Origin of the sequence: Asticcacaulis biprosthecium C19 (genome assembly GCF_000204015.1) — a bacterium.
Taxonomy (GTDB): Bacteria; Pseudomonadota; Alphaproteobacteria; order Caulobacterales; family Caulobacteraceae; genus Asticcacaulis; species Asticcacaulis biprosthecius.
On sequence record NZ_GL883077.1, the window covers coordinates 231,657 to 289,327 of the forward strand.

Sequence of the window (57,671 nt, forward strand, 5' to 3'; positions counted from 1 at the left end):
CTCATTCCGCGCTAAGTCGGAATGCGCGGCGCTGAAAAATAATCCAGGTCTCCGGGAATAAAATCTGCCCCGCAAACGTCCTTACTGTATCCGCACCGCTGGGGTTCGGATGTAGGATCAAAGGACACCGACCATGATCAAGAAGATTGCCGCCGCCCTGATTTTCGCTTCCGTTGCCGCATCGGCGATGACCCTCTCCGCGCCGGCTCAGGCGGGCGAAGGCCACTGGTCCATTGGCAAGGGCGTGCAATGCCGCGTAACCAACGGTGTCGTCGTGTGCACCAAGAACCGCCCGTAATTTCTTTCCTGTTTTGACAGATTGAGGCCCGGCGCCCCCCCCCTCGCGCCTGGCCTCTCTGTTTGCCCGATGCGGCGCGCCCACCCGGCATCTTGTTGGCATTTGTCACGCGCCGGGTGCGTTCCGTGGCCCTTGACGTCAAAAAGACTCAATGCTGCAAGTCTAATCGCGACTCATGTCGACTTGCCCGCCCCATGCCATAGAAACCGTTGCCGCCTTTGAGGGCGGATTGCGGCTGACCGCGCTGCGGGCGCGGCTGTTCGACCGTTTCCTCTATGACGGCGTCTATGAAGACCAGGCAGTCCTTGTCCACGAATTCGCGCCGCAGGGCCTCGTTCGGCGGACCAAGGGCGGCAGCATTGTGCCGACCGAAGCCCGCTTTGATGCGCCCTACGCGACCGCCCGCGACGCCTGGCAGGGCGTGATGGCCACGCGGCATCCGCATCTGTTGGCGGTTGTCGCTGCCAAGGGCAACTGGGTGATCACCGAGGCGCCCGGTCCGCGGCTGGTCGATGCCACGGGCGACCGGGCCGGCGATTTCGCCGCCGCGCTGAAACCGCTGGCCGAGGCCGGGACCGTGCTTGGGACCCTCTCACCCGACACCGTGTTTCGCAGCGATGACGGTGTGGTCTTTGCCGGGCGCGCGCCGGATTACCGCGACCTGATCGCACTGACCAGCGATTCCGACCTGGCCGGACCGGCCGGATACGCCGCGCCGGAAGTCTTCGACGCCAAGAAGCGCGCCGCCATCGGTCCCGAAGCGGATATGTTTGCGGCCAGCGCCTTGATGTTGCGCATGATCACCGGGCGCGATCCCGCCGATGTCCGCACCGGGGACCTGAGCATCGAAGCCGCGGGCGCGCCTGAACGCGTGCGTATGGGGCTGGCCCTGTCGCGCAAGGCGCGCGCCGAATCGCTCAATGCCTGGTTCGACGGCGTCACGCCGGCTGCGCCCGCAAAGCCCGCGCCGACCCCTCCACCCGCGCCGCCGAAACCTGCGCCCGGGCTGACGATAGATATGCCGCCGGTCAAAAAGACGCGCATCCCCATTGCCGCCTGGGTTATCGGCGCCGTGGTCGCCGTGCCTTTGGCCATCACCGCCATGACGGTCGGGCTGGATAGCTGGAAGCAGGCCGCTACCGAACGCCAGACCCGCGAGGCCCGCGAAGCCGTCGATCGCTGCCGCACGGCGGTCACCAGGTCGGCGTCGGATGCGCCATCGCAATGCACCAAGGCGTTGAGTAAGATCAGCGACACCCAGTCGCCCGACTATAGCTGGGTCGCCTATAACCTGGGGGTCATGTGCGAGCGACGGGACGCCTGCGCTCAGGGCAAATCAGCGCTGGACTATTACCGTCTGGCCGCCGTCGACCGGACCACGGTCCCAGGCAAGGTCGCCAACTACAAGGTCGCCAAGCTGGACAACGGGCTGAGCCTGGCCGACCGGCACGACCACTTCGCCCCAGCCGCCGGGGTGCTGAAAAAGCCTGACGCGGCCTTTATCAAGGGTCATCGCGCCGTCTATGCCGACGCCAATTTCGAGATCGGCAAGATTTTCGACACCTGGAGCCGCCAGGACAGCGTCAATGGCGAGGAGGCCCAGCGGCTGTCGCCCGGTTCGACACGGGCGCCGCAGAAGATCGCCCTGATCAGCGCCATCAACCGCTTCGAAGTCGCCAAGACCTATGGCGTCGATACCGCCACCCGGCTGATGGACCTCTATATCCGCCGCGGCGACGGCGATGCCGAGTCGGAACAGTATGATCAGGCCGTATCGGCCTATAAACGCGCTGGCGCCCTGGGCAGCGCCGACGCCCGGTTCAAGGCGGCGGAGCTGTACTTTGCCGGACACACGACCTCGGTCAGTCAGGCCGATGCGTTGGACCTGGTCCAGGCGGCGTCGGAAGCCGGCAACACCGACGCGGAACTTTGCCTGGCCGCCATGCGCTATTTCGGATACCCCGATGAGCGCGATACCATCGGCGGTATGGCGTCGTTTGCGTCGCTGACCGTGCGCGGGGTGAACAATGCCCGGCTCGACAGCCTGGCATGCCGGGACTGGATTCGCCGCGGGCAGGAGTAGGAGAAGCGGATATGATGTCGAATGACGAAGAGGCGCAGAAACGCGAACTGGCGCAGGGGTTCCTGCATTTCCTGATCGATGGCGCCGCCTCGAACATGCCGGCCGGCCGCACGCCGACCCTGGCCGACGCCATCGCCGACCGGGTCAGCCGCGACACGCGCCAGCAGGTCGATACGCTGCTGCCGCAATATCTCAACCAGATCCTGCCCGGCATGGTCGATCAGGCCGTGGCCCGTGGCGGCGCCCAGAGCGCTTTCGGCCGCTACGGCCTGATGGCGGTCGTCGCCGCCGGAGTGCTGGCGGTGGCCTGCATCGTGTTGGCGGTGATGCTGTTCGCGAAGGACGCTTCCAACCCGGCGACCAACGCTCCCATCTCGACCAGCGTGGCCGACGAATCCGTGCTGCCGATCGACGACGCCGCGAATTCCATCGGCAACTAAGCACCATGGCCGCCTTCTCCACCCTGATGATCGGACCGGACGGACGCGGACGCGATTTCCGCATCCGTGCCCAGGCGCAGGCGCCCGAAGCCGCCGTCGCTCCGGACGCCCAAGCCGGAGGTGTACCGCTGATCCTGGCGCGGTGGGCCGAAACCGCCGAGCCCGATCTGGTCGCCTGTCTGCCCGTGCCCGGCGGCGATTGCGTGGTGCTGCGGGCGCGCAACCAGGGCCGCCGTGAAAGCGGTTTTGCCTGTTTCGCCAATGCCGTGGTGGTGCAGGCGGGTCCGCAGCAGGAACGGATCTGTCTCGCCATGCTGGCGGCCATCCCGGAGCCGGACGGCAGCGATGCCTTTGCCCGCCGTCCCTTGACGGTCGACAGCCTGAGCGATCCCGCCGTGCCTGCTCATAATTGGGCCAATCATAACTGGGCCAATCATAACTGGGAAGGCCTGGAGCCGCGCTGGCACCGGCGCGTGGTGATCAGCGACGGCACGCCGCCGGAAACCGTGCTGGCCTCGATCCTGACCAGCCTGGCGCCGGCGGAAAACACAGTCATGGGCTGGGCAAACTCGGTGCACTGGGCACCGGCCCTGGGGCCATCGGCACTGATCGTGGTGGCGCCCGGCCGCGACAGCCAGGTCCTGGGCTTTGAGCCCGCCCGGATGACGGCGGCCGGGTTTGATGGCGCCCGGTACCTGACGCCCCTGCCGTTACGTATCCGCGACCGGTTCCTGACGCTGATGCCCTCTGGCACAGTGATCAAGACCGATGCAATCGAGGACGAGGCCACGACCCTCGCGTCCCGGCTGCTGGGCCAGATGGATTACGACAACGGCCTCAGCCAGATTCTGCGCTTTGCCGCCGTACCCGCGTCGGAGTGCGACGGCTTCTTCCTTCACCTGGCGCAACGCCTGTTCGGCGAATTCGTCGCGGCGCACGGGGCGCAGCTCAAGCGGACCCTGGACATTTTCGAAGCCCCGGAACACCGCGCCTTGATGAGCCCGCTGGGGCCGGTTGCGCCTTATGTGCTGGACAGCTCTGTCCTATGCGCCGCGCTGGATACCGCCACCCTGACCCGGATGATGGAGCGCCACAATTTGGCGGCCGTGCTGGGCGAGCGGCGCGACCTGGCGCGGATTCTCACCGATGTCCGCTCCGAGATCGCCGTCGCCATCTACGATCGCCTGCTGTCCGGGGACGTGACGCCCGTCGCTGACGGCCTCACCGCCGCGGCGCGCCGCCTGTTCGCCCGCCGCACGCCTTATGGCATGCCGGCCGTGCTGAACCGGCACCTGACGGCACCGGCGTCATTCGCCAAGACCCGACTTCTCACCGAACTGGTTCTGCTGATCTATCAGCCGGACATGCCCGCGAGTAAACGATATGGCTGACTACCAATGCAGCAATTGCGGCCGCGACATGCCGCCGACTCAGGTGCGATGCGCCATCTGCGAAAGCGTCGATGAGGTCGGCGTGCCGGTGCTCAAGGCGACCGCTGCGCCCACCAATGTCATACCGCTCAACCGGCCGCCCGAGCCCGAGTCGTCCCAGGCCCGGTCCGAACCCGTGACACCTGCACCACCTGCGCCGCCACTGGACCGCGAGGTGACCGAGTTCCTGCGCGACATGAAGGCCTGTCACGACGAGGATATGAAGATCATCACCCTGCTGGGCTTTCCGACCGCCGGCAAGACCTTCTTCCTCAACCGTTTCAAGTACGAGATCCAGCAGAACGATTCGCCCTACGGCTGCACGCCCGGCTATGCCCAGAACGGCACCTTCATCGCCAGTACCACCTCCCCCAGCGTGCACGTCTTCGAATTCGATGAAGCCTATGAAAAGTTCGCCATTGTCGACATCCCCGGCGAATATTTCCGCGAATACCTGGAGCAGGAAGGCGCCACCGACGCCCTGCGGCCCGAGGTCAAGGCGGCGATCGATGAGGTCTTTGCCCGGTCGCGCGGCCTGGTCGTGCTGTTGCCGGCCGAGGAGATCGCCTTCTCCGGCCACCTGTATGGCGACTTCATCGATGCCGACGGCGTCCTGCCCTGGCTGGCCCAGCATTACGGCGAGGCCCTGACGGTTTCAGGCCTGGAGATCCCGCCCCTGCCGGCGGAGGTTCTGGGCTATCTGAACGGGCTGACATCGGAAGTCATCATCCGCGGCAAGGCCCAGCCCCACATCGCCGAGGAAAACTATTATGCCGGCCTGGCCGCCTGGCTGGAACACAAGACCCTGGGCGACAGCGAGGACTTCGACCGCGAGGTGTTGGAACAACTCGATGCCGAAACCCGGCGCGTCCTGGCCCACGCCATACGCCGCATGGCCGATCATTGCCGCGCCGAACGCGAGATGCACACCTTCATTTCCAACATCGTGCGGCTGCCCTATGCCAAGGCCAAGTCGCCGCCCATCTATGTCGCCCTGTCCAAGGCTGATCAGTTGGAAAGCCGTGTCGCCGCCGCCCGATCCGAGACGCCGGCGCCGACCCAGATCCGGGCGTTGGAGCAGGCGCTGATGCTGCGCTCACCGGGTGTGGCCGACATGGCGATGCAAAAGCTGCAGGTCGAGTCCAGCGACGGCCGGCCGCGCCTGACCGTAGCGCCTGACCAACTCATGGAAAAGGACATCAAGGGGATGAAGCCCCTGGCCAGCAAGTTTTCCAGCCGCAAGTACGGCTTCGTCACCGCCTTTGCCGGGCTGGACAAGGCGCGCATCAACTACCGACTGCCCCAGGGCGGCGTCTACGACGTTATCGAATGGATCTTTGAAAGCCTGGACCTGCACAGCCGCTATAACCGCGACGGCAAGCTGTATGAGTTCATCATGCACATCAAGGGTCGCAAGAACGCCAAGCCGCTGACCCCGCGCAAGGGCCGTTCGTGATGGACATGCTCAAAACCGCCGCGGCCTTTTATGGCGAAATCTATCGCGACCGGCGCAACCACCTGGTGCTGTTGGCGTGGTTCCTGGCGGCGCTGGCACTGGCCTGGTTCCTGCTGATGGCCCAGGACCGGTGGGTCCATGCCGACATCAATGCCGCCGCCTTCGACCGTGAGCCGGCCCACCGCGCCTGCGCCGGTTATGACACGACAGCCTGCTATGGCTGGCTCGCAGAACTGGACCAGAAAAGGCGCGTCCTGGCCGTACGGTCAGGGTCGTGCCAGATGGAGACCCAGTGCGCTTCGACCGCGCCCCAGAAGGACCCGCTGGTCAAGCCGGCGCCCTGCGCCCCTAATGGCGGCTGTAGCAGTGACAAGGCGGCCTGGTATACGACACAGGTCTGCCCCATGGCGCAGACCCTATGGTCGCGGGCCGAAACCGGCGTCATTCGCCGACTGATCCTGGCCAATGTAACGGCGGCAACCTGCAGCACCGGCGCGACCCTGATGGCGCGGGCCAGCCTGAAGGAGGTCGGCCTATCGGGCGGCGTGGTGTTTTCGCTGTTCGGCTTGATCGCCATACTGCTGTCGCCCCTGCCCGTGGCGGTCGCCGCCTTCCGGCGCATCGGCGACTGAGGCCGTGGACATCGGGCCGACCTTTGCCGCCTTCTGTGTCTGCACCCTGCTTTTTGTCTGGGCTCAGGTCGAAAAGCCGCGCCTCGGGTCGTGGATCCGCTCCGCCGCCCTGTTCGGCCTGATCGCCGCCCTGTTCTTCATAGGCTTTGCCAGCCCCAACCGCGAATCTTTGTCGGTGCACCTGACGCAGATGGCTGCCGACCCCAAAACGCCAGCGCCCGATGCGCTGATTGTCGGCGACCACCACGACTATGCCGACTTCATCGTCAAACCCTACGCCGCCGAGATGGGCTACAAGCCGGCAACCGGCGACCACCGCAACTTCGTCACCGTGTCGACGGCCACCCGCACGGTCAGCCTGACCACAGCGCCGGGCGACCCACAGACCGGTCGCGCCGCCATGGTGGTGGCGTGGCGCGACGGCGATGGCTTGCGCTTCGATCGGGCCATCGCCCTTGGCACGTCCGCCCGAATCTGCCTGGACAAGGCCTGCGCCAATCCCTTCGTCTTCGATGCCGCCACCTGGCGCAAAACCTTGAGCGCTACGCCGGTCACCGGCCGCACTCCGCACTATTACCAGCGCGTCTTCCGCCCGGCGGCCTTTGGCGCCCGTCAGTCGGCGATCTTGCATACACCCGACGGCCGCTGGCACCTGCTGGTGCTCGACCCCGATGTCCGCGTCGACGGCGCCGCCTTGGCGAAAAGCCAGGTGCCGCTGACCCCGATACAGCCGGTGCGCGTGTCGCTGTTCCGGCTCGACCTGCCTGACCCGGAACTGGGCGGACCGGTGCGCCTGGTGTCGCGCCAGACCCTGGCGATCGCCGACACCGGCCAGGCTGTGGTCTTGCGCCCGCGCACGCCTTTGGTGGCGCGTGCCGGCAGTTGCGCCAATCCGCGCATGACCCTGACCCGGGTATCGGCCGACAATCCAGTCGTTGATTATGGCACGCCGGAAAAGGCCCTGCTTTTCGCCGCGCTAGGCAATGGCAGCCTGGGCGCCGACGGCAGCTATCGCGCCGCATCACCGATGAACCGCGCCGACGACGGTCCTCTGCTGGGCGGGGCGACCTCGCTGTGTGATTTTCACGGCCGCGATTTCAGCGTCACCGGCCAGAAGCTGAGTGTCGTGAAAAGCCTCTATCCCGACGATGCCGCACTCAGTTTTTCGGTCCAGGGCATGCGTATTCCGTGGTTGTTGCTGGCCTTTGCCGCCTTCGGCATTCTTGCCGCCGACCGGATCGGCGCCAGAGGCTGGCAGAACGACCGCCCCGAATATGTCCTGGTCGGATTGATGCAGTACCTGCTGACCCTGCGGCTGCTGATTGGGGTGCGCGGCAGCCTAATGGACCCGAACATCGTGCCGTCGGATGTCTATAGCGACGTCGCCGCCGCCTTCGTCGCCCTGCCGCTCGCCCTGATTGCCTTGCGCCCCCTAGCCGAGTTCGGCACCAAATCGCGCCTGATTCTCGCCGCGGGAATGACGGCCGTTTTCGCCCTGATCTGGCTGTGGACCGGATCGCTCGACCGGCCCTTCATCACCGTGATTGTCATCACCGCCATCGCCCTCGGCTGGCCTGCCGCGCTGCACGTCTTGCGGACCGTACAGCCGCGCCTGCCGCAAATCACCTTGCCGGCCCGGATGACCCAGTTGGCCGCCCGCTACGATCTGCCCGTCCTGGCCATCGCCCTGATCGCCGGCGCCGCCGTGGCGCGGTTGATCGCGTTTTGGGTCTTCGGCATCCGCGAGCGCGCCGTTATCGCCGTCAGCCTGCCCTACCTGGCGCTGATCCTGCCAGGATTCGGGCTCTATCTTGCACATGTCGGCCGCGCCGTCGTCAAAACCTTGCCTCAGGCTGTAGTGTTCGGCGTACTGGTTCTGATCGCTGTCATCGTCGTACCCTTCATTACGCGCGACCACGGCTTCGCCATCATCCAGACCTTCCCGATCCTGGCCGTGGCCTTCGCGGTCGCCTGGTCGTGGCCGGCGGGCGGTCATCGCTGGCCATGGTTTGCCGCCCTGCCGGCCGCCGCAGCGGGGTTTGCCGCCCTGCTGTGGCTGTTTCCCTATATCCACGGCGCGCCGCCGACCGGTAACCTGCTCGAAACTCTGCGCTATGCCCTGAAGTTCCAGGACAGCAATGATATTCGCCTGCTGCATCAGTTCCATGGCGACCTGGTGGCGAGCTTCCCGACCCGCGTGGCCACAGCCAACAGCCAATTCTGGCGCGACATCGGCACCTTTACCGCCTCCCTGACCGGCACGGGGTTCCTGACCGACCAGGGCCTGGGCGTCTTCGGTTATCAGTCGCTGCACTTTTCCGACAACCTGTCAGCGGTGCATATCATGCACCCCTTCGGCCGAATCGGCGCGGTGTTGTTCCTCGGCGCCGTGCTGGTCAGCGTCCATCACGCGACGCGGCCTTCGGGTCAAACCGCTGCGGGCCGGCTGACGGCGCGCCTGGCGCTGTGGACCATCGCCTTCTCCGCCATCTACATGGTCCTGGCCAATCTCGGCTGGGTGCCGTTCACCGGCCGCAACATCTACCTGCTGGCCGTGTCCTCGGGCAGCGACCTGGCCGAAGGTTTCGCCCTTCTGACCATGGCCCTTATCGGCCTTCGTCTGGTGAGGCCGTCATGAAGCTGCCCGCCCTTAAACCCTGGCTGATCGGGCCCCTGCCGCTGATTGCCGTTCTGGCAGGCCTGATCGTGGCACCGCGGCCCGACGATCTGAAACCCGCCAGCCGCGGCACAGCCTACACCGACACCGTCAACCGGCTGTTCGAAGCAGGCCATCTCGAGGGCACGCGCCGTAGCGCCAATGCCGTCCGCATCAGCGCTGCCTGCCGCAGCGACGAAGCCTGCCAGACGGCCGTGCGCGACTTCGCCGTCCAGTCCTATCTCAAGGACGATATGAAACAGACGGGCGGCGACACCTGGATCTTCCGCGGCGGTCGTATCACCGGTCTCCAGGCCTTTACGCGCCTCTATTACGATAACGATGTTGACCTGGCCGTCATACCGCCGCGCATTGTCTATGCCTCGGCGGGCGTCGGCGCGGACGATAATGACCGTGTACAGGTGGTCGATCTCGACCGTGGCCGCAGTTGCGACGTAGGCGCCGGAGAGAGCCGATCCGTGGTGGCGGGCGGATTGTGCAGCGCCGCCCCGGCCTCCGGGTGCGACCTGACGCTGAAGACGACCGTCGCGGGCGGTGTCCAGGCCTATGTCGCCGCGCTCACGCCGGCCCAGTGCGGCCGCCTCTATGCCGACGGCAAGGCGGTAACCCATGCCACGATCGCGTCAGGCACGGTCCTGCGCATCGACACCGGCCCGGCGGGTACACGGCCGGCGCGGCTGCTGGTCGCCGGGGCCTCGGGCACGATGGCGGCGACCGACAGCCAGGGCGTGCGCTACTACGATCACGGCTTCGGCGAGCTGGCGCGCTATCTCGAACGCTCGGCGCCGGACCTGGCGCCGCAACTGAAAAGCGGCAATGAAATCCGTCTGTCCCTGCGCCGGCGCCTGAACCTCCAGGCCAATACCCTGCTGGCCGGTCAGATGCGCCCACAGGTCGCCGCCGCCAGCCGCAACATCCTGGCCGCCGCCGTGTTGATGGACGGCGTCACCGGCGAAGTCGCGGCCGTGCCCACCTTCCCGTTTGTCAGCGACGACCTTCTGGATGCCATTCCCGGCTACGATCCCCGGCTCGACCGCAACGCCAACTTCATGAACCTGTCGATCGGCTCAGCCGCCAAGGTGCCCTTCGCCACAGCCATTGCGGCGCGCTGGCCGGAACTGCGCGAGATGAAGGTGGCGGACAATGAAGCGACCGTCGGGCGTGTCCTGGGCTATCCGGCAGACTTCGATTCGCACAGTCACGGCGCACCAGTCGATTTCAGCCGCTTCATTGCCGAATCGAGCAACCGCTACGCCATAGCCCTTATGGCGGCCGGCCTGCGCACCGGCTCGCCGCTGACCTGCGAACGCAACTGCAAGGCGTTGCAGGGCGAACAGGGCATCTGGCTGGGCGGCCGGCGGATAACGACCGTGGCGCCCGCCATGATGAAGAACCCGACCGTCGCCGGCGAATGGCGTGGCTACCTGCAGGACTATTTCGACATTCCGCCCGGCCATTGCCTGACCGCGCCGGACTATGGCACCGCGACCTTATGGGGCAGCCGCCGCCTCGGCTCGGCCTATGAGCTGAACCCGCCGTCGCTCTGCCTGACCCAGGTCAAGACCGTCACGCCGGACTACTATATGAGCATCCTGGGTGGCAGCCGTTCCTTGTGGTCGACCCTGTTCCTGGCCCAGACCTATGGCCGCATCGTCAGCAACCAGAGGATCGAAACCACCCTGTTGGCGCGCGACGGCTTCCGCGACGGCTACCACCGCGTGCCCTTCCCGCCGCTTGGGATGGACGACGGGCTGCACCAGACCCTGCGGGCCGGCATGCAGGGCACCCTCACCCAGCCCGCCGGCACCGCTCGGCGCATGATGGCCGAGGCAACCCTGTGCAACCAAGCGTCGGAAGACGGGCTCTATCTCTATACCTGCTTCGCCAAGACCGGGACCGGCCGCATCCGGGCCGGTGAGGACGTGCATAGCCTGGCCCTGGTCATCGAAAAGACGCGAGTCGATCAGACCCTGTGTTCGCGCAGCGTCGTGGCCATCAACATCCAACACCGCAAGGCCGACGCCACGCCTGCCATAACCTACGCCATCTCGCTGCTGAAGGATCCTCTGGTCCGCACCTGGCTGGATCGCCCCTGCAGTTAGACTAGACGATCCGCGGCGCGACATCGCGGCACAGGTCGCGCATGGCGCCCAGGGCCGGATTGGCGTTGTCGCGGCGCCAGCACATGTACAACTCCACCGGCTTTTCCGGCACGGTGGCAATGTCGCGGTACTGCACCCCCGCCAGATGCAGGCTGGTTGCCGTGCGCGGTACGATCGCGACGCCAAGACCCGCGCTGACGAGGCCCAGCATGGAGTGAATCTGCGTCACCTGCTGGATATAGTCCGGCCGGGCCTGGGCCTCGGCGAACAGCCCCACCAGCATGGCATGGAAATAGCCAGCCCCTTCGCGCGAATACATGATCAGCGGCGAGCCATCAAAGTCGCGCATGGTCAGTTCCGCCTGGGTCAGGCGTGCATCCCCCGCTGGTAAGGCGGCCACCAGACCTTCGCACACCACGCGTTCGCTCTCGAAATCCTGACGCTCCATCGGCTGGCGCACGAATCCGATATCGATCAGGCCGGTTTGCAGCGCCTCGGCCTGCTGGTTCGACACCATTTCGCGCAGTTCCAGCTCGATATTGGGCAGGCGTGCCCGAGCCTGGGCGACCACCTGCGGCAGGAAGCTGTAGCCCGACACGGCGGTAAAGCCGATGCCGATGCGGCCGGCGTCGCCCTGGGCCACTTTACGCGCCGCCAGCGTTGCGCTTTCGGCCAGCCAGACGATGCGCCGCGCCTCGGGCAGGAAAACCCGCCCGGCCGGGGTCAGTTTAACGCTGCGGCTGGTGCGTTCGAACAGGGGCACGCCCAGGATCCGTTCCAGTACCTGGATCTGACGGCTCAAGGGCGGTTGGGTCATATTCAGCCGCGCCGCTGCCCGGCCAAAGTGCAGCTCTTCGGCAGCGATGACGAAACAGCGGATCTGGCTGAGCTCGAACATGTTTCCCTGAACGCCCAAAGGCTTCTTTGTATCCGACGTGAAGGCTAACAAGGCTATCCTTTCGAAGCAAAGCAAAAAAAGAAGCACGGCTGCGGGGACAGCCGTGCTTTGGGAGGTCTGCCGGACACGGGGAGAGCCCGGCAGGTCGCAGGGGAGGGTTTTAAGAGGACCCCTCCGTCTCGACTTGCTACGCCTTCGGCTTCGCTCGCTCGCCACCTCCCCATTGAAGAAATGGGGAGGAGAAGAAAGAATAGACGTTTACTTCCTTCTCCTCCCCATCTTGATGGGGAGGTGGCAGCGCGCAGCCGGAGACGAAGTCGGAGGCAAGTCGCTGACGGAGGGGTCCTATTCGTGTTAGAAGCTATACCTTCCGCTCAGGAAGAACTGGCGGCCGGTGTGGGTGCGCACGTGCAGCCGGTTGGAGGCATCGACATATTGGTCGTTGAACTCGTCTGTCAGGTTGATGCCTTCGATCGACAGCTTGAACTTGGGCGTGAGGTTGTACGACGCGCTGATATCGTAGTTGGTCGTCGCATTGGTCCCGGCGACCGAGTTGCCGTCGTTGGACGGCACCGCCGTCAGATAGCCTTCGCGATAGGCGACCGAACCACGCACCGAGAATTTTTCTGTCTCATAATACAGGGTGAAGTTGGCGGCGTTTTTCGACAGCCCGACCAGGGTCTCGTTAATGGTGGGCGCGCCCGGCGTGGTCGAGGTCAGATATTCGATGTTTGAATCGACGAAGGTGTAGTTGAATAACACACCGAAATGGCTGGCCCAGCCCGGCAGGAAGTCGAGGTCACGCTGGATGTTCAGCTCCATCCCCTTCAGCTCACCGCCCGGTGAATTGATCGGCTGGCTGACCGCGAAGATATCGTTCGGGGTCGCCGTCGTCCCGACCAGCAGCGAGTCCGGCAGGCCCAGTTGATTGAACGGAATATCCTGACGCAGGGTCTGAACGAAGGTGTTGATCTCCTTGTAGAAGAAGCCCACCGCGTAGATCGAGCTGCGCGTGGGATACCATTCCAGCGACAGGTCGACATTGTTCGACTTGGTCGGTTCGATGAACGGGTTGCCCGAGGAAAAGCCGCGGTTCGCGCCCTGGATGGCGACGTCGCCGCCTGGCGTCAGGGACGAGATCGACGGCCGGGCTATGGTCTGGGCGGCGCTGACCCGCAACAGCACGTCATCGCTCACGTCCATGGCCAGGTTGGCCGACGGCAGAGTCATATCATAGGTCCGTTCGGCCTCGACCCATTTGATGGTCGAACCAACCGCGGCGTAACCGCCGGAATGCTGCTCGGTCTGAACGTGACGCAGACCGGCATCACCGCGTATCGGCTTGCCGAACAGGCTGGTGCGGAACTCGGCCATCACATAGACGCCGAGATCGGCTTCGTCGACCGTGATGAACTGGCCCCGCGCTGACGAATTGCCGGTGCCGGTCAGGGCATAGATGCCGCAATTGCAGTAGATGTCGTAAAGGTCAGCGAACTTTTGCAGGTCGGGACGCAGCCAGCCGGTGACCACGCCGTCCGGACCGTCCAGACCGCGGCCAAACCCGGTATATTGCGTCGAGACATTGGCCAGGTCGGCGGGACTTAAGGTGTTCACCACCGTCTCGCTGGTCCGGTAATAGCCTTCGGAGTCGAGCGCGAACTTGCGGTAGTCGATGCCGGCCTTGATCTTCAGCCCGTCATTGACCGTGTATTCGGCGCCCATCTGCGCCGAGTCGAAGCGGTTGGTCACCGCGTTGGGGCGAATGCGCACTTCCGATGTGCCGGTATTCATCGTCCAGGCGGCCGGGTCCTTGACGTCAAAGCCCCAGTCGATCAGCGGCATGCGCGAGCGGAAATCGTAACTGAAGTCCTGGGTGTTGGCGCGGTCGAAGGTGACGATGGTCGAGACCGGGTTGCTGAACTTCGACACTGCCGTGCCCAGCAGGAGGGTGCCACGCAGACGATCGGTAAAGTCGTGGCGCACCGACAGGCTGACCTGGCTGAATTCGGTCTCCAGCTCGTCCCAGGCCGATTGGGTGCGAACATCGACATTGTCGAGTTCGGCATAGATCAGGTTGCGGCCTTCGACGACGCCATCACGGATGATGGTCTGGGGCTTGCCGGAGCCGGCGCGGCTGAGGCCGATGGCCTGGAACTGGGCTTCGTCGCGGGTCGTTTTGACGTCGGAATACAGTGCGTCGATGGTGATCAGGGTCTGTTCGGTCGGCCGCATCTGGAACGAGCCGGTCAGGCCCAGGCGTTCCGATTCGATATCATAACTGACATAGGACGGGATGCGCGGATGATAGAGGGCGGTCGCCGTATTGGTGTCGTTGATCTGGGCGATGGTGTAGTTTGGCAGGGTCGAGGCCGCGTTGAAGCCGCCATTGGCGCCGCCATAGGTCCAGCGCGTTATGTTGGCGCCCTCTTCCTTGATATGGCGCTTTTCATAGGCGACCGAAGCCAGGGCGCCCAGCTTGCCGTCGGCCCAGCGTTGCGAGGCCAGCATGGTGAAACGCGGGGTGACGTCGCGCGCCAGGTCATTGTAGCTGGCCTGGGCCGAAACCACCAACTGACCGCCCTTGAAATCGAACGGGCGAGCGGTCTGCAGATCGACCGTGGCGCCCAGAGACCCCTCCTCGACATCGGCCGAGGCGGATTTACGCACACTCAGGGAATTGAACAGTTCCGAGGCGAACATGTTGAAGTCGAAGCCTCGCGTCCGGTTGGTGCCGCCGGAATTGACCGTGCCGCCCGTGGTGGCGATGGCTTCCATGCCGTTAATGCGGACGCGGGTATATTCGGAGCCCAGACCGCGGACGCTGATCTGGCGGCCTTCGCCATTGGCGCGGGTGATGGCAACACCGGGAACCCGTTGCAGGGATTCGGCCAGGTTCAGGTCGGGGAAGTCGGCGATGTCCTCAGCCTTGATGACGTCGACAATGCCGCTTTCGTTGCGCTTGGTGGAGATAGCGCTTTGCAGGCTGCCGCGAAAACCGGTGACGACGACGACATCGTCCTCGGCCGGCGGCGCATCCTGAGCGGAGGTGGTGGTGGCTGTCATCGTCAACAGAGCCACCAGGGACGCTGCGGACATCAGGCTGCTGCGAGCCGAAACCCTTTTTCTGGACATCTTGTTCTTCCTTGCCTGTCAGGCAGGGTCTTTGATGCCGTTTACGCATCCCTGCCGCCTTGTTATGGCGGGATAGTACGCAGCTTTTTAAGACGCCCGCGAATTCCAATCAGGCATGAATCGATGCGCAAAGTGGAATGAACGGGGGAGTGGCCTCACCCCTCCAGCCGGTCGATTTCCTTCTGCAGGCCGCGGGCGCCCAGCAGGTTGACTGCGATCACCCCGCCAAAGAAAACTAAGGCGATGCCCAGATAGATCCAGACCGTCACCCCCTTGTCGCCGGCGGAATTCTGGATTGCCGGAATCATGAACAGGACAAACCCCGGCACGAACGGCATCACGTACCACAGCCACGCGCTGCTCAGCAGGTTGCGTTGCCGGATCAGGGCGCGGCGATGGAAGTCAAGACAATCCTCGGCGCCATCGCTGACCGGTGCCGCCCGCCCACGCACGACAAGGATCAGGCTGACCAGCAGGGTGGCGGCGACGATCAGGATTGAGCCAAGCCGCATAAGCGGAGGATCCAGAAAAATGGCATAGCCGGAAAACACCACGACCACCAAAGCGCTGGCGGCGTGTTCGAGTCGGTTGCGCCATTGGATTTGTGATTTGAAGGCGCGGGCACGGGTATGGACCTGGTCGAGGGACATGACGGTCATCTCCTTGGGTTGCGATTGCCAGAGGTTCTGGAAGTCAGGATTGGTCATATCGTCGGGGGCTTCGCTCATGACCGCCCTCCTGCGTGGAAACGGCGGCTGAGCAGCGCCTTGATGCGGTGGATACGGGTGGCAACGTGGCCGGATTTCAGGCCGGTGATCTCAGCCATGGCGGCGGCGTCCAGACCTTCGAGATAGAGCAGCATGATCTGGCGGTCGGACGGTTCCAGGCTCTGGATCAGGGCCATCAGTTTCTGCAGCGCCCGGGCATGGCTGGTGTCGGCTTCGATATCGCTGCCGTCGTTGATTTCGGCGGCGGCATCCAGCGTGACCCAGGCGCCGCGGCGGCGTTCCTTCAGGACATGTGACGTGGCGGTGTTGTGCGCGACGCGATAGACCCAGGTGCGCGTGGAACAGCGGCCGTCGAACAGAGCCAGACTCTTCCACACGGCGACGTGGATGTCCTGGACCAGGTCGCGGCAGCGTTCGGGATGGGCTTCGTAGCCGCGGGCGAGGCGTTCCAGGGCCGGGCCGAACTCGGCGGCGGCCTCCTGGTAGCGTCGATCCTGTTCAGCGGTTGCGGTCATGAACAGATAGTCGCCGCGCTTTCGGACTTATTACAGGTCAGCCGCGGAAATTCAGTTCCAGCAACACATTATTCGGATCGGTGACGAACAACTGGCGCAGCTTGATCGAGGGGATTTCGGCGAAACCGTAGTCGAGATTGCGGGCTTTCAGGCGCCGGACCATCTCGTCGAAGCCGTCGCACTCGAAGGCGACATGGTGGATGGCACCGGTATGGCCGCCCGGAACGACCTCGCGGGCGATGGTGTTGTCCGTGCCCCACAGATTGAGGTGGATCACGGCCATGTCGCGGCTGTCGTAGAGCCACTGGCGCAGGGACGGATCACGCTCAGGGGCGACGCGGGCTTCCAGGCCCAGCAGCTCTTCGTAAAACGCGATGGTTTGCGCCATATCACGGGTCTGGATGTTGATATGGTTCAGGTTTTTGACGATCATGGTGGGCTCGCGCTGTCATCCCCTCTCCCCGTTTACGGGAGAGGTTAGGGTGAGGGGCTTCTTCGGTGCTCAATCGTCCTCGGATGGCCCCTCACCCGATCGCCTTCACTTCGTTCGGCTCTCGTCCTCTCCCCGCAGGCGGGGAGAGGCAAGAACGCATCAATGCGCCTCGTCCCAGTTGTTGGCGGCTTTGGCTTCGACCACCAAAGGCACGCTGATCTGAACCGCCGGCAGGGCCGCGTTCTGCATCACCTCCTGGATCAGCGGAATCACCGCCGCGACCTCGGCCTCGGGCGCCTCGAAAATCAGTTCGTCGTGGACCTGAAGCAGCATCCTGGTCGTAAACCCAGCGGCATCCAACCGGGGCTGCATGCGCATCATGGCGCGGCGGATGATGTCGGCGGCCGTGCCCTGGATCGGGGCGTTGATCGCCGCCCGCTCGGCAAAGGCCTTGATGGCTCCACCCTTGCCGTTGATTTCCGGGATATGGATCTTGCGGCCCATCAGGGTCTGCACGAAGCCGTTGTCGCGCAGGAACTGTTTGGTTGCGTCCATATAGTCCTTGATGCCAGGGAAGCGCTCGAAATAGGTCTTGATGTAGCGTGACGCCTCGCCCTGGTCGATGCCGAGCTGGTTGGCCAGGCCGAAGCCGGAAATGCCGTAGATGATGCCGAAATTGATCGCCTTGGCACGGCGGCGGATCTCGGACGTCATGTCGGCCATCGGCACGCCAAACATTTCCGACGCCGTCATGGCGTGGATGTCCTGGCCGTCCGAAAACGCCTTCTTCAACTGCTCGATGTCGCCGATATGGGCCAGCAGGCGCAGCTCGATCTGCGAATAGTCGGCCGAGATCAGTTTACAGCCCGGTTTGGCAATAAAGGCCGTGCGGATCTTTCTGCCTTCGCCGGTGCGGATCGGGATGTTCTGCAGGTTGGGCTCGTTCGAGGCCAGGCGCCCGGTCGTGGTTGAGGCCAGGTGGAACGAGGTGTGGATGCGCTGGGTTTGCGGATCGGCATACTCGACCAGTGCATCGGTATAGGTGCCCTTCAGCTTGGCCATCTGGCGGTAGTCGAGCAGCAGTTTCGCCAGGGTCTGGCCGGCGCCGGTGCCGTTCTTGCCCTCGGCGATATCCTCCAGAACCTTGACGTCGGTCGCCCATTGGCCCGAAGCTGTGCGCTTGCCGCCGGGCAGTTTCATCTCGTCGAAGAAGACGACACCCAGTTGCTGCGGCGAGTTCAGATTGAACGGCCGGCCAAGGTGAGCGTGGGCCTCCTGCTCGATGGCGTTCATGCGCGTGCCGAAATCCTGGCTGAGATTGCGCAGGACCTGCGGGTCAACGCGGATGCCGTTCAGTTCCATCTCCGACAGCGCTTTGGGCATGCCGCGTTCCAGGGTCTCATAAACGGTGTTCAGCCGGTCGCGGACCAGGCGCGGCTTCAGGACATGCCACAGGCGAAGCGTGACATCGGCGTCTTCGGCAGCGTATTGCGTGGCCTCCTTTAGCGCGACGAACTTGAACGATTTGAGCGTCTTGCCGCTGCCGGCGACCTGCTTGAACGGGATCGGGGTGTGCCCCAGATGCAGTTGCGACAGCTCGTCCATGCCGTGGCCGTGCAGCCCACCTTCGACGACATAGGACATCAGCATGGTGTCATCGTACGGCGCGACATCGATGCCGTAACGCTTCAGAACGCTGAGGTCGTACTTGATGTTCTGGCCGACCTTGAGGATGTTGCGGTTTTCCAGCACCGGTTTCAACAGGGCAATCGCCTGGTCCAGCGGGATCTGTTTCAGGTCGTCTCCGCCGCCGAAATCGAGCCCGTCGCTAGCCAGGTGGCCTAGCGGAATATAACAGGCGCAGTTGGTGTCGGTGCTGAGCGAGATACCACACAGCTTGGCGTGGGTGGCCGACAGGTCGTCGGTTTCGGTGTCGACGGCGATGACCTGGGCCTGTTCGCAACGGCGCACCCAGGTCTGAAGCTGCTCGATCGTCTGGACGCATTCGTAGGCATCGAGGTCGAAAGGCTGCTTTTCGCCCAGTTCAGTCTTGACGCCGTACAGCGGCCGCGAAATCGGGGCGGTCGGAATTTGCGCCAGGGCGGTCGTGCTTTCCAGGCTCAGCGAACCGCCGATACGCCTGGCCAGGCTGTTGAACTCCATGGCGGCCAGGAAAGCCGCCAGGATGTCGGCCTCCGGCTGTTTCAGCACGAAGGTGGCGATCTCGGCCGGCACCGGCGTGTCACAGCGCAGCCGGACCAGCTCGCGCGACATCAGAATCTGGTCCTTGAAGTCGATCAGGGTCTGGCGGCGCTTTTCCTGTTTGATCTCGCCGGCGCGGGCCAGGACGCTGTCAAGGTCGCCGTATTCGATGAGTAGTTGGGCGGCGGTCTTGACGCCGATGCCGGGGGCGCCGGGAACGTTGTCGACGGAATCACCGATCAGGGCCTGGGCATCGACGACCAGCTCCGGCGGTACACCGAACTTTTCGATGACCTGTTCACGGCCGACCGGGGTGCCCTTGACCGGGTCCATCATGGTGACCTTGTCGTTGACCAGTTGCATCAGGTCCTTGTCGGACGAGATGACGGTGACCTCAAAACCCTGTTGCACGGCCAGATGGGCATAGGTGCAGATCAGGTCGTCGGCTTCAAAACCGGCCAGTTCAATCGCGGGCAGGCCAAAGGCACGGGTGGCGTCACGGACCAGGGGGAATTGCGGGATCAGGTCTTCGGGCGGGGGCGGCCGGTTGGCCTTGTAGCCGTCGTAGAGGTCGTTGCGAAAGGTCTTGGACCCGGCGTCGAAAATGACGGCCAGGTGCGACGGCGCATCATCGCCGCGGTTCTCCTTGATCAGCTTGACCAGCATATTGCAGAAGCCGGAGACGGCGCCGACCGGCAGGCCGTCGGACTTGCGCGTCAGGGGCGGCAAGCCGTGATAGGCCCGGAAGATATAGCCCGACCCGTCGATCAGGACCAGGCGCTTGGCCTTGCCGGTGGCGTCTGCCGTGGTTTCGGGAGCGTTCGAAGTATCGTCCATGTCGGGGATTCGCCTCGTCGGAGTGTTGGCCTCTTCTTACGGCCATCTGACGGTTCTGCCAAACAAAAGCGACAGGGGATGGCAGCGATAAGGGACGCTACTTTCCTCTCCCGCCCCGTTCTTCACGGGGAGGGGGGACCGCGAAGCGGTGGGAGGGGCTTTAGGTGGGTTTGGCCGTTCGCTGACGGGCTAAAAGAATCACGCTGGCCGCGGCTTCGTCGGGATCGGCCAGAAGATCGGCAGAACCTATTCTATGAACATGAATGCCGCGTTCCATCAGCCAAGCATCGCGAATTTCGTCGCGGCGCATCTTGTCATGATATTCATGAACCTCACCGTCCACCTCAACGCACAGGCGCGCCTTTGCACAGTAGAAATCGAGAATGTAGGGGCCAATCGGATGCTGACGACGAAACACGGGCGTATCCTTGGCCCTGGCTTTCAGCCGCGCCCATAGCCAAAGTTCCGATTTCGTGAGGTTTCTGCGAAATCGCCTCGCAGCTTCTATCTTTGCGTCTTGCCGTATTGACGGCGCCATTTTTGCCCCTCCCACCGCTTCGCGGTCCCCCTCCCCGTAAACGGGGCGGGAGAAGTAAAGAAAGCTCAAATTACAAACAGATTACCACGTGCCCACGTTTGGCATACTCACCCACGGTTCGGCCGGCGGCAGGGCATCGCCTTTCTGCAGCAGCTCAACCGAAATCCCATCTGGCGAGCGCACAAAGGCCATAACACCGTCGCGCGGCGGGCGGTTGATCAGCACGCCCATGCCCTGCAAATGGGCGCAGACGGCATAGACGTCATCAACCTCATAGGCCAGGTGACCGAAATTGCGTCCGCCGGTATAGGTCTCGACCTCGCCGTTCTCATCCGGCCAGTTATAGGTCAGCTCAACCTCGGCCTGGCCACGCAAACCCTCCGTTGCACCCATATGGGCGTCTTCATCGGCCGACAGGAAGATCAGGCTGAACCGGCCCTTTTCGCTGTCCATGCGGCGGACCTGCCGAAGACCCAGACCGTCGCAAAAGAAATGCAGGGCGGCCTCCAGGTTCTTCACCCGCACCATGGTGTGCAGGAAACGCATGGCATTCTCCTTTGTCGCGCAGCATAATCCAAAAAGTGGCGACCACTTTTTGGGCTGCGCTTGTTAATGCTCGCCTTCGGGACGCGGCGACGGATCGTGATATTCGTGGGCGTGGTCCTTGTGGACGAACTTGCGGTCGCAATAGCCGCATTCGGCCGTGCCTTCCGCACCCAGTTCAATATAGACCAGAGGGTGGCCCAACGCACCGCCGCCGCCGTTGCAGGCGACCTTGTGCGTGTCGACGTAGATAACTTCGGGGGGCGGGACAGTGTCGTTCATGACGCCGGAAACCTTTGCGGAGAAACCAAGCCAGCCTTAAATCAAACCGCCTTGCTTCGTCAATTGAAGTGTGAAAGCTTGGAGGCTTGTAAGCGTGATATCAGGCGGCCAGGCCGGGGCCTGAAACGTATGCGACTTCGTTCGAAGGGACCCCTCCGTCTCGACGCGCTACGATCTTCGATCTCCGCTTGCTCGCCACCTCCCCATCTAGATGGGAAGGAGAAGAATTCAAGGTTCTTCATCCTACTCCTCCCCATTGTAAATGGGGAGGTGGATGCGGGCGCAGCGAAGCAGACGGAGGGGTCCTCTTTGGCCAAACACAGCAAACTCGGGTCCATCCTGGGCGGATCGGTCGGTAACCTGGTCGAATGGTACGACTGGTACGCCTATGCGGCCTTCACCCTCTATTTCTCCAGCGCCTTCTTCCCCAAGGACGATCCCCTTACCCAGCAGCTCAATGCCGCCGCCATCTTTGCGCTCGGCTTCTTCATGCGGCCGATCGGTGGGTGGCTGCTCGGGATCTATGCCGACCGCTACGGTCGAAAGACGGCACTGACGGCGTCAATCCTGCTAATGTGCACTGGATCGCTGATCATCGCCCTGATCCCGACCTATGAGACCATCGGCCTGCTGGCGCCAATTCTGCTGCTGTTTGCCCGCATGCTTCAGGGCCTGAGTGTCGGCGGCGAATATGGCGCCTCGGCGACCTATCTGTCGGAAATGGCCGGCAACCATGACCGCGGCTTCTGGTCCAGTTTTCAGTATGTCACCCTGATCATGGGGCAACTGACCGCGCTGGGCGTACTGATCCTGCTGCAGAACCTGCTGACGGCGGAGCAACTGACCGCCTGGGGCTGGCGCATTCCGTTCGCAATCGGCGCCGCCCTGGCCATCGTCGCCATGTTCATCCGCCGCCACATGGAAGAAACCGACGCCTTCGAGACCTCGGCGAAATTTGCCGCCAACCGCACCCTGACCCTGCTGCGAAACCATCCGTGGCAGGCGCTCCAGGTGGTCGGCCTGACCCTGGGCGGCACGGCGGCGTTTTACACCTACACCACCTACATGCAGAAGTTCATGGTCGGATCGGCCGGTTGGACCAAGGAGCAGGCGACACTTCTGTCGGCGGCGACCTTGTTCATCTACATGCTGCTTCAGCCCGTATTCGGCGCTCTATCCGACCGGATCGGGCGCAAGCCTTTGCTGATCGGGTTCGGCGTGCTGGGTGTTTTGGGAACCGTGCCGATCATGACGGCTTTGACCCAGACCGACAGCTTCTGGCCGGCCTTTATTCTGGTGATGATGGCCCTGGTCATCGTCAGCGGCTACACCTCGATCAACGCCGTGGTGAAGGCCGAGCTGTTCCCGCCCCATGTCCGGGCCTTGGGCGTCGCTCTGCCCTATGCGATCACGGTGTCACTGTTCGGCGGCTCAGTCGAACTGGTGGCGCAGTGGCTGAAGAAGATCGGCTATGAGTCGCTGTTCTTCTGGTACATCACCGGCTGTATCGGGGTGTCGCTGCTGGTCTATCTGTTCACCGCGGACACGAAGAAGACGTCGAGCTTCCATTCAGAACCGTGAGTACGAAACAGGGCCCCGGAAATCCGGAGCCCTGAAAACACTTTCACGACACAAGCCCTTACGCCGGCTTGCGGAAACGCAGCGTCATCCGGTCACTTTCACCGATGGCATCATAGGCCGCCCGTTCTTCGTCCGTCAGGGTACGGGTATCGTTCTTGCTGCTGCGGATGGGCTTCAGCGTCCAGACACCGAAGGGATGGTCGCGCGTATCCTTCGGATTGGCATTGATCTCCGACCGATCTTCCAGCACGAAACCGGCCTTCTTTGCGGCGGCAATGACATAGGATTCCGGCACATAGCCGGTGCCGGCCATCGGGTCGGACCCTTCCGGCGCGCGGTGCTGTTCGACGGCCAGAATGCCGCCGGGCTTCAGTGCGCCGTAAAAGGCAGTCATGAAGTTGTCGGTCGTCTCGCCTTGACGCACCCAGTTGTGGAAGGCGCGGGCCACCAGGATCATGTCGGCCGAATTGGCCGGCAGGCTGGTGAAGTTGCTACCGCTAAACGGATAGGCCTTGACCTCACCATAGATGCTTTTATCGGCGACTTCGGCCCAGAAGGCCGGATCGTCGGTCTTGCCCATGGCGGCGGCATAGGTACCACCGGTGGCCTTGGCGTAGGGAGCGAGGATTTCGGTCCACCACCCCTTGGCGCCGGGATTGACCTCGATGATGGTCATGCCAGGTTTCAATCCCCAGAAGGTCAGGGCCTCGACGGGATGGCGGTATTGGTCGCGCGCCTTGTTGTCGGCCGAGCGCCACGACCCGGCGACGGCGTCGTGCAGGGGATTGTCTCCGTGATGATTGGCCAGGGCCGGGGTCGCCATAAAGGCGAGGCCGGCGAAGGCGATCAGCAGGTGGCGGCGGATAGTGGACATGACAGGACCCTCGTTTGTTTGTGCTTATACGCGCCAAACTCAACATCCCGCCGCCCACTTCAAGAAATAGGTGTCCATTTTCTATAGCGGCCGTTCCGTTCCGGCCGGCGAAGTACGTCCGACGCCGGGAACACATTCTGATCACCCTATCAGAAAACCTTCCGCCTTCCTCGCATGACAAGGATTCGGTTGCAAAAAGTGACCCTTCCGCTCTTGGCGGAACTGGCGGAGGCTGTTACGTTCCAATCATGAACAAGCATGTGAAAAACAAGGATGCGACGTTGAATTCCGCATCCGCCATCGTCGGGCAACTGAAAACCCTCTACGCCCAGGCCGTCACCGCGTTGCAGCAGGACCTGCACGCTTATCTGGAACAGCGCACGATTCCGTCAAAAAACCTGCGCGCAGCCGGCCGGTATTGCTACCCGAAACTGACCGTCACCTGGAAGGGCACGCATCTCGACGAGGCCGACGAACTGGCCATCCTGAACAACCGCCACCCCCAAGTGAACCGCGCCTTCGCCCGCTTCTCGCGACCCGGCACCTATTCGTCCTCGATAACCCGGCCTGACCTGTTCAGCGACCATATCGAAGAACAGCTCGAACTTCTGATCCGCGACTACAATGCCGACTGTTCTGTAAGCGTGTCGAACCAGGAAATCCCCTACCCCTACGTGCTGGACGGGGCCGGTCTGGACCTCAACAGCGTCTCCGCACTGGACCTGATGCGGCATTTCCCTGCCACCGAACTGGCGTTGATCGGCAACGAAGTCGCCGATGGTCTGGACATGAAGGATGAAAGCGGACATAGGCCGCTGGCCCTGTTCGACGGTTTGCGCACCGACTTCTCTCTGGCCCGGCTGCGCCATTACACCGGGACGCCGGCCGAACATACCCAAAGCTACATCCTGATGACGAACTACAATCGCTATGTCGATGTCTTCGTCGCCTGGGCTGTGGAACAGCTCAAGAAACCCGACAGTCCGTATACAGCCTTGTCGTGCTGCGGTTACTTCACCATCACCAAGGATACGGCCAATCCGGAAGAGCTGATCGCCAATTCGCCATGGCGCAAGCACCAGATGCCGGCCTACCACCTGATGCGCGAAGGTCGCCAGGGTATCACCTTGGTCAATATCGGCGTCGGCCCGTCCAATGCCAAGAATATCACCGACCACCTGGCCGTGATGCGTCCGCACGTCTGGCTGATGATCGGTCACTGCGGCGGCCTGCGTCCGTCGCAAAGCATCGGCGACTACGTCCTGGCCCACGCCTATCTGCGTGATGACCACATCATGGACGATGTCTTGCCACGCGAGATTCCGATCCCACCTATCGCTGAAGTCCAGCAGGCGCTGCATGAAGCGGCCGTTCGGGTCACCGGCGAGGATGGTGATGCGTTGAAGAAACGGTTGCGCACCGGCACGGTGGTCACCACCGACGACCGCAACTGGGAACTGCGCTATACCTTGAGCGCCTTGCGCTTTTCGCAATCACGCGCGGTCGCCATCGACATGGAGTCGGCGACACTGGCCGCCCAGGGTTATCGTTTCCGGGTACCGTACGGGACACTGTTGTGCGTGTCGGACAAGCCTTTGCACGGCGAACTGAAGCTGCCGGGTCAGGCCAATCACTTCTATGAACGCGCCATCCGCGAACATATCGATATCGGGATCGAAGCCGCCAATATCCTGCGCGACTACGGCACAAAGCTGCATAGCCGCAAACTGCGGGCGTTTGACGAGCCGCCGTTCCGGTAAACTGGGGCTTGGGGCTCCCGCTCCGCCGCCTTCGGCGACACCTCCCCCCTGCGGGGAAGGATAAAAAATGGAGCGGAAGGCCGGCAGGGTCTGCTCCAACCCGTGGCCATCCGCTCCAGTACGATCAATGGACCTCCATCCATAGGGTTTGGACCTGACGTCAATCGGTCGTCGACCGCCTTGAAACTACGGGTCAAATCCTGATATCAGCATAGTCCCTTAACCCCTGCAATCGAATCAAGTTGCTGTGAATGTTGCGGTTTTCGCCCCGGCTTCAAGAGATCGTGACGGTTGCTCTCCCATTCGAGAGCATCCGTGAACGGCTGGCCGGATGGATGCGGCAACCGACCGCGGCCGGCATGGTGTCCGACGGTGGAAAGCTTGGGCGATACAGCTATCTGATGACGTCGCCCGAGGCGGTCGCTGTGCTCGACTACGACGACCCGCGCGATGTGGCGACGTTTCTCACCGAGGCCACAGCCTTCGTCAACCCCGACGATGCCGTAGCGAGCTTGCCGCCGTTCACAGGGGGGCTGGTCGGCATGGCGTCGTTCGAACTGGGGCTGAAGCTGGAACGCATGAAGCGCCGCCCCTTCCGCATCGAAGGCCGCAGCGCCTGGCCGGAACTGGTGGTGATGCGTTTTGCCGCTGTCCTGGCCTTCGACCATCATGCCGGAACCTTGACCGCCATCGGACGGGGGGAAACCAAGGCTGCGGCTCAGCATGCCGTCGATAACCTGGTGGCGACCTGGCAGGCAACGCCTGCCCTGGAGGTGCCTCCGGATTTGCTGGAGGGGGCCTTGCGGCTGGAAACCGCCGATGAGATTCATGAGGACAAGGTCGCGGCCCTGGTCCGCCAGATCCACGCCGGCGATCTGTTTCAGGCAAACCTGGCGCGTGGCTGGACCGGGCGGCTGCGTCGTGATGTCGAGCCGGGCCATGTCTTGCAGGCCTTGCAGACCGCGGGTCCGGCGCCGTTCGGTGGCTTTTTCCGGTGGGGCGATCGCGCGGTGGTGTCGAACAGTCCGGAACGGTTTATCCGGCTGGATATCGACGGCCTGATGGAGACCCGGCCCATCAAGGGCACGCGACGTCGGGGCGCATCGATCGCTGAGGATGAGGCCCTGGGTCGGGAATTGCTGGCCAGCCCTAAGGACCGGGCCGAGAATTTGATGATCGTCGACCTGATGCGGCACGATCTGTCGAAAGTGGCGCAGGTCGGCAGCGTGGCGGTAACCGCCTTGCAGGCGTTAGAAAGCTATCCGAACGTGCATCATCTGGTGTCAACGGTGATCGGGCGCCTGGCACCGGGCCGGACGGCGGCGGACGTGCTGAGCGCGACCCTGCCGCCAGGGTCGATTTCCGGCGCGCCCAAGGTCCAGGCCATGAAGGTCATCAGCGAGATGGAAGCAGCGCGCGGACCCTACTGCGGGTCCTTGTTCTTCATCGATGCCGGCGGGGCCATGGATTCCAATGTGTTGATCCGGACCCTGGCCTGTGAGCGCGATGACGGCGGCCACTGGCACATCCGCCTTGCCGCCGGCGGCGGGATCGTGGCGGACAGCGAGCCCGTGGCCGAGCGCGTGGAAACAGAGACGAAGGTGTCGTTGATACGGAAGGTGTTGACGGGTGCCGTCGAGTAACGGGGTCCGCGGCCCCTCGGACTTACTAGCTCGGTCCGGTCACCGCCGCGCCGTTTCGCGGATGGTGGAAGAAGGTGTCCTTGAACTTCGTCTCGCCCGGAAGGAAGTTGCCGATCGGCGAATCATAGTCATACTCGACCTCGGTCACGATCAGGCTTTCATTGGCCGAGATCTGCGCCGTCGTCACCGTTGCGAGTGTAGCACCATTTGTATACTCCGCCAGCCCGTTGCCGTTGTCGACGCTCCAGATGACCTTGGCCTGGTTCGAAGAATTCATCGTCACGCAGGTCAAACGCATCTTAAGATTGGTACCCGTCGAGAAGGGCTGTAGCATCGAAGTGCCAATCGCCCACAGATCGGTGATATTGGCGCTGGACAAGGTTTCCGACTGCGCCGCCAGATCGCCGATCGTGGCCGCCAGATGCGACGTCCGGCGCGACGCCATCATGCCCAGGGTCAACTCGGCCAGGCTGAGATAAGCCATGATCAGCAGCGGCGCCACCATAGCGAATTCAATGGCGGACACGCCGCGTTTGTCAGCTAAAAAGGCCTTGAGCGAGAACAGTTGGTTCAGACGACGTAACATCAGAAGGGCTCATTCCGGAAGACGACCTTGGACGTGATCACCGCATCCTGGTTGCTCAGGGTCGTCAGACCCGCGTTCAGGAAGGGCGTAAATAGCGGCCATTCATAGTAGGCGCGGACCAGTTGTATCTTGGAAGCACCCCCGATATTGAAATTGAACTTGCTCTCGTCGAATTCGCCGTCCTTGATCAGGTCCGTCGTCGGGATTTCCGAGAAGTTGTTGTAGGTTGTCACATCGATCTTCAGGCTGCTCATACAACTGCCCGACAGCCAACCCATCTTGTCGCAAACCTTCTGCTTGAAGACCGTCAACGACGTGTTGCCCGTTGTCGCAATCCCGGTCCGGATCTGGCGCGATGCCACATCCGTCGCATTGTCCAGGCTCACCGACAGCAGGATCACCAGGGCCAGCTCGATACAGGCACAAATCAGGAAGACCAGCGGCCCCGCGATCAGCGCGAATTCCACCGCAGCCGCGCCCTTATGGTCGCGGCAAAAACTCTGAAGACGGTTACGAACGGTAGGGATGGCCATAGCTGAGGTCATGCGCTTTCTCAATTCATCGGCAACTCTTACACCGCCGGGGTCAACAGTCCGTTAAACTACGCCCAGAAATGCAAAATCCGTGCCGTACACAGGGCACGACACGGATTTTCTGTCTCACAAACAATTATTCTTACTGAGCCGCCATGGCTGTCGGCGCTGGCGCAGCCCCGGCCGAATTCGAAGCCGGCGCCATCACCATCGGCGACGGACCGGAAGCGCCCGCCGTTGTCGGCGTTGGCTCTTCGGAAATGCAGACATTGGTACACACCATCAACGAGGGCTTCAAACCCTTGTAGACCGTGATTGCGCCCCTTTTCGGCGCCGTCACCGTCACCTCGCCGTCAAACAGCGAGCGGCCGTCACGTCCGGCGACATTGACCGCGCTGCTGCCGAAACCCTTCCCCACTATATAGAGGGTGCGCGAATCCACCACTGTCACGTCGGCAATGTCCGGATTGCCAACTACGACCGTACCTGCCGGCGCCACCAGAGTAACACGCAGCGTATGGTTCTTTTCCACCGTCACCGGCTGGCCGGCCAGGGCCGGCACCGCCGCCATCAGGCCAAATGCCGTCACGCTCAAGGCCGCTCTGATCGAAAATGTCATCTTCTTTGTCATCGTGCAGGTCCACGCTCTATATATAGATGGGCCTCAAGCGCCCGGGTGCATACCTAAACTAGGACCCAGGCATGAGGGTCGCGTTAGGAAACAAGGTATAAAAGAAATCTTTAAAATTGCTGAACATAATACTAACAAAAAAAATGCCGTTTTAATTCAATCATCACCAAGGTTAATCGTAGTTAAGGTTAATTCAAATTTACAGTAAAAAAGAATTAACTATAGAAAATTTTTAGCAACATCGAGTTGTTTACTTCGTTTTAATCAAGGCGCGCTAATTTGATCTCGTGTTCGGGAGCATTTGAGCCGTTCTAACCGGTCCCCCCGATACGATGAATGTCTCAACTGCTTTACTTTTTTGACCAACTAGGAGAAATACCATGACCAAGTTTTTCAACCGCTTTGCCAAGGACGAATCCGGCGCGACTGCCATTGAATATGGCCTGATCGCCGCTCTGATCGCCGTCGCGCTCATCTCGATCCTCGGCACCCTGTCGGGCTCGCTGACCGGCACCTTCCAGCGCGTCTCGGACGACCTGACCGCCGCCAACGGCGCCTAATAATCACCGACAGTCAAAGCGTACCGATCGAAAGACCGGACCTTGGGGCCGCAGATAAGCAGTTATCTGCGGCCCTTTTCTATCCGAAAGACACCAATAGCCATGTTACGCCGATTTATTGCTGACGAACGGGGGGCCACAGCCATTGAATACGGGCTGGTCGCAGGCCTTTTGTTCCTCGGCGTAGTTGGCGCCATCACCGCCTACGGTGATGCTTTCACCACTATGTACGAGGGTATCCGCGATTCTACGGAAGCCGTGATGGGCGGCTAATGCTGCCGTCCTGTAAGCAGATTTTAAGCTTGCTGGTTTAACCTGACAGACATCCGTTCCGTCGCCATCGAGGCCGCCCCCGTGTCCATTCCGCTGATTTTCGCCCTGACCTACCCGGCCTACCTGTTGTGGGCCGCTGTCAGCGACCTGGTCAGGATGACCATCTCCAACCGGCTGAACCTGATCCTGGCCGGCGCCTTCTTTCCGGCCGCCCTTCTGCTGGGCCTGAGCCTCGGCGATATCGGCATCCACACCGCCGTCGCGGCAGGTGGCCTGGTGCTGGGCATGGTCTTGTTTGCCCTGCGCTTTATGGGAGGTGGCGATGCCAAGCTTATCGCGGCAACCGCCCTGTGGCTCGGTCTGGACGGCTTCATTGCCCTGCTATTCTACACAGCGCTCGCTGGCGGTGCCCTGACCTTGGGTATCGTCATAGCCCGCAAGTTCTTCTGGGCCCTGGCGCCCAAACTGCCCAAATGGCTGGGCCAGCATCTCGAAGCCAAGACCGGCATTCCCTATGGCATTGCCATCTGCGCCGGCGGCCTCCTGGCCATTCCGCACGGCGATCTGTGGGCCCGACTCACGCCGCTTTTAAACGTCTGACAAACCGCCCTACCCGGCAGGTTTATCCAGGTTTTTGGCACATTTTGAGAAATAGCACCCGCAAATTGGCCGAAAACGACACACGCCCCGGTTTCCTTAGGTGAACGTTAACTAACCTTAAGCCAAGAATTTCCGGAGTTATATCCACGCCGACCTGGCAGCGCCCGCCCCAACCTCTTCGGCGCACCGGTCACAACGAGGGAAGATTTCGGTCATGAAGGCGTCACGCTACGTCGTAATGGGAGTCGCGGCCATCGCCGCCATACTGCTGGCCTTTCTGGTCCGCGGTATGATCGCCGGAGGCGGTGCCCAGGAAGCTAAGGCTACCGTCGATAAGACGCCAGCCGTGGCGACCGCCCGCGTCCTGATCGCTGCCCGCGAGCTCAAGGCCGGCACCCGCATCAGCGAAGCCGACCTCACCTGGCAGGAATGGCCGGTCGCGTCACTCAACGCCGCCTATATCGTCGACGGCGGTATGCCGGCAGGCGCCCCGGGCATGGAAGGCGCCGCCAAGCCGGCTGCCGACAAGCCCAAGAGCGATGTCGAAGAAAAGGTCGGCGACGTTACCCAGGCCGTCGCCGACAAGATCGCCCCCTCTCCTACCAAGGAAGCCTATGTCGGCGGTGTCGCCCGTGAAGACATCCTGGCCAATGAACCCATCATCGACGCCAAAATCGTTCGTTCTGACGAAGGCGGTTTCATGGCCGTCATGCTTCAGCCGGGTATGCGCGCCCTGGCCGTCCCGGTCAGCGTCGACAACACCGCAGGCGGCTTTATCCTGCCCGGCGACCGCGTCGACATCCTGGTCACGCACCAGCTGCCGTCGGCGACGGGCCGCGGCACGATCGACAGCGTCCAGCCGGTCCTGCGCAATATCCGCGTCCTGGCCATCGACCAGTCTGTCGCCGCCGAGCAGGACAAGCAAACCGTCATCGGCGCCACGGCGACCCTGGAAGTGTCGCCCGGCGACGGCCAGGTCGTGACCCTGGCCAAGGCTTCGGGTACCCTGTCGCTGATGCTGCGTTCCTACGCCGACGCCCAGGGACCTTCCGGCGCGGTGACTACGTCGCCCACAGGCGGCGCCAGCGAAGATTTGCCGGTCCGTGTCTATCGCAACGGCCAGGCCACTGAGGTGACGGTATCCCGATGAGCTCTTTCCTGACACCCTCCCGGGCCCTGCTGCCCGCCACCGCTCTGGCCGGGTTGATGACCCTGCTGGCCACCGGCGCCCACGCTACGGGTGAGCCCAAGCCTTATAACAGCCTGAAGTCCGGCGGCGGAGGCGGCATGGCCGTCCAGACCCAGACCAGCCAGGCCCGGGTTCAGGTGTTGCGGCTGCCCAAGGGACGTTCGGCCGTGGTGGACCTGCCGACCGACGCTGCCGACGTCTTCGTCTCCAATCCCGCCGTCGCCGACGCCGTGCTGCGCACGCCGCGTCGTATCTTCGTTCTGGGTGTCGAAGGCGGACAAAGCGACGCCATCTTCTTCGATGCCCAGGGCCGCCAGATCCTGAACCTCTCGATCCGCGTCGAAGCCGCCACCGACGAACTGACCGACACCGTCCACCGCCTGTTCCCGACCAGCAAGGTCGAGGTCCAGTCGCTGAACGGCCGCGTCGTCCTGTCGGGACTGGCCCAGAACAACGCCCAGGCCGACCAGATCGCCCGCTTGGCCGCCAGCTATGTCACCAAGCCTGAAGACGTCATCAACCTGATGTCGATCGCCGGGAAGGATCAGGTCACGCTGAAGGTCCGCGTCATCGAAGTTCAACGCTCGGCGATCAAGCAGTTGGGCCTGTCCTCGGACATCGTCTACAACAACGGCTCCCAGTCCTATTCCTATGGTCGCGGCAATACCTACGGCACCAACGGCACCAGCTATGGCGGCCGCGGCCTCTGCTACGGCCAGAACAATGTCGTCACGAACAACTTCACCGACTCCAACAGCGTCACCGACCAGACCGCGGTTACGCTGGAAGACACACCTGTCGTCAACCGGACGCTGACCGCCACCATCGGCTCGGCCGTCAACACCACCTGGCGGACCCTGACAGGTTCTTCCAACGCGACCTGTCTGCAGGCCTTTGAGCGGGTCGGGCTGATCCGCACCCTGGCCGAGCCCAACCTGACCGCCGTGTCGGGTGAAGCCGCCAAGTTCCTGGCCGGTGGCGAATTCCCCGTGCCCGTGGCCGAAGACGATGCCGGCCGCATCACCGTCGAGTTCAAGCCCTTCGGTGTCGGTCTCGGCTTTACGCCGGTCGTCCTGTCGGAAGGTCGCATTTCTATGAAGATCTCGACCGAGGTGTCCGAGATCACCAATGTCGGCGCCTTTACCAGCAACGGCAGCAACCTGACCATTCCGGGCCTTTCGGTGCGCCGCGCCGAAACTACGGTCGAAATGCAGTCGGGCGGATCGCTGATGATCGCCGGCCTGCTGCAATCCAAGTACAAGCAGTCGATCGACAGCCTGCCGGGCATGACCTCGCTGCCGATCCTGGGCAGCCTGTTCCGGTCGCGTGACTTCCTGAACGAAGACACAGAACTGGTGGTTATGGTCACGCCCTACATCGTCGACCCGGTCCATCCCGACCAGTTGCAAACGCCCGCCGACAATCTGGAATTCGCCGACGACATGAGCACCGTCTTCATGGGCCGCCTGAATAAGGTCGTCGATGGTGACGCCGTTGCTGCCGGCGTCCCCGCCAGCGGACCTACAGGTCCCTATGTGGCCCCCATCGGCTACGTGATTGAATAGGAAAGCGACCATGACCCCGCGCTTCACATCCCGCTCTATGGCCCTGGTCGCCCTCTTGGCCGCCTCCGCCCTGACCGCGTGCGCCACCGGCAATCAGGCCCGCCTGGAGCCTGCACCGGCGGTAACGCCGACCGCCCAGTTCGCCCTGACCGCCGAATCACGCGTCGAGCCCATTCATCTGCGCATCAACCCGACCGGCATTTCGGCCAACCAGGCGCGCGCCCTCGACCAGGTCGCCTCCCAGGCCGCCTGGACCGCCGGTCAGCCGGTCGACGTCCAGATCATCACCAGCCCCGACCCGGCCTCCATGGCGGCGGGCAACGCCATTGCCGGCTATCTGGCCGGCCGCGACGTTTCGCGCGACGCCGTCAGCCAATTCAGCGTGCAAAGCCAGCCTGTTGAGATCGTAACCGTCAACGTCGTCAGCTATCGCGCCTCCGTCCCCGGCTGCGGTCAGACGTGGGAAAACCTGGCGGCGACGCGCAAGAATACGCCCCATGCCAATTTCGGCTGCGCCATCACGGCGAACCTCGCCGCTCAGGTGGCCGATCCGCGCGACCTGGTCGACCCGGCGACGGCCACCCCCAGCGACGCCGGCCGCAAGTCGGTGGTCCTCGATAAATACCGCAGAGGTGAAGTGACCTCGGCGGCCAAGGACGAGCAAAGCACCGGCGCCATTTCGCAGGCGATTAAGTAATTCGGCACATAATCGGCCAAGAATCGGAACTTTAGAGAGACGACCATGCCCCAGGCGAAACATTCCGATCCGTTCGACAATCTCGACGATCTCGACGACGAGTTCGTAGATTTCCGCGCCAAGCTGGACGCGGCGGACGAATTCGAACTGGACCAGCCGGCAGCCTACGCGCCGGACGCGGATCCGTTTGCCGATGATTATTCGCCGCAGGAGAGCGGCCCGGTCCGGCAACAGGCCCTGGCCCAGCCCCCGTCTCTGGCCAAGCGCGACCTTGGTCTGCGGGAAACGCTGGCGGCGGGCGCGAGCCTTGGTGGCGGTTTGGGTGACGATGATATCGGCGCCATCTCGATCCCGCGTATCAACATCCACTTCTTCCCGGATTCAGAAGCCTCGCTGCAGGCCTGCGACACAGCCGCCCTCGACCGCCGCATGAGCCGCGCCCAGTGCACCGTCAAGCGCGGCGGCATCTTCGAAGCCATGGACACCTATCGCCATGAGCCGACCCCGTCCCTGATCGTCGTCGAAAGCGGCGCCCGCGGCCGCGACCTGCTGGACCAGTTGGGCCAGCTGGCTGAGGTCTGCGATGGCAACACCAAGGTCGTCGTCGTCGGCGCCCACAACGACATCTCGCTGTACCGCGAACTGATCCGCCAGGGCGTATCGGAATACGTCGTCTCCCCGCTGCAACCGCTGTCGCTGATCAAGACCATTGCCGGTCTGTTCAACGACCCGGAGACCCCCTTTGTCGGCCGCACCATCGCCTTTGTCGGCGCCCGTGGCGGCGCCGGATCGTCGTCGATCGCGCACAACTTCGCCTTCAACCTGTCGGAGTCGATGTCGTCCAATACGGTCATCGTCGACTACGACCTACCCTTCGGTACGGCTGGCCTGGACTTCAACCAGGATCCGCCCCACGGCCTGGCCGACGCGCTCAACGAGCCCGACCGCCTCGACTCGGTATTGTTGGACCGCATGCTGACCAAGTGCACGGAACGCCTGTCGCTGTTCTCGTCGCCGGCGGCCCTCGACCAGGACTACACCGCCGATCCGGACGCCTTCGACGAGGTGACCCGCAAAATCCGTTCGGCCGCGCCGTTTATCGTCATGGACCTGCCGCACGTCTGGACACCGTGGCTGCGCCAAAATCTCGTCGCCGCCGACGACGTCGTTATCGTCGCCACGCCGGACCTGGCCAGCTTACGCAACGCCAAGAACATCATCGACCTGCTGAAGCACAGCCGGCCGAACGATACCCCGCCGCGTCTGGTATTGAACCAGATGGAAACCCCGGGCCGTCCCGAAATCCCGGTCAAGGACTTCACCGCCGCCCTGGGCATCGAGCCTTCCGCCCTCATCCCGTTCGACGCCAAGCTGTTCGGCAGCGCGGCCAATAACGGCCAGATGATTGCCGAGGTCGGACCGACGTCCAAGGCCGCCGAGGCCTTGGGTCACCTGACTGCCGCCATCACCGGGCGCACCCCGGAGCCGACCAAGGCCAAGAAGGCCAGCTCTTCGTCTTTCCTGAGCAACCTCTTCAAAAAGTGAGCCGCCTCACGTGTTTGGTAAACGTCCGACAGATGGGGGAGCAGCCCCCGCAGGCGCCGGCCGCACAGGCTTTGGCGGCGCCCCGAAGGGAGCACCAGCCGCACCTGCGTCCGGTGAAGCGCGTCCTCAGGCCTTAAGCAAAGTCAATGGCGCGCCGCCACCCGCCGCAGCCACATCGGACATCGCCACCCGTCCGCAGCAAGCCGATGCCCGTCCGCGTAAGGAAGCGCCGGCCGGCGGCGGCATGCCCATGCCCGAACTGTCCCAGGAAAAGCGCGTCGACAAGAACACCGCTGCCGCCAAATCCAAGCTGGCCGCCGGTCTGGATCAGATGCACAAGGCGCAGGTGGTCACCGAGATCGTTCGTGAGCAGTCGGACTATTACCACGCCACCAAGACGGCGATATTCAACGCCCTGCTCAACACCATCGACCTGAGCCAGCTGGCCCAGCTTGACCACAAGGCAGCGTCCGAGGAAATCCGCGACATCGTCGCCGAACTGGTGGCGATCAAGAACGTCTCCATGTCGGTGGCGGAACAGGACAACCTGGTCCAGGACATCATCAATGACGTCCTCGGCTACGGCCCGCTGGAGCCCCTGCTGGCGCGCGACGACATCGCCGATATCATGGTCAACGGCGCCCAGCGCGTCTTCATCGAAGTCAACGGCAAGGTCCAGCTGACCAATGTCCGTTTCCGCGACAATCAGCAGCTGATGAACATCTGTCAGCGCATCGTGTCGCAGGTCGGCCGTCGCGTCGACGAAAGTTCACCGATCTGCGACGCCCGCCTCCCCGACGGTTCCCGCGTCAACGTCATCGCCCCGCCCCTGGCTCTGGACGGTCCCACCCTGACCATCCGGAAGTTCAAGAAGGACAAGCTGACCATGCGCAACCTGGTGGAGTTCAACTCCATCAGTCCCGAAGGCGCCCGCGTCCTGGGCGTTATCGGCGCCTCGCGTTGTAACGTCCTGATCTCCGGCGGTACCGGCTCGGGCAAGACGACCCTGCTCAATACCATGACGGCCTTCATCGATCCGACCGAACGCGTCGTGACCTGCGAAGACGCCGCCGAACTGCAGTTGCAACAGCCGCACGTGGTGCGCCTGGAAACCCGGCCGCCGAACCTGGAAGGCCAGGGCACGATCACCATGCGCGACTTGGTCAAGAACTGTCTGCGGATGCGTCCCGAACGTATAATCGTCGGCGAAGTCCGCGGACCGGAAGCCTTCGACCTGTTGCAGGCGATGAACACCGGCCACGACGGTTCGATGGGCACGCTGCACGCCAACAGTCCGCGGGAAGCCGTTTCGCGTCTGGAATCGATGATCACCATGGGGGGCTACGGTCTGCCGTCGCGGACCATTCGCGAAATGATCGTCGGCTCCATCGACCTGATCATTCAGGCTGCCCGTCTGCGCGATGGTTCGCGCCGCATCACCCACATCACCGAGGTCCTGGGCCTGGAAGGCGATGTCATCGTCACCCAGGATCTGTTCCTCTATGAGATCGAAGGCGAGGACAAGCAGGGCAAGATTATCGGCCGTCACCGCTCCACCGGCATCGGCCGGCCACGATTCTGGGACCGGGCGAAATATTACGGACTCGAGCGCGAGCTCGCTGAAGCGCTGGACGCTTCGGAATAGGTTGAACCCATGTTGATGACGCTCCTCATTGCCTTTCTCGGCTTCGTGGTTATCGCGAGCGTCGGCTTTGCCTTTATCGGCGGCGGCGGTGGTGGTAACAGTGGCGGCGGCGCGGCCCTGACCAAACGCACCCAGACCATTGGGCTGGGCACCAATATGCGCGGTAAGCGCGGCGGCAAGTCCGCCGCCAAGTCGCCGGAAGAGCGCCGCAAACAGATCACCGAACAGCTCAAGGAAGCCGAAAAGCGGGAACGCAAGGCGCGCTTGACCCTGCGTTCGCGTATGCTGCATGCTGGCCTGACACCGAACGTCACCCAGTTCTGGATCATCACGGCCGTCCTTGGCGTGGTTGCCTTCGTCGTGCCCCTGGTCCTGCTGGGCAAGATGGACTTCATGTTGCGTCTGCTGGTGGCGCTCGGCGCGGGCTTCGCCCTTTCCTACGGCGCCCCGCGGTGGGTCCTGGGCATGATGGCGACCGGCCGCCTCAAGAAGTTCACCGAAGAATTCCCCAATGCGATGGACATCCTGGTCCGCGGCATCAAGTCCGGCCTGCCCGTGCACGACGGTCTGAAAATCATCTCCAAGGAAAGCCCGGCGCCACTGGGCCCCGAATTTCTGCGCCTGGTCGAAAACGTCGGCGTCGGCATGTCGGTCGAAGGCGCTTTGGAAAAGATGTCCGAGCGCATCCCCTCGCCCGAACTGCGCTTCTTCACCATTGTCATCGCCATCCAGGCCAAGACCGGCGGCAACCTGGCCGAGGCCCTGAACAACCTGTCGACCGTTCTGCGCGCCCGCAAGATGATGCGCGAAAAGATCAAGGCGCTGTCATCGGAAGCCATTGCATCGGCCTCGATCATCGGCGTCTTGCCCCCTGGCGTCGGCGTCATGATTTCGTTGACCCGGCCGGAATATATCGGCGGCATGTTCACCGATCCGCGCGGCCAGATCATGCTGCTGGGCGGCGCGATATGGATGGCGCTGGGCATCTTCATGATGCGCAAAATGATCAACTTCAAATTCTGACGGGGAGGCCTTTCCATGACCGAATTCGCTTCCACCATCATGAACCCATCGAACCTGATCGCCATTGCGGTGGCGGTTCTGGTGTTCTTCACCGTGATCACGCTCGGCAAGAGCATGACCTCGGGCGAGCAGCTCGACAAGCGCCTCAAGGCCGTCGCCCAGCGCCGCGAAGAGCTGCGCCGCCAGTCGCGGCAGCAGATCGTCAAGGAACAGTCCGGTGGCCTGCGCCACAAGGACGACGGCATGGCGCGCGGCTTCGTCGACAAGTTCAACCTGCGCAAGCTGCTCGAAGACCCGAAGGTGGCCGAAAACCTGGCCATGGCCGGTTTCCGCGGCCCCAAGCCGATCTCGACCTTCTACTTCTTCCGCTTCCTGATGCCGTTCGTGCTGGGCGCGCTGGCGACCTTCTACATCTTCGTGGTCAACGACTTCGGCCAGAAGATGAACATGAAGATCCTGATCTGCGTGGCCATGTTCGTTGCCGGCTACTACGCGCCGAACATCTACATCTCGAACACGGCCTCCAAGCGTCGCCAGTCGATCGTCGCCGCTTTCCCGGATGCGCTGGACCTGCTGCTGATCTGCGTTGAAGCGGGCATGTCCATCGAGACCGCGCTTCACAAGGTGTCGCAGGAAATCGGTGGCACCTCGATCCCGCTGGCCGAAGAAATGTCGCTGCTGGTGGCGGAACTGTCCTACCTGCCCGAACGACGGCAGGCCTATGAGGGCTTTTCCAAACGCACCAGCCACCCCGGCATCAAGTCGGTCTGTACGGCGATGATCCAGGCGGAAAAGTACGGTACGCCGCTGGGGACCGCCCTGCGTGTCATGGCCAAGGAAAACCGGGAATTGCGCCTGTCGGCGGCGGAAAAGAAAGCAGCGGCCCTGCCGGCACAGCTGACCGTGCCGATGATCGTCTTTTTCCTGCCGGTGCTGTTCGTGGTCATTCTGGGTCCGGCGGCGCTGAAGGTCATCGACCTGCAATCGGCCAACGCCAAGGGCGGCGAAGAAGCCGCGCAAAAGGAAGCCGGGAAAGGCGATATTTAAGGCCAGGGGCCTCGGGCCCCTGGCCTTAAGTCTTCCTACTCCGGGCTCCAATTGATGACATGGTAAACTGCGGGTTTATCCCCGACGTTGCGTAGCGCATGCGGGCTGTTCGACGCGTTGAACACGATCGAGCCCGCCCCTATCCGCACCCATTTGCCGTCGGACAGCACTTCGACCGTGCCCTCCTTGATGATAACCAGTTCCTCATTCACATGTGTATGCGGCGCATGAGAGCTAAGCCCCGGATTGAGCGTGGTGATATGCATCTCCAGTTCATCCAGAGTGGCCGTCGGTTGCCGCACGACATGGCGGTACGCGCCCACATCGGTCGCCTTGGCTTCGATCGTCTCCCAGTTATAGACCGCGGGGCCGAGTATCGCCTTGTCGGCATGGGCGAACCCGACCGCCCCCAGGGTCAAAACCACCGCACCTGCCGCTATGCAGATATCGCGCTTGGTGATCATGGCCGGCCTCAGATCGTGTAGGGCGCGCGCATCGGGCGCGACAGCATGGCATTGGCTTCGTCGTCGTTCTTGAAGCGCTCCAGCACCGGATCCCAATGGACCTTGCGCTTCAGCATCATGGCGATGTCATGCACCAGGCAGGTCGAACAGCCGCGATGACCCAGTTCGGCCGGTGAGATCGGCGCGTCGCGGCTGAGGATGCAGTCCAGCCAGTTGCCGTGCTGTTCATCGGCCTTGTACAGATGGATCTCGTTCGGCCCGATCACCGAGGTCAGGATCTTCGGATCGGAGGCCGCCAGTTTGGGTGACGGCGCCGATTTCGGATCGCTGGCCGTCGCCGCCGACTCACCGCGCGACACGAACAACCATCCCTTGGTCCCGATATATTTGATGCCGTTGGGATAATCGCCCGACACGCTCATGCGCATGCCATTGGCATAGAGGGCTTCGGTGCGGAACTTGCCATGGACGTCCCACAGGCCGGCCTGCGGGTACTCGACATGGTCGCACCACACCTCGACCGGACCGGTATGTTCGGTATCCATGCCCCAATGGGCGCTGTCGATATGGTGCGAACCCCAGCCGGTGATCATGCCGGCGCCGAACTGACGCAGACGCAGCCAGCCCGGCCGGTCGTAACCGACCCGCGGATGGACGCGGTCCAGCGTGTAGGGCACATAGGGCGTCGAGCCCAGCCAGGCATCATAGTTGAAACCTTCCGGAACCGGCATGGGCGTCGGATTACCGCCGGCCGGGTCGCCCGGCAGACCGACCTCGACCCGCTGGAGGTCGCCGATGCGACCGTTGCGGACCAGTTCGGCGGCGGTACGGAACTGCGGCATGTTGGTGCGTTGCTGGCTGCCGATCTGCAGGATGCGGCCCGAAGCCAGGACAGCATTGCTCAATGCGCGGCCTTCGGCGACGGTCAGCGACGCCGGCTTTTGCAGGTAGACGTCCTTGCCGGCACGAACCGCGTGGATCGCCTGGATGGCGTGCCAGTGATCCGGCGTCGAGATGATGACGGCATCGATGTCCTTATTGGCCAGGACCTCGTGATAGTCGGTATAGATCTTCACGCCGTCATAGGACTTGCCGGTCTTCTTGGTGTAAAAGTCGTTGACCAGAACCTTAGCCTCTTCGGCGCGGTGAGGGTCGACGTCGCAAACGGCGGTGATCAGGGCGCGGTCATATTGCATAACGCCGGGCATATCGTGGCCGCGCGAAATGCGGCCCGTGCCGATGGCGGCGACGTTGATGCGCTTCGACGGGGCATATTGTCCGAACACGGACGATGGTAGAATGGCGGGGAAGCCTGCGGCCACGGCGGTCGCCAGCCCGGCCTTCAAGAACCCGCGTTTGGAAAGCTTAGCCATGCGCTTCTTCTCCTTGTTTTTAGCCGAGGCCATTGATCCGTTTGGCGTTCTTTTGCGCTGTTATGGACAGTTCGGCGGCCAGCAGGGCCTGATCCTGGTCCTGGGCCGTATGGGTGCGGTTGACGACGTCCTTGACGAACTGCGGCCCGAACGGCAACGGGCCGTTGGTGCAGTCGATGACGCGCGTGCCTTGCTGGTTGACGACGATCAGCAGGTTGCCCTTCTTTTCAACGCCGACATTGATGTATTTGCGCGCCTCGATATAGCCGTCTGTCCCTAAGATAAACAGCCGGCCGTCGCCCCAGGTGCCCAGACCCTTCGGCGTAAACCAGTCGAGGCGAATATAGCCAAAGCCCTTGTCGCTGCGCAGCATCATGTCGCCAAAGTCCTGGAACTTGGGACGGTCGGGATGCTTCAGATTGGCAACCTGCGAGGTCACGATCTCGGCCTTGGTCGAGCCGGTGTAATAGAGAAACTGATCGACCTGGTGCGAGCCGATATCGGCCAAGATGCCGCCAAAACGGGCGTCGTCCCAGAACCAGTCCGGGCGCCCGCCACCACCGCCAGCGTCGCCCCCGTTCTGGAAGATCTGGTGCGGCGCCAGGTTGATGGTCTGGATCACCGTGCCGATGGCGCCCTGCTTGATCAGCTCGCCGGCATGGACCGCGGCGCGCACGTCCAGGCGCTCGGAATACTGGATCTTGTACATCCTGCCCGTCGATTTGATCGCCTTGCGGACATCGGCCAGCTCTTTCAGCGTGATGATGCCGGGCTTGTCGGCCAGGACGTCCTTGCCGGCCCGCATGGCGCGCAGGCCGATCTGAGTCCGCTCGTTGGGAACCTGGGAGGTCAGGATGACCTGGAGCGACGGATCGTTGATGATCTCGTCCTGTGTCGCCTTGATCGGCACATTGGGAAAGCGTTTCGTGAAGTTGGCCAGCTTGTCGGGCTCGGAGCCCCAGGCCGAGACCAGCTCACCGCCACCGCGCATCACCGCCGCCGCCATGCCGTAGATATGGTCGTGGCTCATGCCGACGACGCCGAAGCGGATCTTGTGTTTGGGTTGCTCCTCGGGCAGCATCGGCAGGGTCTCGATGGCCGTCTGACCGGCCGCCAGAGCGGCCTCGGGTACGCCGGCGCCCATCATCGCCACCGGTGTCAAACCCGCCGCCATCAGAAACTCACGTCGTCCGGTACGCTGCATGGGGTCCTCCTGTGTGGCATGGTCATTGGTCTGACCTTTTCGGCCATGATGGCCTGATCAGAAGGGTAAGGCAAGGGGCCTCGGGCCCCTGGACCCCATAACATGTTCGGGATTGGACTTCCTTTATAGCCAAAATAAAAGGGGCTCCGAAGTGGGCCCCTTCTATTTTGGCTATGTAGAAAATTCAAACTCTGACGCGTTACGGGGTCCAGGGGTCCGAGGCCCCTTGCCTTACTGACACGCCAGACATTCCTCATAATCCGTCTTCGGCGTCGACATCTTTTCCACGATTTCCTTGGTTTCGCTGCCGGCGTGCGAGGCGCGCTGGACCGACTTGGAGCGCAGATAGTACATCGACTTCAGGCCCTGTTCCCAAGCCGTCCAGTGCAGCATGTGCAAGTCCCATTTGTCGACATCACCGGGCAAGAAGATGTTCAGCGACTGCGACTGGCAGATTTCTGGCGTGCGGTCGGCCGCCAGTTCCACCACCCAGCGCTGGTCGATTTCGAACGCTGTCTTGAACACGAACTTTTCGTCTTCGCTCAATTCGTCCAGATGCTGCACCGAACCTTCGTGCTGGACGATGTTGTCCCACACCTCGGCCGTGTTGATGCCCTTGGTTTCCAGCAGGCGCTCCAGGTATGGGTTCTTCACCGCAAACGAACCCGACAGGGTCTTGTGCGTGTAGATATTGGCCGGGATCGGTTCGATGCCGGCCGAGGTGCCGCCACAGATGATCGAGATCGACGCCGTCGGGGCGATGGCCAGCTTGTGCGAGAAGCGCTCCATGACACCACGCTCTTCGGCGTCGCGGCACGGTCCGCGCTCCTGACCGAGCTTGATCGACGCCTTGTCGGCTTCGCGGCGCAGGTGCTTGAACAGACGCATGTTCCACGACTTGGCCATGGCGGATTCGAAGGCCACGCCCTGAGCCTGCAGGAAGGAGTGGAAGCCCATCAGGCCCAGGCCGACGGAACGTTCGCACAGGGCGGAATAGACGGCCGAATCCATCGAACCCGGGGCACACTGGATGAAGTCTTCCAGCACGTTGTCGAGGAAGCGCATGACATCCTCGATAAAGCCCGGCGCGTCGCGCCATTCCATAAAGGTTTCGGCATTGACCGACGACAGGCAGCACACCGCCGTGCGGTCCTGGCCGCGATGGTCCGGGCCCGTGTGCAGCATGATTTCCGAGCACAGGTTCGACTGGGTCACCTTCAGGCCCAGTTCGCGCTGATGCTGCGGCATAGAGCGGTTGATGGTGTCGTTAAAGATTAGATAGGGCTCGCCGGTTTGCAGGCGGATTTCCAGGATCTTCTGCCACAGGTTACGGGCGTCGATGTAGCGCACGACCTCGTCGTTCTTCGGCGAACGCAGGCCGAACGGCGTCCCATCGCGCACGGCCTCCATGAATTCGTCGGTAATGCCGATACCATGGTGCAGGTTCAGGCTCTTGCGGTTGAAGTCGCCCGACGGCTTGCGAATTTCCAGGAACTCTTCGATTTCCGGGTGGAAGACGTCGAGATAGACGGCCGCCGAACCGCGGCGCAGGGAGCCCTGCGAAATCGCCAGGGTCAGCGAGTCCATCACGCGGATGAAGGGGATGATGCCTGAGGTTTGACCGGCGCCCTTGACCTTTTCACCGATCGAGCGGACGCGGCCCCAATAGGTGCCGATGCCGCCGCCATTGCTGGCCAGGGCGACGTTCTCGTTCCAGGTGCCGACTATGCCTTCCAGGCTGTCCGGCACGGCATTCAAAAAGCAGGAGATCGGCAAGCCGCGCGAGGCGCCGCCATTGCTCAGCACCGGGGTCGCCGGCATGAACCACAGTCTGGAGATATAGTCGTAAATGCGTTGGGCATGCTCGCTGTCGTCGGCATAGGTGGTGGCCACACGGGCAAACATGTCCTGATAGGACTCGCCGGGCATCAGATACCGGTCGTCCAGGGTCGTCTTGCCAAAATCGGTCAGGAGGGCATCACGCGAAGGGTCGGTAACCACATGCTTATGCAGCTTGAACTCAGGACGCACCTTTGGGCGAACAGCCATGTTCGCCTTAAAGGGTACAGAAACCTCACGCTTGACCGCTTCACTCGCTGACATAATCGCCTTAACCCTTGGGTAGAAACTGAACCATGCGGGGCGCCGCCAAAACTACATGTAGTGTCTAGGCTGCCCCGTTCGTCGATATATGGGGCTTAATCCGGTGAGTCCGTCAAGCGGCCAACACCCTGTTCAGGCGAACTTTTTCGTTAATGAGACGTAAATTTTTTTTCTTTTTTCAAGAGCCTCAAGGGTTTGGACGATCTTTACACAAATTAACCAACATCACGATTTCTGTGAACGAATCAGACGACGATTTGGGACTCGGTTTCCGACAGATAGCGGTCAAGTCGATTGTGCCGGTCAACCAGCACGACTCTGGGGACAATCGGGGCCTGCGTGAGCTCAAATCCCATAATGATGATCTGTTCGCCCTCGCCGATAAGATGCGCTGCGGCGCCATTCATGGCGATGGTGCCCGAATCCCGGTCGCCCTTGATGACGTAGGTTTCCAGCCGAGCGCCCGAGGTGTTGGAGACAACGAGCACGCGTTCACCTTCCCAAAGGCCAACGGCGTCCATCAGGCTTTCATCAATGGTGATCGACCCGACATAGGCCAGGTTGGCTTCGCTGACATAGGCGTTGTGGATTTTGGAACGGAGGCAATGACGCATGGGCGGTTCTTTTGACACTTTGGAAGAGGAACACGGAAAACACTGAAAGACGCTCGCAAGCGAGCGCCGACACGGAAAACACGAAAGTCAGAGAACAACCCGGTCGATCTGCACCTTTCCCGGCGCCCCGAAATTGACAACGAGACCGAGGCGCAGCCCTGTAGCTTTCAGGTAATGAAGCAGTTGCAACTTGTGCTCTGGAGCGATGCTTTGCATCACCTTCAATTCGAGAATGATCTTGTTAAAACAGACAAAGTCAGCGCGATAGAACTGGTTAAGGGCTTCGCCCTTGTAGGTCAGGTTAAGAGCACGGTGCGCAACATAATCGATGCCGAGTTTCTGAAACTCCCGTTCCAGGCATTCCTGGTAGACCGCCTCGAGAAACCCGGAACCCATTTCTCGATAAACTTCAAACACCGCGCCACGGACGCGAAAGACTTCGTCTTCAAACAGCAGTTCCGCCATTTCGTGTTTTCCGTGTTGAGGTTCGCGAAGCGAACATCCTTCGGTGTTTTCCGTGTTCCTCTTAAACGCTCAACGGGAAAGCGCCAAGACTTACCAATGCAAAAAGGCCCGGACAAGCCGGGCCGAGAAAAGAAACGCTACTAACCTCAATACGCCCGTTCGCTGCGGTGGGTCAGGATAAAGCCCAAAACCACGCCGACAGCCAAAGCCACCGCCGTCGAGGAAAGCGGGTGGTCGTCCACGGCGCTCACCGCCCGCTTGCTGGCCGTCGACAGTTCGTCCGTCGCCATATCGGTGAACTGTTTGATACGCGCCTCGGCGACACGGGCCTTCTTGGCCAACTGGCCATAGACGTGCTCGACCTCGTACTTGATGGTCTCGGCCAGAGACTGGACATCGTCTTCACTGAACGATTTGATCTTGTCGGCAGCCGCCTTGGCTTTCGGGGACAGCATGACAGACTCCTTGCGTTGAACACAGAAGAAAGGACTCTACGCCGATCGCCACGAGTCCGCCGTCACATTTTACCCGCGCGGCAGTAATTTTTCCGTATGTTTATTCCGACCACAGATCAGTGATGTCGCCCTTGCGGTTCAGCATGTGCACCGCCTTCTTGATGACGGCGAGAACGTTTTCGATCCGCGCCTCGCTCTCATAGGTCAGGGCCGAGCGATGCATGCCATCCAGCGCAAACCGTGCGAGGTCACGCGACGCCTGGAACCGCGCGTCGTTGCCGGCCATGATAAAGCCCGGCGTCGCCCGCCCCATCGCCGCCTTGTCGAAAGCCTCCTGAGCCGGGGCGATCGCCTTGGCGACCTCGGCATCCTGGCGGCCGGCGCGTTCCAGCGCCAGAAACGCCGAGAACGGTATCGAACTCAGCAGGCGCCAATAGGCCTCGATCGCGCCGTCCAGCGCGTCCTGACCCGGCTTCAACTTCTTGGCCTCAGCTTCAAAAGCGGCCTCACGCGCGGCATGGATATGCCAGGCCGCTGCTTCGACCAGATCCTCGCGCGTCGGGAAATGGTACAGCATGGCGCCGCGGGTCAGGCCGCAGGCCTCGGCGATGGCGGCATTGCCGGCACGGAAATAGCCAAGTTCCGCAAACAGCCGCATGGCCGTGTCGAGGATCTGAACCCGCGTGCGGCGCGACTTTGGCGTATCACGCGTAGGTGGGGGGGTGTCGCGCGCAGGAGGATCCTTCGCCGAACTATCCCGCACCTGCGCTGGTTTACCACGCTCGTTCATTCTACTCTTCCGCCGTCAACTACACCGACGGTCATATCGGCTACTCCCCGTCATTTAAAAATAAGGCATTTTGCCAGTTAGGCAAGCCAGAACTCGCGAATTCTTCGCAAGTTTCAGCGGCTTCCACTTTTTGTGCGTAGCAAAATGCAACAGCCGTTGAGCGCTGGCACCTTGCCAAGCCCTCATGAAGCGGGCAAAGGGAATTTACGGATTTCCTTTATAGGACAAAACACGTGCGTATCTTGCTGGCCACCGACGCGTGGGAGCCTCAGGTCAATGGTGTCGTGACGACACTTCGGCGGACCATGGCGGAATGCGAAAAGCTGGGCCACGAGTTCAAGGTCATCGAATATAATCAGTTCAAGACCGTGTCCTGGCCGGATTATCCCGAGGTCAAGCTGGCCCTGGGCTGTTACGAAGAAGTCCGCGAAATCATCCAGGACTACGAACCCGACGCCATCCACATTGCGACCGAAGGCTTTGTCGGCCTGGCGGCACGGCGGGTCTGCCAGGAATGGAAGCTGCCGTTTACCACCAGCTATCACACCAAGTTTCCGGAATATGTCTCGGCGCGCCTGCCGATACCGCTGTCGTGGGGCTATGCCTTCATGCGCTGGTTCCATAAGCCATCCGGCCGGGTCATGGTGGCGACCGCGACCCTGGCGCGCGACCTGGAATCGCGCGGCTTTATCAATATCTCGCCGTGGACCCGCGGAGTCGACACCGAAACCTTCCGGCCGGGGCTGGAACCCATTTTCGGTGACCTGCCACGACCCATCATGACGTATGTCGGTCGGGTGGCGGTCGAAAAGAATATCGAAGCCTTCCTGAAGCTGAACCTGCCCGGCACAAAGGTGGTGGTGGGCAAGGGGCCGCAACTGGAAGAGTTGCGGACGAAGTATCCGAACGTCGTGTTTACCGGCCCGCGCTTTGGCGAGGATCTGGCGCGGTCCTATGCCGACTCGGATGTGTTCGTCTTCCCGTCTCTGACCGATACGTTTGGCCTGGTGATCACCGAAGCCATGGCCGCTGGCACGCCGGTCGCCGCCTTCCCGGCGCACGGTCCGATCGATATCATACCGGGCTCCGGGGCCGGCGCCATCAACGATGACCTGGCCGTGGCCATCACCGAAGCGCTGAAGATCGACCGCAAGGACGTCCGCGCCTACGCCGAGAAGTTCTCCTGGCCGGAATGCGCCGCCGAATTCATCCGCAACCTGGAACCCTATCCGGAACCGGCCAAGACCAAGCTGTGGAACAAGCTGCGGCATCTGACGCGGAAGCGTGGCAGTAAGAAGGTTTAAGGCAAGGGGCCGCAGGCCCCTGGACCCCGTAACTCGTTCAGGATTGGGCTTCTAAAAAACCAAATAAAAAAGGGCTCCGAAGTGGGCCCTTTTTTATTTGGCTATGTAGAAATCTCAAGCTCGAACAGGTTGTGGGGTCCAGGGGTCTGTGACCCCTGGTCTTAAGACCCTTTTACAACAATCGCTTACGGATCTGCGCCGAGACCATATCGATCAGCATCACAGTGACCACGATGACGATGACGATCGCCGCTGTGACCGGATAATCGAAGCTCTTGATATTTTCGAACAGCACGAACCCGATACCGCCGGCGCCAATCAGGCCCAGTATGGTCGACGACCGCACGTTCGATTCGAACCGGTACAAGGCAAACGACGTCCACAGCGGCGCCACCTGCGGGATGACACCCCAGATCACCTCATGCAGCCGCGATCCGCCCGTGGCGCGCACGCCTTCGACCGGCGCCTTGTCGATAGCCTCGACCGCTTCGGAGAAAAGCTTGGCCAACACACCGGCATTATGCAGCGCCATGGCCAGCACCCCGGCTAGAGCGCCAGGTCCGACCGCAACGAAAAAGGCCGTCGCCAGCACGATTTCGTTCATCGACCGCAGCAGGTCCATGAAACGACGCACCGGTTGGACGATCCACTGCGGCGCGATGTTCGAGGACCCCAACAGGGCCAGCGGGATCGCCAGGAACACCGACAGCACCGTGCCCCATACAGCGATCGCGATGGTCACCCACATTTCCGGCAGGTAGATCTTGAACAGGTCTTTGAAATTGGGGTGCAGATAACCCTTGGTGTACTCGACCGTATTGGGCCAGTTTTCGACCAGCAAGCCCAGCTCCGCGATCTTGGCGGGTTTGAAAGCCATGAACAGCAAGATGACGACGGCAATCGTCAGACCCCAATTGGTCGCACGCGTACCGACCGATGGCGACGGCGGCGTCAGGGCGGTGGCGTCACCTTGGCTCATGATGCGGACGACGACATGGCAGGCAATTTGGGATCGGCCGGGGCCTGTTTAAAGGTCTGGGCGTCATGGTCCACCTTTTCCTTTTCGACCGCCGCGTAATCATCCTGGGCCTTCTTGATGGCCTCGGCGTCACCCGACTGCTGCGCTACCATCAACTTGCTGGCGGCTTCCATCAGGCGCACCGGAATGAAGTGGCTGTTGTCGCCGGGAATGAAGCCCCCCAGGACCAGAGGTTTGAGAACATTGAGCTGGCGTTCGCCTTCAGCGCCCGGCGCCCGGCCATAGGACAGGAAAAACGAACGCAGCTTCTCCTTGATCACCGGATCCAGATCCTTGCGGTAGATGATCACGTCGTTGGGGAGGGCCTCGGGCGACTGCCAGATCACCTTGACCTTCTTGCGCAATTCGGGATCGCGGCTTTCCAGGTCGACCAGGGCCGTGGTGTTATTGGTCGCTGCATCCAGCACGCCATTGGCGACGGCCTGGATGTTCTGACCATGGCCCGATTGCAGCACGGTCTTGAAACAGGTCTTGGGTTCGACCTTCTTCGGCAGAAACAGGTAATAAAGCGGCGCCTGGGTGCCCGAGGTCGACTTGGCGTCGCCCATACCGAAATTCAGGCTCTTGTCGCACTTCAACACGTCGTCAATGGTCAGCTTCGAATCGGCCTTGACGATGATGATCGAGTAATAACCCGCAAACCCTTCGGGATAGGTGGTCTCAGCAAACACCTCGCCGTCAGCCAGGCGGATGGCGTCCAGGCCCGGCACGTTGGAGAACCAACCCGCCTGCACCTTCTTGAAGCGCATGGCCTCGATCAGGGCGGTGTAGTCCGGCGCGAAATAGGGATTGATCTCCAGACCGGTCTGCTTGCGCATATCGTCGAAGAACGGCATCCACAGATCGTTCAGGGTCTGCGACTTTTCGACCGACAGAACCGAAAAATTGACGACCTGTTTGCCGCCGGCAGAGGGCTTGTCGCAGCCCACCAAAGTGGCGCCGGCAGCTCCGAACAGGCCCGTCAGAACGAATTGGCGCGTAAATTGGGTCATGCCTTGGCCTCTCCCCAGAAGGCGTCCTCGAATTCGGCGCCGTAAATGTTTTTCAAAGTTTCGTCGTCCAGGCCCGATGCGGGCCCGTCATAAACGACCTTGCCCTCTTTAAGCGCCAGGATGCGGTCGCAGTAGAGCTTGGCGTAGTCGACCTGGTGCAGGGTGACGATGACGCCGACACCGTCTGCTTCATTGAGATTGACCAGGAGCTTCATCACCTTGCGCGCGGTGACGGGGTCCAGGGACGCAACAGGCTCATCAGCCAGGACGATCTGTGCCCCCTGAACGATAGCACGGGCAATGGCACCCCGCTGTTGCTGGCCGCCTGAGAGCGTATTCGCGCGCTGGCCGGCGAACTGCGCCACCCCGACATGGTCCAGGGCGCGCATGACGGCCTGCTTTTCGTCCGCCGTCCACATCCCCAGAAAGCCACGCAGGCCCGACACCTTGCCCAGGAACCCCAGCGCGGCATTGGTGAACAGCGACAGGCGGCCGACCAGATTAAACTGCTGGGCGATCATGCCCATGCGCGAACGGGTGGCGCGGACATCGGAAGCCAGCGAACCATTCTTCTGCACCACACGGCCCATGACCGAAACGGCGCCCTTGCCTTTGTCGATGGTATGCAGGCCGGAAATCGAGCGCAAAAGCGTCGACTTGCCCGAACCCGACGGCCCGATCAGCGCCACGCGCTCTGGCTTCGTCATCACGAAGGAGACATTGTCGAGGGCTTTGAAAGTCGTGTTACCACCCGCGGCGGCCGCCTTGCGGGTGAAGGTCTTGCTGACCGATGTCACTTCGACGAGAGGCGCCGTCATCCACACTACCCTTGGCCGTTGTTGGCGGCACGCACACCACTAATCCGCATACACGGACCTTGTAACAGTCATATTAACGATTTGGCCGCAGGGCAATGGGGGAAGCGCTGCACACGGCAATTTTGTTGCGATGCAAATCACCAGACAGCACGGAAAATAGGGAACATGGCGTCCATCCGTGGAAATTTGACTTTTGATGATGCCTCATGCTTTTCAGGAAAGTGCCCGTTTCTGGCAGTTTTGGGCAAGAGGCTTGGTCTCGCTAATCTTCCTGCAATTCGCGACGGATGCCGTCCATCCCATGAGGCAAGCATGCGCAGACTCCTGATTCCCCTGATGCTCGCACTGTCCGCCACCGCGGCGCATGCCGGTAACCCCATCGTGCCGGGGTGGTACGCCGATCCCGAGATCCGCATCTTTGAGGGCAGGTACTGGATCTATCCGACCTATTCCAACCACTTTGGCGCGTCGGATGTGTCGAACGGTTTCACCGCCGGCCAGGCGTGGCAGCGCAACCAGCCCGGCATCTGGTCGCCCTTCCTAGCGCAGACCTTCCTCAACGTCTTTTCGTCGGACGACCTGGTGCATTGGAACAAGCATTCGCACGCTCTGGACATCAAGGACGTGGCGTGGGCGGCCTATGCCGTCTGGGCACCGTCGGCGATTGCGCACAATGGCAAGTATTATCTCTTCTTCGGCGCCAACGATATCAAGACCAACAACCAACTGGGCGGGATCGGTGTTGCCGTATCTGACCGCCCGGAAGGCCCCTTCAGGGACGCTTTGGGCCGGCCACTGATCGGCCAGATCCATAACGGCGCCCAGCCGATCGACCAGATGGTCTTTCGCGACGACGACGGCCAGTTTTACTTGTATTACGGCGGCTGGAAACACTGCAACGTGGTCAAGCTGGCCGATGACCTGCTCAGCGTCGTGCCCTTTCCCGACGGAGAGCTTTACAAGGAGATCACGCCCGACCCGGCCTATGTCGAGGGCTCCTTCATGGTCAAGCGCAAGGGCGTCTACTACCTGACGTGGTCGGAAGGCGACTGGACCGGGCCGGACTACAGGGTTGCCTATGCCATGAGTGCGTCACCGTTCGGACCGTTCAAGCGCGTCGGCACCATCCTGGAGCAGGATACGCACATCGCAAAAGGCGCGGGCCATCACTCGGTCGTCAATATTCCGGGTACGGACGATTGGTATATTGCCTGTCACCGCCGGCCGCTGGGTAAGGACGACGGCAATGATCGCGAACTGGCAATCGAGCATCTCTATTTTAACGACGACGGCACGATCAAGCCGGTTGTGATGACGAATGAAGGGGTTGCGGCGCGGCCGTTGAAGTAAGCAAGAAAGATACCCCTCCACCGCTTCGCGGTTCCCCTCCCCACTTCGTGGAGAGGAGGGCGCTTGGAACTTCTATAGGCGATAACCGGGAAAAAGCGTAAAATCGTGATCGCAGCGGTCACAAAAAATCCCAAATAAGTCTTTACATACGGGCCTATATCACTATGTTCCCCGTTCTTCCGGCGGACCCCTAGAGTTCATTGTAACGCTGCTAACGCCGGTCTGGGTTTCAACACGAAAATCGGGGAACCGAAGTGGATCACATCACTTCCGCCCTGGACCTGGTCCGCAAGCAGCCACCGGAACGACCCGTCGCCCTCGTGCGCCGTCGTCCCGTTACAACTGCCGCGCATTGGTTCCAGCAAAATTTCAAAGGCGACGTCTTTTACGCCGTCAAAGCCAATCCGTCACCCTGGGTCCTGGAAACCCTTTGGGCGGCCGGTGTGCGCTCCTTCGATGTCGCCTCGCTGAATGAGGTCGAGCTGGTCCGTTCGACCCTGCCGACCGCGCGCCTGGCCTTCATGCACCCGGTCAAGAGCCGCGTCTCGATCGCCCAGGCCTATTTCGATTTCGGTGTCCGCACGTTCAGCCTGGATACCCACGAGGAACTGCGCAAGATCCTCGACGCCACCGGCGGTGCCCGTGACCTCAACCTGATCGTCCGCCTGGCCACATCGGGCGAAGGCTCCAATCTGCCGCTGACCAACAAGTTCGGCGTTCAGGCCCACGACGCCCCGTCCCTGTTGATGGCGGCACGCCAGGCCACCCAGGATCTGATGGGCGTCAGCTTCCATGTCGGCTCGCAATGCATGCGTCCGACCGCCTATGCCGCCGCCATGGCCGCCGCCTCGCGCGCCCTGGTCCGCGCCGGCGTCTTCGCCGACGTCGTCGATGTCGGTGGCGGCTTCCCGTCGGTCTATCCCGGCATGGTGCCCCCGGCCCTGTCGGAATATATGGACGTCATCAACCGCGCCTTTGACGAGATGAAGGTGCACGAAGAAACCCAACTGTGGGCCGAACCCGGCCGCGCTCTGGTCGCCGAGTCGACCTCGGTGCTGACCAAGGTCGAACTGCGCAAGGGCGATGCGCTGTATCTGAACGACGGTTCGTACGGAAATCTGTTCGACGCCACCCATGCGAAATGGCCCTTCCCAGTGCGCCTGCATCGTCAGGATGAGGCCGAGACCGATACGTTGAAGCCGTTCCGCTTCTACGGCCCGACCTGTGATTCCATCGACTCCATGCCGGGGCCGTTCTGGCTGCCGGACGACGTCAACGAAGGCGACTATGTCGAAATCGGCATGCTGGGCGCCTATGGCGTCACCATGGGCACGCGCTTCAACGGCTATGGCGAAACGGACACCGTGTTTCTCGACGATGCGCCGATGGCGTCGCTGTTCGGCCTGGGGCCGCGCAGCGTCAACTACCCGCGCCCCTTCGACGCCGTCGAGGAAAACAAGGTGGTGCGCCTGAACCGTCCCAAGGGCGGCAAGCGCGGCAAGAAGCGGGTCAAGGCGAAGGCCTAACCTCGAAGGGCTTTGACCATAATCGACACGAACAGGCACGGACTTCGGGACGCGCCTGTTTTTTTGTCTCACGGCCTTGTGTAGCCATGCCGTCGGTTGCTGACTGTTTCTGACCGCCCCGCCGGCCTAAGACAGGGCTCCACCCAACCAAGGAGACTGTGCCATGACCTATATCGACGGCTTTCTGATCCCGATCCCCACCGCCAACAAGGACGTCTACAAGGCTGGCTCAAAGGTCTACAACGAACTCGCCAAGGCCCATGGCGCCTTGCGCGTCGTGGAATGCTGGGGTGACGACGTGCCCGACGGCAAGGTCACGTCCTTTCCCATGGCGGTAAAACTGGAGCCCGGTGAAACCGTGCTGTTTTCCTGGGTCGAATGGCCCGACAAGGCCACCCGCGACGCCGGCAACAAAAAAAATGATGGAAGACCCCGCCATGGCCAGCATGGACATGCCATTTGACGGCAAGCGCCTGATCATGGGCGGCTTTGAGGTTCTGGCCGAGTACTAAACCACTGCCGGGCAGTTTTGCTTCACGAAGGCGGCATGATCCGGCATGCCGCTGACCGTCCGGTCCAGGATGATCCGCAGGTTCGTCATGAACTCGCTCAGGTCATCCTCGCCGATCGCGCCGGTCAGCGGCGCCGAAGCGCCCGGCATCACGCCCTGGCCGATCAGCACCTGGGCCCAGTTGGTTTCCTTGAACAGGTCCTCGTCCTCGATCAGCAGCCGGCCGTGCTGGCGGAAATACTCGATCTTGTGCGCCAGGGTGTCCGGAATCTCCATAGTCCGACAATAGTCCCAGAACGGCGTGTCGTTGCGCGTCGTCGACTTGTAATGCAGCACCAGGAAGTCGCGGATCAGCTCATACTCATGCGCCGTCTGGCGGTTGTATTCGGCGATTTCCAACGGATTGAACCGCCGGTCCGGGAACAACCGCAAAAACCGCGTCATGCCCGATTGCACTAGATGGATGCTGGTGGATTCCAGCGGCTCCATAAAGCCCGATGCCAGCCCTAAGGACAGGCAGTTCTTGACCCAGGACTGTTTGCGCCGGCCGGTGACGAACTTCAAAACCCGTGGTTCGGCCAGGGCGTCGCCGGTGACATGGTCCAGCAGGGTTTTCGTGGCATCGTCGTCGCTCAGATACTGACTGCAAAAGACGTGGCCGTTGCCGACGCGGTGTTGCAGCGGGATCCGCCACTGCCAGCCGCAACCATGGGCGCGCGCCTGGGTATAGGGTTTCAGCGGCCCGACCGAGGTCGTCGGCATCGCCACCGCGCGATCGCACGGCAACCAATGCTGCCAGTTGACATATCCAGCTTTGAGCGCGTCCTCGATCAGCACACCGCGAAAGCCCGAGCAGTCAATGAACATCTCGCCCTCGACGACCTGGCCGCTTTCCAGGGTCAGCGACTCGATAAAGCCGTCCTCGGAACGCAGATTGACGCCCGAGACCTTGCCTTCGATCCGTTTGACGCCGGAATTCTCGCAACCCATACGCAGGAACTGCGCCATCAGGCCGGCGTCGAACTGGAAAGCATAGTCGATGCCCTCCATGGAGGTGTTGGGCACCTGTTTGAGGCGGGCAAAGCGGTTTTGCCGCGCCGCCAGGGTGTTGAGGGAATAGTCCCACAGATTGATGTCGTGACCACGCAGCTTTTGCACCAGCCAGTACTGGTAGAAGGGCAGGATGCCCAGGGCCTGACCGGGCGCCCCGAAGGCATGCATGTAGCTCTGGCCTTTTTCGTACCAGTCGATGAATTCGATGCCCAGCTTGAAGGTCCCCTGGACCCGCGACAGGAACTGGTTCTCGTCGATGCCGAGATACATCAAAAGCTTGGTGAGCGGCGGTATGGTGGCTTCACCGACCCCGACCGTGCCGATGTCGTCGGATTCGACGACCGTGAGATTAATCGACCGGCCCCACGTCTTGGCCAGCATGGCCGCGCTCAGCCAGCCGGCGGTGCCGCCACCCAGAACGACGACGTTTTTGATCAGATGTTCGCTCATAAGACAGCCTGGAGCCTCATGCCAAAGGTGGAGGTTCACTTTCCACGCGGCATCTTAAAAAGCCAGCGCAACCGTAAACGTCTGTCGATGAATACGATTACCTGGCGAATTCCGCACAGAAAAACACCTGCCGGTCGCGAAACCGGCAGGTGTCGTTTTCGACGACAGATCGGCTTAGTAGAACTTGTAGTTCACGCCGAACAGGTAGGTCGAGCCATAGAGTTCATGGCGCATGATGTTGGCCGGGTTGCCCTGGGTATACAGGACGAACGGCTCGTTGGTCAGGTTGGTGCCCGAGAAGGACAGGGTCAGGCCCTTCAGGGAACCTTCCTGGAACTCGTAGCTGACCTGGGCGTCGATCAGCGATTCTTCGGCGACATAACGGCTTTGCAGGCTGTTGGTGTAGTCCGGCACTTCGCCGAGGAACTCGCCGCGGTAACGGTTGGAGATCCGGGCCGAGAAGCCGTGGTTTTCGTAATAGATGGTCGTGTTGACCACCTTTTCCGAAAGGCCCGGCAGCTGAATCGGGTTGGTGCCCGACGGGTTGATCTCGCTGTCGTTAAAGGCCGCAGACATGACGATGCCGAAGCCGTTCAGCGGTTGCCAGATCATTTCACCCGGGATGGAGGCCGACAGTTCCAGACCCTTGATCCAGCCGCCCGTACCGTTCTGCATCACCGAGACGGTGCCTGTGCGCTTGGCGTCGGCCTGGGTACAGACAAACACGTTGTTATTAAAGCAGTTGGCGTTCGTCAGCGGCACGCCTGAATAGTCGCGCAGGATGGTCTGGTTGAAGATGTAGGAGGTCAGGTCCTTGTGGAAGATCGCCGCCGAGACATAGCCCTTACGCCCGAAATATTTTTCCAGCGACATGTCGAAGGCGTTGGCCTTCCACGGCTTCAGACCGGGGTTACCGCCGCTGCCCGACCAGTAGTACTGCTGGCCGTTGAAGATAACCGGTTGCGCATTGTCCGAGGTCGGACCGTAGCCGACACCCGCGGCCATGTCGTCCATCCGCGGACGGACGATGGTGGTGCCGGCGCCGATACGCAGGGTCATATCGTCTGCCACGGCGAAGTTCAGCGAGACGGACGGCAGCAGGTCGTCATACTCGGCACTTTCTTGGCGAAGCTTCGTCCCGGAGGCGGTGCCGTCCGTGAAATACGACTTCGCTGTCTGTTCGGCCTTCTGATGCATCAGGCCGATATTGCCGGTCAGCGGCACGCCAAACAGTTCGCTGTCAATGTCGGCCTTGACGAACAGGGTGGTGACGGTTTCATCGACGTTCCACGTCTTCTTGACCGCATCCTGGCTGGTGTCCTGCTGGAAGTTGAAGAAGCCGTCCTTCCACATGGCCAGGCCGTCATAGGAGATCATGCCCGAGACACCGCCCAGGAAAGAGGCGTCGGTCACACCCAGGCGGTACTTTTCCGGAACCACAACGGCCGGGGCGGTCTTCAGCATGATGAAGCCTTCGACGCCCTTCTTGTCCTTGGTGCGGTGGTTCTGGTTGACACCGAAGGCCACGCCCGAGAAGAAGCCGTCATCGATGCGGCGCTTGGCTGCCAGCTTGATGGTCGTCAGCTCGTCTTCGATATGTGGCGCCTTGACATAGCCGGCGCGATTGGCCGGACCACCCCAACCACCCGGATCGGTCAGGAAGACGGTGTTGAAGTTGGAATAGTCGATCACGCCCTTCAGGGTCGACAAACCGTAGCTATCCGGTGTGTCGAAGGTGATGGTGTCGGTGGCGCCCTGGCCCGACGGGCCGGTGCCGGCGGTCGATTCCAGGATCAGGTCGTCGCGTTCGACTTTCGACACGGCGACATCGGCCACCAGGTTCCAGTGATCGTTCAGGTCGTAGTCGACATTGAAGCCCAGCGAGTCGAGCTTGGCCTCGCGTTCGTTGGTGTAGTTTTCGACCACGGCCTTGACGCCGGTAAAGACGCCATGGGTGATGAAGGTATTGCCGGCCGTGTAACCGGGCTGCAGGGTCGCGCCGCTCCAACGCAGCGGATATTCGAGACGGGCGATCTTTTGCAGTTCGCGGAAGTCAGAGTGGTAGGCGTCGATGGTGATATGAAGCTGGTCGTTCGGCTTGAACTCCAGGACGCCCATATAGCCGTCACGGGTCAGGTTGGACGAAATGATGCCGTCCTTTTCACCGCCCAGGATCAGCTTG

Annotated in this window: 51 protein-coding genes (1 of these 51 only partly in view); 25 read left to right on the forward strand and 26 right to left on the reverse strand. The window is 62.1% G+C overall.

Features of this window, described 5'->3' with window-relative positions:
* The first annotated feature begins 133 nt into the window (after positions 1–133).
* From ABI_RS24830 to ABI_RS01470, 8 genes are all read left to right on the forward strand, one after another.
* Complete coding sequence (locus ABI_RS24830) at positions 134–298, forward strand: hypothetical protein (protein WP_006271023.1); 165 nt, start codon at positions 134–136, stop codon at positions 296–298.
* A 175-nt stretch (positions 299–473) separates the two neighbouring features.
* Positions 474–2,381 carry an SEL1-like repeat protein gene (locus tag ABI_RS01440; protein ID WP_006271024.1) on the forward strand — a complete coding sequence of 636 codons (1,908 nt, stop codon included), beginning with the start codon at positions 474–476 and terminating at the stop codon, positions 2,379–2,381.
* An 11-nt stretch (positions 2,382–2,392) separates the two neighbouring features.
* Positions 2,393–2,821, forward strand: a complete 429-nt coding sequence (locus ABI_RS01445) for a hypothetical protein (RefSeq protein ID WP_006271025.1) — start codon at positions 2,393–2,395, stop codon at positions 2,819–2,821.
* A gap of 5 nt (positions 2,822–2,826) precedes the next feature.
* Positions 2,827–4,212, forward strand: coding sequence for a hypothetical protein (locus tag ABI_RS01450; protein WP_006271026.1), 1,386 nt, complete (start codon positions 2,827–2,829; stop codon positions 4,210–4,212).
* Entirely contained in the window at positions 4,205–5,707 is a 1,503-nt protein-coding gene (locus tag ABI_RS01455) for a ZZ-type zinc finger protein (protein ID WP_006271027.1), read from the forward strand. The genes ABI_RS01450 and ABI_RS01455 overlap by 8 nt, the downstream gene beginning before the upstream one ends.
* Positions 5,707–6,339, forward strand: a complete 633-nt coding sequence (locus ABI_RS01460) for a hypothetical protein (protein ID WP_006271028.1) — start codon at positions 5,707–5,709, stop codon at positions 6,337–6,339. The genes ABI_RS01455 and ABI_RS01460 overlap by 1 nt, the downstream gene beginning before the upstream one ends.
* 4 nt (positions 6,340–6,343) lie before the next feature.
* Complete coding sequence (locus tag ABI_RS01465; protein ID WP_006271029.1) at positions 6,344–8,977, forward strand: hypothetical protein; 2,634 nt, start codon at positions 6,344–6,346, stop codon at positions 8,975–8,977.
* Positions 8,974–11,118, forward strand: coding sequence for a hypothetical protein (locus ABI_RS01470; RefSeq protein WP_006271030.1), 2,145 nt, complete (start codon positions 8,974–8,976; stop codon positions 11,116–11,118). The genes ABI_RS01465 and ABI_RS01470 overlap by 4 nt, the downstream gene beginning before the upstream one ends.
* Position 11,119: 1 nt before the next feature.
* Here the strand turns inward: ABI_RS01470 and ABI_RS01475 are convergent, their stop codons facing one another.
* The 9 genes from ABI_RS01475 to ABI_RS01515 form a co-directional block, all read right to left on the reverse strand.
* Positions 11,120–12,067, reverse strand: coding sequence for a LysR family transcriptional regulator (locus ABI_RS01475; RefSeq protein WP_245531275.1), 948 nt, complete (start codon positions 12,065–12,067; stop codon positions 11,120–11,122).
* A gap of 303 nt (positions 12,068–12,370) precedes the next feature.
* Positions 12,371–15,112, reverse strand: coding sequence for a TonB-dependent receptor (locus ABI_RS01480; RefSeq protein WP_245531276.1), 2,742 nt, complete (start codon positions 15,110–15,112; stop codon positions 12,371–12,373).
* A gap of 191 nt (positions 15,113–15,303) precedes the next feature.
* Positions 15,304–15,876: a hypothetical protein gene (locus ABI_RS01485; protein ID WP_006271034.1), complete on the reverse strand. Its 573-nt coding sequence runs from the start codon at positions 15,874–15,876 to the stop codon at positions 15,304–15,306.
* The gene (locus ABI_RS01490; protein ID WP_006271035.1) at positions 15,873–16,391 is read right to left on the reverse strand and encodes an RNA polymerase sigma factor; all 519 of its coding nucleotides are present in this window, start codon (positions 16,389–16,391) and stop codon (positions 15,873–15,875) included. Before ABI_RS01490 ends, ABI_RS01485 begins: the two co-directional genes overlap by 4 nt.
* Positions 16,392–16,428: 37 nt before the next feature.
* Positions 16,429–16,824: a VOC family protein gene (locus ABI_RS01495; protein ID WP_006271036.1), complete on the reverse strand. Its 396-nt coding sequence runs from the start codon at positions 16,822–16,824 to the stop codon at positions 16,429–16,431.
* 159 nt (positions 16,825–16,983) lie between these two features.
* The gene (gene polA / locus ABI_RS01500) at positions 16,984–19,863 is read right to left on the reverse strand and encodes a DNA polymerase I (protein WP_006271037.1); all 2,880 of its coding nucleotides are present in this window, start codon (positions 19,861–19,863) and stop codon (positions 16,984–16,986) included.
* 160 nt (positions 19,864–20,023) lie between these two features.
* The gene (locus ABI_RS01505; protein ID WP_083811361.1) at positions 20,024–20,401 is read right to left on the reverse strand and encodes an endonuclease domain-containing protein; all 378 of its coding nucleotides are present in this window, start codon (positions 20,399–20,401) and stop codon (positions 20,024–20,026) included.
* Positions 20,402–20,482: 81 nt separating this feature from the next.
* Positions 20,483–20,947 carry a VOC family protein gene (locus ABI_RS01510; RefSeq protein WP_006271039.1) on the reverse strand — a complete coding sequence of 155 codons (465 nt, stop codon included), beginning with the start codon at positions 20,945–20,947 and terminating at the stop codon, positions 20,483–20,485.
* A 63-nt stretch (positions 20,948–21,010) separates the two neighbouring features.
* Entirely contained in the window at positions 21,011–21,226 is a 216-nt protein-coding gene (locus tag ABI_RS01515; RefSeq protein WP_006271040.1) for a zinc-finger domain-containing protein, read from the reverse strand.
* A 309-nt stretch (positions 21,227–21,535) separates the two neighbouring features.
* Here ABI_RS01515 and ABI_RS01520 point away from each other — a divergent pair, with 309 nt between their 5' ends.
* The gene (locus ABI_RS01520) at positions 21,536–22,807 is read left to right on the forward strand and encodes an MFS transporter (protein WP_006271041.1); all 1,272 of its coding nucleotides are present in this window, start codon (positions 21,536–21,538) and stop codon (positions 22,805–22,807) included.
* Positions 22,808–22,865: 58 nt separating this feature from the next.
* On the opposite strand, the gene ABI_RS01525 is transcribed toward ABI_RS01520, so the two are convergent.
* Positions 22,866–23,681 (reverse strand): class I SAM-dependent methyltransferase, encoded by an 816-nt coding sequence (locus ABI_RS01525; protein ID WP_006271042.1) that lies wholly within the window; start codon positions 23,679–23,681, stop codon positions 22,866–22,868.
* A gap of 248 nt (positions 23,682–23,929) precedes the next feature.
* On the opposite strand from ABI_RS01525, the gene ABI_RS01530 reads away from it, so the two are divergent.
* Both ABI_RS01530 and ABI_RS01535 read left to right on the forward strand, forming a co-directional pair.
* A complete protein-coding gene (locus ABI_RS01530; protein ID WP_050808169.1) occupies positions 23,930–25,441 on the forward strand; it encodes an AMP nucleosidase in 1,512 nt (503 codons plus the stop codon).
* A 284-nt stretch (positions 25,442–25,725) separates the two neighbouring features.
* Positions 25,726–27,084 carry an anthranilate synthase component I family protein gene (locus ABI_RS01535; RefSeq protein ID WP_245531277.1) on the forward strand — a complete coding sequence of 453 codons (1,359 nt, stop codon included), beginning with the start codon at positions 25,726–25,728 and terminating at the stop codon, positions 27,082–27,084.
* Between the two features lie 25 nt (positions 27,085–27,109).
* On the opposite strand, the gene ABI_RS01540 is transcribed toward ABI_RS01535, so the two are convergent.
* From ABI_RS01540 to ABI_RS01550, 3 genes are all read right to left on the reverse strand, one after another.
* Entirely contained in the window at positions 27,110–27,670 is a 561-nt protein-coding gene (locus tag ABI_RS01540; RefSeq protein WP_006271045.1) for a TadE/TadG family type IV pilus assembly protein, read from the reverse strand.
* A complete protein-coding gene (locus tag ABI_RS01545; RefSeq protein WP_245531278.1) occupies positions 27,670–28,215 on the reverse strand; it encodes a TadE/TadG family type IV pilus assembly protein in 546 nt (181 codons plus the stop codon). The genes ABI_RS01540 and ABI_RS01545 overlap by 1 nt, the downstream gene beginning before the upstream one ends.
* 130 nt (positions 28,216–28,345) lie before the next feature.
* Entirely contained in the window at positions 28,346–28,822 is a 477-nt protein-coding gene (locus tag ABI_RS01550; protein WP_006271047.1) for a pilus assembly protein N-terminal domain-containing protein, read from the reverse strand.
* A 392-nt stretch (positions 28,823–29,214) separates the two neighbouring features.
* On the opposite strand from ABI_RS01550, the gene ABI_RS01555 reads away from it, so the two are divergent.
* From ABI_RS01555 to ABI_RS01600, 10 genes are all read left to right on the forward strand, one after another.
* Positions 29,215–29,394, forward strand: coding sequence for a Flp family type IVb pilin (locus ABI_RS01555; protein ID WP_006271048.1), 180 nt, complete (start codon positions 29,215–29,217; stop codon positions 29,392–29,394).
* Between the two features lie 102 nt (positions 29,395–29,496).
* On the forward strand, positions 29,497–29,667 hold the full coding sequence (locus tag ABI_RS01560; protein WP_006271050.1) for a Flp family type IVb pilin: 171 nt from the start codon (positions 29,497–29,499) through the stop codon (positions 29,665–29,667).
* A gap of 81 nt (positions 29,668–29,748) precedes the next feature.
* On the forward strand, positions 29,749–30,267 hold the full coding sequence (locus tag ABI_RS01565) for an A24 family peptidase (RefSeq protein WP_006271051.1): 519 nt from the start codon (positions 29,749–29,751) through the stop codon (positions 30,265–30,267).
* Positions 30,268–30,481: 214 nt separating this feature from the next.
* The gene (cpaB, locus tag ABI_RS01570; RefSeq protein WP_006271052.1) at positions 30,482–31,417 is read left to right on the forward strand and encodes a Flp pilus assembly protein CpaB; all 936 of its coding nucleotides are present in this window, start codon (positions 30,482–30,484) and stop codon (positions 31,415–31,417) included.
* Positions 31,414–33,021 carry a type II and III secretion system protein family protein gene (locus ABI_RS01575; RefSeq protein WP_006271053.1) on the forward strand — a complete coding sequence of 536 codons (1,608 nt, stop codon included), beginning with the start codon at positions 31,414–31,416 and terminating at the stop codon, positions 33,019–33,021. The genes cpaB and ABI_RS01575 overlap by 4 nt, the downstream gene beginning before the upstream one ends.
* Positions 33,022–33,031: 10 nt before the next feature.
* Positions 33,032–33,718 carry a CpaD family pilus assembly protein gene (locus tag ABI_RS01580; protein WP_040308483.1) on the forward strand — a complete coding sequence of 229 codons (687 nt, stop codon included), beginning with the start codon at positions 33,032–33,034 and terminating at the stop codon, positions 33,716–33,718.
* 45 nt (positions 33,719–33,763) lie between these two features.
* Positions 33,764–35,263 (forward strand): CpaE/TadZ family protein, encoded by a 1,500-nt coding sequence (locus ABI_RS01585; RefSeq protein ID WP_006271055.1) that lies wholly within the window; start codon positions 33,764–33,766, stop codon positions 35,261–35,263.
* A gap of 10 nt (positions 35,264–35,273) precedes the next feature.
* Positions 35,274–36,908, forward strand: coding sequence for a TadA family conjugal transfer-associated ATPase (locus ABI_RS01590; RefSeq protein WP_006271056.1), 1,635 nt, complete (start codon positions 35,274–35,276; stop codon positions 36,906–36,908).
* A 9-nt stretch (positions 36,909–36,917) separates the two neighbouring features.
* Positions 36,918–37,931 carry a type II secretion system F family protein gene (locus ABI_RS01595; RefSeq protein ID WP_006271057.1) on the forward strand — a complete coding sequence of 338 codons (1,014 nt, stop codon included), beginning with the start codon at positions 36,918–36,920 and terminating at the stop codon, positions 37,929–37,931.
* Positions 37,932–37,946: 15 nt separating this feature from the next.
* On the forward strand, positions 37,947–38,978 hold the full coding sequence (locus tag ABI_RS01600; RefSeq protein ID WP_006271058.1) for a type II secretion system F family protein: 1,032 nt from the start codon (positions 37,947–37,949) through the stop codon (positions 38,976–38,978).
* 35 nt (positions 38,979–39,013) lie between these two features.
* On the opposite strand, the gene ABI_RS01605 is transcribed toward ABI_RS01600, so the two are convergent.
* From ABI_RS01605 to ABI_RS01640, 8 genes are all read right to left on the reverse strand, one after another.
* Positions 39,014–39,442 (reverse strand): cupin domain-containing protein, encoded by a 429-nt coding sequence (locus ABI_RS01605; protein ID WP_006271059.1) that lies wholly within the window; start codon positions 39,440–39,442, stop codon positions 39,014–39,016.
* 8 nt (positions 39,443–39,450) lie between these two features.
* Positions 39,451–40,815, reverse strand: a complete 1,365-nt coding sequence (locus ABI_RS01610; RefSeq protein WP_040308834.1) for a Gfo/Idh/MocA family oxidoreductase — start codon at positions 40,813–40,815, stop codon at positions 39,451–39,453.
* 19 nt (positions 40,816–40,834) lie between these two features.
* Positions 40,835–42,019: a Gfo/Idh/MocA family protein gene (locus ABI_RS01615; RefSeq protein WP_006271061.1), complete on the reverse strand. Its 1,185-nt coding sequence runs from the start codon at positions 42,017–42,019 to the stop codon at positions 40,835–40,837.
* 231 nt (positions 42,020–42,250) lie between these two features.
* Positions 42,251–44,068, reverse strand: coding sequence for a ribonucleoside-diphosphate reductase subunit alpha (locus ABI_RS01620; protein WP_374188331.1), 1,818 nt, complete (start codon positions 44,066–44,068; stop codon positions 42,251–42,253).
* Positions 44,069–44,367: 299 nt separating this feature from the next.
* Positions 44,368–44,736: an aspartate 1-decarboxylase gene (gene panD, locus ABI_RS01625; RefSeq protein WP_006271063.1), complete on the reverse strand. Its 369-nt coding sequence runs from the start codon at positions 44,734–44,736 to the stop codon at positions 44,368–44,370.
* Between the two features lie 87 nt (positions 44,737–44,823).
* Entirely contained in the window at positions 44,824–45,201 is a 378-nt protein-coding gene (locus tag ABI_RS01630; protein ID WP_006271064.1) for a GxxExxY protein, read from the reverse strand.
* Between the two features lie 146 nt (positions 45,202–45,347).
* Positions 45,348–45,656 (reverse strand): DUF883 family protein, encoded by a 309-nt coding sequence (locus ABI_RS01635; RefSeq protein ID WP_006271065.1) that lies wholly within the window; start codon positions 45,654–45,656, stop codon positions 45,348–45,350.
* A gap of 100 nt (positions 45,657–45,756) precedes the next feature.
* Positions 45,757–46,446, reverse strand: coding sequence for a TetR/AcrR family transcriptional regulator (locus tag ABI_RS01640; RefSeq protein ID WP_083811363.1), 690 nt, complete (start codon positions 46,444–46,446; stop codon positions 45,757–45,759).
* 233 nt (positions 46,447–46,679) lie between these two features.
* Here ABI_RS01640 and ABI_RS01645 point away from each other — a divergent pair, with 233 nt between their 5' ends.
* Positions 46,680–47,750: a glycosyltransferase family 4 protein gene (locus tag ABI_RS01645; RefSeq protein ID WP_040308487.1), complete on the forward strand. Its 1,071-nt coding sequence runs from the start codon at positions 46,680–46,682 to the stop codon at positions 47,748–47,750.
* A gap of 172 nt (positions 47,751–47,922) precedes the next feature.
* On the opposite strand, the gene phnE is transcribed toward ABI_RS01645, so the two are convergent.
* The 3 genes from phnE to ABI_RS01660 are packed head-to-tail and all read right to left on the reverse strand — an operon-like array spanning position 47,923 to position 50,599.
* Positions 47,923–48,729 carry a phosphonate ABC transporter, permease protein PhnE gene (phnE, locus tag ABI_RS01650; protein ID WP_006271069.1) on the reverse strand — a complete coding sequence of 269 codons (807 nt, stop codon included), beginning with the start codon at positions 48,727–48,729 and terminating at the stop codon, positions 47,923–47,925.
* Positions 48,726–49,781, reverse strand: a complete 1,056-nt coding sequence (gene phnD / locus ABI_RS01655) for a phosphate/phosphite/phosphonate ABC transporter substrate-binding protein (RefSeq protein ID WP_006271070.1) — start codon at positions 49,779–49,781, stop codon at positions 48,726–48,728. Before phnD ends, phnE begins: the two co-directional genes overlap by 4 nt.
* Positions 49,778–50,599 carry a phosphonate ABC transporter ATP-binding protein gene (locus tag ABI_RS01660; protein ID WP_040308489.1) on the reverse strand — a complete coding sequence of 274 codons (822 nt, stop codon included), beginning with the start codon at positions 50,597–50,599 and terminating at the stop codon, positions 49,778–49,780. The genes phnD and ABI_RS01660 overlap by 4 nt, the downstream gene beginning before the upstream one ends.
* A 312-nt stretch (positions 50,600–50,911) precedes the next feature.
* Here ABI_RS01660 and ABI_RS01665 point away from each other — a divergent pair, with 312 nt between their 5' ends.
* The 3 genes from ABI_RS01665 to ABI_RS01675 all read left to right on the forward strand — a co-directional run bounded on the left by ABI_RS01665 (position 50,912) and on the right by ABI_RS01675 (position 53,938).
* Complete coding sequence (locus tag ABI_RS01665; RefSeq protein WP_040308490.1) at positions 50,912–51,949, forward strand: glycoside hydrolase family 43 protein; 1,038 nt, start codon at positions 50,912–50,914, stop codon at positions 51,947–51,949.
* A 254-nt stretch (positions 51,950–52,203) separates the two neighbouring features.
* On the forward strand, positions 52,204–53,475 hold the full coding sequence (locus ABI_RS01670; RefSeq protein WP_006271073.1) for a type III PLP-dependent enzyme: 1,272 nt from the start codon (positions 52,204–52,206) through the stop codon (positions 53,473–53,475).
* Positions 53,476–53,638: 163 nt separating this feature from the next.
* Positions 53,639–53,938: a DUF1428 domain-containing protein gene (locus tag ABI_RS01675; protein ID WP_006271074.1), complete on the forward strand. Its 300-nt coding sequence runs from the start codon at positions 53,639–53,641 to the stop codon at positions 53,936–53,938.
* A 45-nt stretch (positions 53,939–53,983) separates the two neighbouring features.
* Here the strand turns inward: ABI_RS01675 and ABI_RS01680 are convergent, their stop codons facing one another.
* Both ABI_RS01680 and ABI_RS01685 read right to left on the reverse strand, forming a co-directional pair.
* Positions 53,984–55,489, reverse strand: coding sequence for a tryptophan halogenase family protein (locus ABI_RS01680; protein WP_006271075.1), 1,506 nt, complete (start codon positions 55,487–55,489; stop codon positions 53,984–53,986).
* A 174-nt stretch (positions 55,490–55,663) separates the two neighbouring features.
* Positions 55,664–57,671: the 3' portion of a TonB-dependent receptor gene (locus tag ABI_RS01685; RefSeq protein ID WP_006271076.1), read on the reverse strand. The gene runs 812 nt beyond the window's last position; 2,008 of the gene's 2,820 nt are visible here — the last part of the coding sequence; its start codon lies off the right edge, out of view — the gene reads right to left on this strand; its stop codon occupies positions 55,664–55,666.

What these genes read in the sequence shown, in the direction of transcription:
- ABI_RS24830 (WP_006271023.1), top strand. Translation starts at nt 134, where the DNA reads ATGATCAAGAAGATTGCCGCCGCCCTGATTTTCGCTTCCGTTGCCGCA.
- ABI_RS01440 (WP_006271024.1), top strand. Translation starts at nt 474, where the DNA reads ATGTCGACTTGCCCGCCCCATGCCATAGAAACCGTTGCCGCCTTTGAG.
- ABI_RS01445 (WP_006271025.1), top strand. Translation starts at nt 2,393, where the DNA reads ATGATGTCGAATGACGAAGAGGCGCAGAAACGCGAACTGGCGCAGGGG.
- ABI_RS01450 (WP_006271026.1), top strand. Translation starts at nt 2,827, where the DNA reads ATGGCCGCCTTCTCCACCCTGATGATCGGACCGGACGGACGCGGACGC.
- ABI_RS01455 (WP_006271027.1), top strand. Translation starts at nt 4,205, where the DNA reads ATGGCTGACTACCAATGCAGCAATTGCGGCCGCGACATGCCGCCGACT.
- ABI_RS01460 (WP_006271028.1), top strand. Translation starts at nt 5,707, where the DNA reads ATGGACATGCTCAAAACCGCCGCGGCCTTTTATGGCGAAATCTATCGC.
- ABI_RS01470 (WP_006271030.1), top strand. Translation starts at nt 8,974, where the DNA reads ATGAAGCTGCCCGCCCTTAAACCCTGGCTGATCGGGCCCCTGCCGCTG.
- ABI_RS01480 (WP_245531276.1), bottom strand. Translation starts at nt 15,112, where the DNA reads ATGTCCGCAGCGTCCCTGGTGGCTCTGTTGACGATGACAGCCACCACC.
- ABI_RS01485 (WP_006271034.1), bottom strand. Translation starts at nt 15,876, where the DNA reads ATGAGCGAAGCCCCCGACGATATGACCAATCCTGACTTCCAGAACCTC.
- ABI_RS01490 (WP_006271035.1), bottom strand. Translation starts at nt 16,391, where the DNA reads ATGACCGCAACCGCTGAACAGGATCGACGCTACCAGGAGGCCGCCGCC.
- ABI_RS01495 (WP_006271036.1), bottom strand. Translation starts at nt 16,824, where the DNA reads ATGATCGTCAAAAACCTGAACCATATCAACATCCAGACCCGTGATATG.
- polA (WP_006271037.1), bottom strand. Translation starts at nt 19,863, where the DNA reads ATGGACGATACTTCGAACGCTCCCGAAACCACGGCAGACGCCACCGGC.
- ABI_RS01505 (WP_083811361.1), bottom strand. Translation starts at nt 20,401, where the DNA reads ATGGCGCCGTCAATACGGCAAGACGCAAAGATAGAAGCTGCGAGGCGA.
- ABI_RS01510 (WP_006271039.1), bottom strand. Translation starts at nt 20,947, where the DNA reads ATGCGTTTCCTGCACACCATGGTGCGGGTGAAGAACCTGGAGGCCGCC.
- ABI_RS01515 (WP_006271040.1), bottom strand. Translation starts at nt 21,226, where the DNA reads ATGAACGACACTGTCCCGCCCCCCGAAGTTATCTACGTCGACACGCAC.
- ABI_RS01525 (WP_006271042.1), bottom strand. Translation starts at nt 23,681, where the DNA reads ATGTCCACTATCCGCCGCCACCTGCTGATCGCCTTCGCCGGCCTCGCC.
- ABI_RS01530 (WP_050808169.1), top strand. Translation starts at nt 23,930, where the DNA reads ATGAACAAGCATGTGAAAAACAAGGATGCGACGTTGAATTCCGCATCC.
- ABI_RS01540 (WP_006271045.1), bottom strand. Translation starts at nt 27,670, where the DNA reads ATGTTACGTCGTCTGAACCAACTGTTCTCGCTCAAGGCCTTTTTAGCT.
- ABI_RS01545 (WP_245531278.1), bottom strand. Translation starts at nt 28,215, where the DNA reads ATGACCTCAGCTATGGCCATCCCTACCGTTCGTAACCGTCTTCAGAGT.
- ABI_RS01550 (WP_006271047.1), bottom strand. Translation starts at nt 28,822, where the DNA reads ATGACATTTTCGATCAGAGCGGCCTTGAGCGTGACGGCATTTGGCCTG.
- ABI_RS01555 (WP_006271048.1), top strand. Translation starts at nt 29,215, where the DNA reads ATGACCAAGTTTTTCAACCGCTTTGCCAAGGACGAATCCGGCGCGACT.
- ABI_RS01560 (WP_006271050.1), top strand. Translation starts at nt 29,497, where the DNA reads ATGTTACGCCGATTTATTGCTGACGAACGGGGGGCCACAGCCATTGAA.
- cpaB (WP_006271052.1), top strand. Translation starts at nt 30,482, where the DNA reads ATGAAGGCGTCACGCTACGTCGTAATGGGAGTCGCGGCCATCGCCGCC.
- ABI_RS01575 (WP_006271053.1), top strand. Translation starts at nt 31,414, where the DNA reads ATGAGCTCTTTCCTGACACCCTCCCGGGCCCTGCTGCCCGCCACCGCT.
- ABI_RS01580 (WP_040308483.1), top strand. Translation starts at nt 33,032, where the DNA reads ATGACCCCGCGCTTCACATCCCGCTCTATGGCCCTGGTCGCCCTCTTG.
- ABI_RS01585 (WP_006271055.1), top strand. Translation starts at nt 33,764, where the DNA reads ATGCCCCAGGCGAAACATTCCGATCCGTTCGACAATCTCGACGATCTC.
- ABI_RS01595 (WP_006271057.1), top strand. Translation starts at nt 36,918, where the DNA reads ATGTTGATGACGCTCCTCATTGCCTTTCTCGGCTTCGTGGTTATCGCG.
- ABI_RS01600 (WP_006271058.1), top strand. Translation starts at nt 37,947, where the DNA reads ATGACCGAATTCGCTTCCACCATCATGAACCCATCGAACCTGATCGCC.
- ABI_RS01605 (WP_006271059.1), bottom strand. Translation starts at nt 39,442, where the DNA reads ATGATCACCAAGCGCGATATCTGCATAGCGGCAGGTGCGGTGGTTTTG.
- ABI_RS01610 (WP_040308834.1), bottom strand. Translation starts at nt 40,815, where the DNA reads ATGGCTAAGCTTTCCAAACGCGGGTTCTTGAAGGCCGGGCTGGCGACC.
- ABI_RS01615 (WP_006271061.1), bottom strand. Translation starts at nt 42,019, where the DNA reads ATGCAGCGTACCGGACGACGTGAGTTTCTGATGGCGGCGGGTTTGACA.
- ABI_RS01620 (WP_374188331.1), bottom strand. Translation starts at nt 44,068, where the DNA reads ATGGCTGTTCGCCCAAAGGTGCGTCCTGAGTTCAAGCTGCATAAGCAT.
- panD (WP_006271063.1), bottom strand. Translation starts at nt 44,736, where the DNA reads ATGCGTCATTGCCTCCGTTCCAAAATCCACAACGCCTATGTCAGCGAA.
- ABI_RS01630 (WP_006271064.1), bottom strand. Translation starts at nt 45,201, where the DNA reads ATGGCGGAACTGCTGTTTGAAGACGAAGTCTTTCGCGTCCGTGGCGCG.
- ABI_RS01635 (WP_006271065.1), bottom strand. Translation starts at nt 45,656, where the DNA reads ATGCTGTCCCCGAAAGCCAAGGCGGCTGCCGACAAGATCAAATCGTTC.
- ABI_RS01640 (WP_083811363.1), bottom strand. Translation starts at nt 46,446, where the DNA reads ATGAACGAGCGTGGTAAACCAGCGCAGGTGCGGGATAGTTCGGCGAAG.
- phnE (WP_006271069.1), bottom strand. Translation starts at nt 48,729, where the DNA reads ATGAGCCAAGGTGACGCCACCGCCCTGACGCCGCCGTCGCCATCGGTC.
- phnD (WP_006271070.1), bottom strand. Translation starts at nt 49,781, where the DNA reads ATGACCCAATTTACGCGCCAATTCGTTCTGACGGGCCTGTTCGGAGCT.
- ABI_RS01660 (WP_040308489.1), bottom strand. Translation starts at nt 50,599, where the DNA reads ATGACGGCGCCTCTCGTCGAAGTGACATCGGTCAGCAAGACCTTCACC.
- ABI_RS01665 (WP_040308490.1), top strand. Translation starts at nt 50,912, where the DNA reads ATGCGCAGACTCCTGATTCCCCTGATGCTCGCACTGTCCGCCACCGCG.
- ABI_RS01675 (WP_006271074.1), top strand. Translation starts at nt 53,639, where the DNA reads ATGACCTATATCGACGGCTTTCTGATCCCGATCCCCACCGCCAACAAG.
- ABI_RS01680 (WP_006271075.1), bottom strand. Translation starts at nt 55,489, where the DNA reads ATGAGCGAACATCTGATCAAAAACGTCGTCGTTCTGGGTGGCGGCACC.